Origin of the sequence: Undibacterium sp. Di26W (genome assembly GCF_049340265.1) — a bacterium.
Lineage (GTDB): Bacteria > Pseudomonadota > Gammaproteobacteria > Burkholderiales > Burkholderiaceae_D > Undibacterium.
The window spans coordinates 1-56,636 of record NZ_JBMPOR010000024.1 but is presented as its reverse complement, the minus strand read 5'-3'; the positions used below and the strand labels follow the sequence as shown (position 1 = coordinate 56,636).

60 protein-coding genes (1 of these 60 running past the window's edge) are annotated in these 56,636 nt (G+C 53.4%); 8 read left to right on the top strand and 52 right to left on the bottom strand.

Annotated elements, in window-relative coordinates; translation table 11 throughout:
* The 31 genes from ACO0LM_RS23050 to ACO0LM_RS22900 all read right to left on the bottom strand — a co-directional run.
* Positions 1–1,184: the 5' portion of a hypothetical protein gene (locus tag ACO0LM_RS23050; RefSeq protein ID WP_423040328.1), read on the bottom strand. The gene continues 700 nt to the left of window position 1, outside the view; 1,184 of the gene's 1,884 nt are visible here — the first part of the coding sequence; the start codon lies at positions 1,182–1,184; its stop codon lies off the left edge, out of view.
* Between the two features lie 408 nt (positions 1,185–1,592).
* Positions 1,593–3,239 carry a lytic transglycosylase domain-containing protein gene (locus ACO0LM_RS23045; RefSeq protein ID WP_423040326.1) on the bottom strand — a complete coding sequence of 549 codons (1,647 nt, stop codon included), beginning with the start codon at positions 3,237–3,239 and terminating at the stop codon, positions 1,593–1,595.
* A 33-nt stretch (positions 3,240–3,272) separates the two neighbouring features.
* Positions 3,273–3,740 carry a hypothetical protein gene (locus ACO0LM_RS23040; RefSeq protein WP_423040324.1) on the bottom strand — a complete coding sequence of 156 codons (468 nt, stop codon included), beginning with the start codon at positions 3,738–3,740 and terminating at the stop codon, positions 3,273–3,275.
* Positions 3,740–4,780, bottom strand: coding sequence for a hypothetical protein (locus ACO0LM_RS23035; protein ID WP_423040322.1), 1,041 nt, complete (start codon positions 4,778–4,780; stop codon positions 3,740–3,742). Before ACO0LM_RS23035 ends, ACO0LM_RS23040 begins: the two co-directional genes overlap by 1 nt.
* The gene (locus ACO0LM_RS23030) at positions 4,743–5,216 is read right to left on the bottom strand and encodes a hypothetical protein (RefSeq protein ID WP_423040320.1); all 474 of its coding nucleotides are present in this window, start codon (positions 5,214–5,216) and stop codon (positions 4,743–4,745) included. The genes ACO0LM_RS23035 and ACO0LM_RS23030 overlap by 38 nt, the downstream gene beginning before the upstream one ends.
* The gene (locus ACO0LM_RS23025; RefSeq protein WP_423040318.1) at positions 5,213–7,240 is read right to left on the bottom strand and encodes a DUF4214 domain-containing protein; all 2,028 of its coding nucleotides are present in this window, start codon (positions 7,238–7,240) and stop codon (positions 5,213–5,215) included. The genes ACO0LM_RS23030 and ACO0LM_RS23025 overlap by 4 nt, the downstream gene beginning before the upstream one ends.
* Positions 7,241–7,249: 9 nt before the next feature.
* On the bottom strand, positions 7,250–7,495 hold the full coding sequence (locus ACO0LM_RS23020; RefSeq protein WP_423040316.1) for a hypothetical protein: 246 nt from the start codon (positions 7,493–7,495) through the stop codon (positions 7,250–7,252).
* Between the two features lie 61 nt (positions 7,496–7,556).
* Positions 7,557–8,000, bottom strand: a complete 444-nt coding sequence (locus ACO0LM_RS23015; protein WP_423040314.1) for a hypothetical protein — start codon at positions 7,998–8,000, stop codon at positions 7,557–7,559.
* Positions 7,993–8,475 carry a glycoside hydrolase family 108 protein gene (locus ACO0LM_RS23010; protein WP_423040312.1) on the bottom strand — a complete coding sequence of 161 codons (483 nt, stop codon included), beginning with the start codon at positions 8,473–8,475 and terminating at the stop codon, positions 7,993–7,995. The genes ACO0LM_RS23015 and ACO0LM_RS23010 overlap by 8 nt, the downstream gene beginning before the upstream one ends.
* Positions 8,476–8,966: 491 nt before the next feature.
* Positions 8,967–9,362 carry a hypothetical protein gene (locus ACO0LM_RS23005; RefSeq protein WP_423040310.1) on the bottom strand — a complete coding sequence of 132 codons (396 nt, stop codon included), beginning with the start codon at positions 9,360–9,362 and terminating at the stop codon, positions 8,967–8,969.
* Positions 9,362–9,532: a hypothetical protein gene (locus ACO0LM_RS23000; RefSeq protein ID WP_423040308.1), complete on the bottom strand. Its 171-nt coding sequence runs from the start codon at positions 9,530–9,532 to the stop codon at positions 9,362–9,364. Before ACO0LM_RS23000 ends, ACO0LM_RS23005 begins: the two co-directional genes overlap by 1 nt.
* A gap of 11 nt (positions 9,533–9,543) precedes the next feature.
* The gene (locus ACO0LM_RS22995) at positions 9,544–9,813 is read right to left on the bottom strand and encodes a hypothetical protein (RefSeq protein WP_423040306.1); all 270 of its coding nucleotides are present in this window, start codon (positions 9,811–9,813) and stop codon (positions 9,544–9,546) included.
* Between the two features lie 421 nt (positions 9,814–10,234).
* Positions 10,235–10,648, bottom strand: coding sequence for a hypothetical protein (locus ACO0LM_RS22990; protein ID WP_423040304.1), 414 nt, complete (start codon positions 10,646–10,648; stop codon positions 10,235–10,237).
* A 3-nt stretch (positions 10,649–10,651) separates the two neighbouring features.
* Positions 10,652–11,185: a hypothetical protein gene (locus ACO0LM_RS22985; protein ID WP_423040302.1), complete on the bottom strand. Its 534-nt coding sequence runs from the start codon at positions 11,183–11,185 to the stop codon at positions 10,652–10,654.
* A gap of 9 nt (positions 11,186–11,194) precedes the next feature.
* Positions 11,195–13,240: a hypothetical protein gene (locus ACO0LM_RS22980; RefSeq protein ID WP_423040300.1), complete on the bottom strand. Its 2,046-nt coding sequence runs from the start codon at positions 13,238–13,240 to the stop codon at positions 11,195–11,197.
* The gene (locus ACO0LM_RS22975) at positions 13,237–13,917 is read right to left on the bottom strand and encodes a hypothetical protein (protein ID WP_423040299.1); all 681 of its coding nucleotides are present in this window, start codon (positions 13,915–13,917) and stop codon (positions 13,237–13,239) included. The genes ACO0LM_RS22980 and ACO0LM_RS22975 overlap by 4 nt, the downstream gene beginning before the upstream one ends.
* 3 nt (positions 13,918–13,920) lie before the next feature.
* Entirely contained in the window at positions 13,921–14,406 is a 486-nt protein-coding gene (locus tag ACO0LM_RS22970; protein WP_422985218.1) for a hypothetical protein, read from the bottom strand.
* Between the two features lie 124 nt (positions 14,407–14,530).
* The gene (locus tag ACO0LM_RS22965; RefSeq protein WP_423040298.1) at positions 14,531–14,899 is read right to left on the bottom strand and encodes a hypothetical protein; all 369 of its coding nucleotides are present in this window, start codon (positions 14,897–14,899) and stop codon (positions 14,531–14,533) included.
* Between the two features lie 9 nt (positions 14,900–14,908).
* A complete protein-coding gene (locus ACO0LM_RS22960; RefSeq protein ID WP_423040296.1) occupies positions 14,909–15,121 on the bottom strand; it encodes a hypothetical protein in 213 nt (70 codons plus the stop codon).
* 15 nt (positions 15,122–15,136) lie between these two features.
* On the bottom strand, positions 15,137–16,192 hold the full coding sequence (locus ACO0LM_RS22955; RefSeq protein WP_422985224.1) for a N4-gp56 family major capsid protein: 1,056 nt from the start codon (positions 16,190–16,192) through the stop codon (positions 15,137–15,139).
* Positions 16,193–16,202: 10 nt separating this feature from the next.
* Positions 16,203–17,192 (bottom strand): hypothetical protein, encoded by a 990-nt coding sequence (locus tag ACO0LM_RS22950; protein ID WP_423040294.1) that lies wholly within the window; start codon positions 17,190–17,192, stop codon positions 16,203–16,205.
* A gap of 142 nt (positions 17,193–17,334) precedes the next feature.
* A complete protein-coding gene (locus ACO0LM_RS22945; protein ID WP_422985228.1) occupies positions 17,335–17,568 on the bottom strand; it encodes a hypothetical protein in 234 nt (77 codons plus the stop codon).
* 15 nt (positions 17,569–17,583) lie between these two features.
* Positions 17,584–20,427, bottom strand: coding sequence for a portal protein (locus ACO0LM_RS22940; RefSeq protein WP_423040292.1), 2,844 nt, complete (start codon positions 20,425–20,427; stop codon positions 17,584–17,586).
* 84 nt (positions 20,428–20,511) lie between these two features.
* Positions 20,512–20,886, bottom strand: coding sequence for a hypothetical protein (locus ACO0LM_RS22935; protein ID WP_423040290.1), 375 nt, complete (start codon positions 20,884–20,886; stop codon positions 20,512–20,514).
* Between the two features lie 89 nt (positions 20,887–20,975).
* Positions 20,976–21,455: a helix-turn-helix domain-containing protein gene (locus ACO0LM_RS22930; RefSeq protein ID WP_423040288.1), complete on the bottom strand. Its 480-nt coding sequence runs from the start codon at positions 21,453–21,455 to the stop codon at positions 20,976–20,978.
* A 10-nt stretch (positions 21,456–21,465) separates the two neighbouring features.
* The gene (locus tag ACO0LM_RS22925; protein WP_423040463.1) at positions 21,466–21,756 is read right to left on the bottom strand and encodes a DUF4258 domain-containing protein; all 291 of its coding nucleotides are present in this window, start codon (positions 21,754–21,756) and stop codon (positions 21,466–21,468) included.
* 435 nt (positions 21,757–22,191) lie between these two features.
* A complete protein-coding gene (locus tag ACO0LM_RS22920; protein WP_423040286.1) occupies positions 22,192–23,676 on the bottom strand; it encodes a terminase large subunit domain-containing protein in 1,485 nt (494 codons plus the stop codon).
* Entirely contained in the window at positions 23,657–24,343 is a 687-nt protein-coding gene (locus tag ACO0LM_RS22915) for a hypothetical protein (RefSeq protein ID WP_423040284.1), read from the bottom strand. The genes ACO0LM_RS22920 and ACO0LM_RS22915 overlap by 20 nt, the downstream gene beginning before the upstream one ends.
* Positions 24,344–24,421: 78 nt before the next feature.
* The gene (locus ACO0LM_RS22910) at positions 24,422–24,712 is read right to left on the bottom strand and encodes a hypothetical protein (protein ID WP_423040282.1); all 291 of its coding nucleotides are present in this window, start codon (positions 24,710–24,712) and stop codon (positions 24,422–24,424) included.
* Positions 24,712–25,047 carry a hypothetical protein gene (locus tag ACO0LM_RS22905; protein WP_423040280.1) on the bottom strand — a complete coding sequence of 112 codons (336 nt, stop codon included), beginning with the start codon at positions 25,045–25,047 and terminating at the stop codon, positions 24,712–24,714. The genes ACO0LM_RS22910 and ACO0LM_RS22905 overlap by 1 nt, the downstream gene beginning before the upstream one ends.
* 257 nt (positions 25,048–25,304) lie before the next feature.
* Positions 25,305–26,444 carry a hypothetical protein gene (locus tag ACO0LM_RS22900; RefSeq protein ID WP_423040278.1) on the bottom strand — a complete coding sequence of 380 codons (1,140 nt, stop codon included), beginning with the start codon at positions 26,442–26,444 and terminating at the stop codon, positions 25,305–25,307.
* A gap of 508 nt (positions 26,445–26,952) precedes the next feature.
* Between ACO0LM_RS22900 and ACO0LM_RS22895 the strand changes: the two genes are divergently transcribed.
* Both ACO0LM_RS22895 and ACO0LM_RS22890 read left to right on the top strand, forming a co-directional pair.
* Complete coding sequence (locus ACO0LM_RS22895) at positions 26,953–27,693, top strand: acetoacetate decarboxylase (protein WP_423040276.1); 741 nt, start codon at positions 26,953–26,955, stop codon at positions 27,691–27,693.
* Positions 27,694–27,743: 50 nt separating this feature from the next.
* A complete protein-coding gene (locus ACO0LM_RS22890) occupies positions 27,744–28,526 on the top strand; it encodes a 3-hydroxybutyrate dehydrogenase (RefSeq protein ID WP_423040274.1) in 783 nt (260 codons plus the stop codon).
* A gap of 309 nt (positions 28,527–28,835) precedes the next feature.
* On the opposite strand, the gene ACO0LM_RS22885 is transcribed toward ACO0LM_RS22890, so the two are convergent.
* The 3 genes from ACO0LM_RS22885 to ACO0LM_RS22875 all read right to left on the bottom strand — a co-directional run bounded on the left by ACO0LM_RS22885 (position 28,836) and on the right by ACO0LM_RS22875 (position 31,475).
* The gene (locus ACO0LM_RS22885) at positions 28,836–30,110 is read right to left on the bottom strand and encodes a tetratricopeptide repeat protein (protein WP_423040272.1); all 1,275 of its coding nucleotides are present in this window, start codon (positions 30,108–30,110) and stop codon (positions 28,836–28,838) included.
* A gap of 64 nt (positions 30,111–30,174) precedes the next feature.
* Positions 30,175–30,735, bottom strand: coding sequence for a tetratricopeptide repeat protein (locus ACO0LM_RS22880; RefSeq protein WP_423040270.1), 561 nt, complete (start codon positions 30,733–30,735; stop codon positions 30,175–30,177).
* Positions 30,736–30,833: 98 nt separating this feature from the next.
* Positions 30,834–31,475 (bottom strand): glutathione S-transferase family protein, encoded by a 642-nt coding sequence (locus ACO0LM_RS22875; RefSeq protein ID WP_423040268.1) that lies wholly within the window; start codon positions 31,473–31,475, stop codon positions 30,834–30,836.
* A 361-nt stretch (positions 31,476–31,836) separates the two neighbouring features.
* On the opposite strand from ACO0LM_RS22875, the gene ACO0LM_RS22870 reads away from it, so the two are divergent.
* Positions 31,837–33,402 (top strand): hypothetical protein, encoded by a 1,566-nt coding sequence (locus ACO0LM_RS22870; protein ID WP_423040266.1) that lies wholly within the window; start codon positions 31,837–31,839, stop codon positions 33,400–33,402.
* A 97-nt stretch (positions 33,403–33,499) separates the two neighbouring features.
* Here ACO0LM_RS22870 and ACO0LM_RS22865 read toward each other — a convergent pair whose 3' ends face one another.
* On the bottom strand, positions 33,500–34,360 hold the full coding sequence (locus ACO0LM_RS22865; protein ID WP_423040264.1) for a helix-turn-helix domain-containing protein: 861 nt from the start codon (positions 34,358–34,360) through the stop codon (positions 33,500–33,502).
* 131 nt (positions 34,361–34,491) lie between these two features.
* On the opposite strand from ACO0LM_RS22865, the gene ACO0LM_RS22860 reads away from it, so the two are divergent.
* The gene (locus ACO0LM_RS22860; protein ID WP_423040262.1) at positions 34,492–34,935 is read left to right on the top strand and encodes a hypothetical protein; all 444 of its coding nucleotides are present in this window, start codon (positions 34,492–34,494) and stop codon (positions 34,933–34,935) included.
* Positions 34,936–35,110: 175 nt separating this feature from the next.
* On the opposite strand, the gene ACO0LM_RS22855 is transcribed toward ACO0LM_RS22860, so the two are convergent.
* The 6 genes from ACO0LM_RS22855 to ACO0LM_RS22830 all read right to left on the bottom strand — a co-directional run bounded on the left by ACO0LM_RS22855 (position 35,111) and on the right by ACO0LM_RS22830 (position 40,956).
* Positions 35,111–35,545 (bottom strand): DUF1330 domain-containing protein, encoded by a 435-nt coding sequence (locus ACO0LM_RS22855; protein WP_423040260.1) that lies wholly within the window; start codon positions 35,543–35,545, stop codon positions 35,111–35,113.
* A 211-nt stretch (positions 35,546–35,756) separates the two neighbouring features.
* Complete coding sequence (locus tag ACO0LM_RS22850; RefSeq protein WP_423040258.1) at positions 35,757–36,596, bottom strand: SDR family oxidoreductase; 840 nt, start codon at positions 36,594–36,596, stop codon at positions 35,757–35,759.
* 37 nt (positions 36,597–36,633) lie between these two features.
* Positions 36,634–37,302 carry an NAD(P)H-dependent oxidoreductase gene (locus tag ACO0LM_RS22845; protein ID WP_423040256.1) on the bottom strand — a complete coding sequence of 223 codons (669 nt, stop codon included), beginning with the start codon at positions 37,300–37,302 and terminating at the stop codon, positions 36,634–36,636.
* An 84-nt stretch (positions 37,303–37,386) separates the two neighbouring features.
* A complete protein-coding gene (locus tag ACO0LM_RS22840) occupies positions 37,387–37,734 on the bottom strand; it encodes a hypothetical protein (protein WP_423040254.1) in 348 nt (115 codons plus the stop codon).
* Positions 37,735–37,780: 46 nt separating this feature from the next.
* Positions 37,781–40,129: a hypothetical protein gene (locus ACO0LM_RS22835; protein WP_423040252.1), complete on the bottom strand. Its 2,349-nt coding sequence runs from the start codon at positions 40,127–40,129 to the stop codon at positions 37,781–37,783.
* Positions 40,130–40,131: 2 nt separating this feature from the next.
* The gene (locus ACO0LM_RS22830) at positions 40,132–40,956 is read right to left on the bottom strand and encodes an FG-GAP repeat protein (protein WP_422989424.1); all 825 of its coding nucleotides are present in this window, start codon (positions 40,954–40,956) and stop codon (positions 40,132–40,134) included.
* 138 nt (positions 40,957–41,094) lie between these two features.
* Here ACO0LM_RS22830 and ACO0LM_RS22825 point away from each other — a divergent pair, with 138 nt between their 5' ends.
* On the top strand, positions 41,095–41,463 hold the full coding sequence (locus ACO0LM_RS22825; RefSeq protein WP_423040250.1) for an MmcQ/YjbR family DNA-binding protein: 369 nt from the start codon (positions 41,095–41,097) through the stop codon (positions 41,461–41,463).
* A 130-nt stretch (positions 41,464–41,593) separates the two neighbouring features.
* Entirely contained in the window at positions 41,594–42,199 is a 606-nt protein-coding gene (locus ACO0LM_RS22820; protein ID WP_423040248.1) for a TetR/AcrR family transcriptional regulator, read from the top strand.
* Positions 42,200–42,215: 16 nt separating this feature from the next.
* Here ACO0LM_RS22820 and ACO0LM_RS22815 read toward each other — a convergent pair whose 3' ends face one another.
* Together ACO0LM_RS22815 and ACO0LM_RS22810 are read right to left on the bottom strand one after the other, a co-directional pair.
* Positions 42,216–43,064, bottom strand: a complete 849-nt coding sequence (locus tag ACO0LM_RS22815; protein ID WP_423040246.1) for an NAD(P)H-binding protein — start codon at positions 43,062–43,064, stop codon at positions 42,216–42,218.
* Positions 43,061–43,921: an SGNH/GDSL hydrolase family protein gene (locus tag ACO0LM_RS22810; RefSeq protein WP_423040244.1), complete on the bottom strand. Its 861-nt coding sequence runs from the start codon at positions 43,919–43,921 to the stop codon at positions 43,061–43,063. The genes ACO0LM_RS22815 and ACO0LM_RS22810 overlap by 4 nt, the downstream gene beginning before the upstream one ends.
* A 589-nt stretch (positions 43,922–44,510) precedes the next feature.
* On the opposite strand from ACO0LM_RS22810, the gene ACO0LM_RS22805 reads away from it, so the two are divergent.
* A complete protein-coding gene (locus ACO0LM_RS22805) occupies positions 44,511–44,849 on the top strand; it encodes a helix-turn-helix domain-containing protein (protein ID WP_423040242.1) in 339 nt (112 codons plus the stop codon).
* Positions 44,850–44,874: 25 nt separating this feature from the next.
* Positions 44,875–46,197 (top strand): type II toxin-antitoxin system HipA family toxin, encoded by a 1,323-nt coding sequence (locus ACO0LM_RS22800; RefSeq protein WP_423040240.1) that lies wholly within the window; start codon positions 44,875–44,877, stop codon positions 46,195–46,197.
* Positions 46,198–46,272: 75 nt separating this feature from the next.
* On the opposite strand, the gene ACO0LM_RS22795 is transcribed toward ACO0LM_RS22800, so the two are convergent.
* From ACO0LM_RS22795 to ACO0LM_RS22755, 9 genes are all read right to left on the bottom strand, one after another.
* Complete coding sequence (locus ACO0LM_RS22795) at positions 46,273–49,065, bottom strand: choice-of-anchor Q domain-containing protein (RefSeq protein WP_423040238.1); 2,793 nt, start codon at positions 49,063–49,065, stop codon at positions 46,273–46,275.
* A 427-nt stretch (positions 49,066–49,492) separates the two neighbouring features.
* Positions 49,493–50,278, bottom strand: coding sequence for an alpha/beta fold hydrolase (locus tag ACO0LM_RS22790; protein ID WP_423040236.1), 786 nt, complete (start codon positions 50,276–50,278; stop codon positions 49,493–49,495).
* Positions 50,279–50,455: 177 nt separating this feature from the next.
* On the bottom strand, positions 50,456–52,048 hold the full coding sequence (locus ACO0LM_RS22785) for a Fic family protein (RefSeq protein WP_423040234.1): 1,593 nt from the start codon (positions 52,046–52,048) through the stop codon (positions 50,456–50,458).
* Positions 52,049–52,519: 471 nt separating this feature from the next.
* Positions 52,520–53,074, bottom strand: coding sequence for a hypothetical protein (locus ACO0LM_RS22780; RefSeq protein WP_423040232.1), 555 nt, complete (start codon positions 53,072–53,074; stop codon positions 52,520–52,522).
* On the bottom strand, positions 53,071–53,352 hold the full coding sequence (locus tag ACO0LM_RS22775) for a hypothetical protein (protein WP_423040230.1): 282 nt from the start codon (positions 53,350–53,352) through the stop codon (positions 53,071–53,073). Before ACO0LM_RS22775 ends, ACO0LM_RS22780 begins: the two co-directional genes overlap by 4 nt.
* The gene (locus ACO0LM_RS22770; protein ID WP_423040228.1) at positions 53,352–53,780 is read right to left on the bottom strand and encodes a hypothetical protein; all 429 of its coding nucleotides are present in this window, start codon (positions 53,778–53,780) and stop codon (positions 53,352–53,354) included. The genes ACO0LM_RS22775 and ACO0LM_RS22770 overlap by 1 nt, the downstream gene beginning before the upstream one ends.
* A 381-nt stretch (positions 53,781–54,161) precedes the next feature.
* Complete coding sequence (locus ACO0LM_RS22765; RefSeq protein WP_423040226.1) at positions 54,162–54,956, bottom strand: ATP-binding protein; 795 nt, start codon at positions 54,954–54,956, stop codon at positions 54,162–54,164.
* Positions 54,940–55,971, bottom strand: coding sequence for a YdaU family protein (locus ACO0LM_RS22760; protein WP_423040224.1), 1,032 nt, complete (start codon positions 55,969–55,971; stop codon positions 54,940–54,942). The genes ACO0LM_RS22765 and ACO0LM_RS22760 overlap by 17 nt, the downstream gene beginning before the upstream one ends.
* Positions 55,968–56,126 carry a hypothetical protein gene (locus ACO0LM_RS22755; RefSeq protein WP_423040222.1) on the bottom strand — a complete coding sequence of 53 codons (159 nt, stop codon included), beginning with the start codon at positions 56,124–56,126 and terminating at the stop codon, positions 55,968–55,970. Before ACO0LM_RS22755 ends, ACO0LM_RS22760 begins: the two co-directional genes overlap by 4 nt.
* Positions 56,127–56,636 lie beyond the last annotated feature (510 nt).

Genomic DNA, 56,636 nt, shown 5'->3' with positions numbered 1-56,636 from the left:
CCCATTATGGGTAAATTAATTAGACCAGGACCTATATCCAGGATACTTTTTAACGACCCCTTGCCAGCTTCCAGCGGGTCTTTACCAGCGGCCCTGGATGCGCGCACGATGGCTTCGCCAACCGGATCACGCACAGGGGTATTGTCTACCGGTACCCACTCAGTTCCTGAATAGTTACTCATCGCATCATAGATTGGGCACGATTCCATTGCTGGGGTATCATTCCCTCCGCCAGGACGGTAAGTAATTGGTCCTGTTGCTTCTGAATTGCGACCGCCCATTTTTTTGCGCGACCCGTCGGCTTCTTCCTGGCTCACGGTGCGGGACTGGCGTGCTGCTTCTTCTGCCTTTGATGCATACAATGCTTGATATTGTGCATCCCTTGCCAGGTAATTATTCTTCTGCTGGTCTGTCATGTCTGCCTGTCTGAGTATATCCAGACTGGGGCTCTCGATAACGCGATTGACCGACAGGTCGTGCGCGCTGCTGAGGTTGTTGTAATTGGCGTATTGGATCAGTTCATCTTCACTTGGGGTGTAGCCGTAATTGCGTTTGAATAAGTCGGTCAGGGTATCGCCTGATTCGGTGACATCGCGGCCATCAAAGTTGCCAGCCTGGTCGGACGCTTTTTCTGAACGCATCAGGTCATCTTTGGTCGTGGCAACATTACTGTCACCGTTGGCCGCATTGATAGCTGGCAAACTGTTCAGTACCTCGTCAACGCTAGCCCCATTGTAGATATTCATCTCATCAGGCTGAATTCCCTTTACTCTGTCGATTTCACTGCGTAGCCCTGGGCTGATGATGCGTGCTCTATTTGCCTGCAGAGTGTCAGATATTTCTTCTGGTGTTTGTTTATCTTCAGAGAAGTTGTGCCTATCACCCGCATCTTCAGAATCATCTTCGAATGAAGTGAGGGAGGTGCCAGGACTTGCATTGTCGCGGATCAGCAGATCTGCACCCGATGGGCGTGAAATAATACCGGTGCCGCCGACAATGCGCGTGGCGAGCTGACGTAGAAAATCGTCGATGACATTTGTTTTTTTCTGGGCCAGTGCCTCTTGCTGGTCTTGCGCAGTAACGTCCGTTTTTGGATAGGTGTGTTCTGACATTTGTTCATTACCAGCGTTGTCATCGAAGGCATAGGGGTCAATGAAATAATGGACTCTGTAGTTTGCGTACATCGTATGTTTCCTCTTGCGTTTTCTCAAAACGTGACTACCGCAGCTTGCTTTGTCTGGCGCGCTGTTTTTTTGGCATAGGTGAGCAGTCGCGTCATGTGGCATCAGGTCAGTGAACCTGTTAACACCTGTTAACAGATGACGCATGGTTGGCGCGGTTTAATAGGTAGTCGCTATTGTTGTAGCGAGTGATGTCAGCGAGTGATGCATGGATATACCCACCAGCGAGCCTATGAACAAACGAGGCAATGCAAGCCTGTGGTGGCAGGGAGATCGGTATGAAGTCTGGGTGACTACTCCCCTGCCTGACGATGCGGGCATGGGGAGCGAGGGCTTCATGTAATCATGAAAATACTTGTTAGGCAAGATGTTGGGGAAAAGGATTTCCCAGAAGTTTAACTAAGCGGCGTGCTATTTCTCGCTGCTTTTGTAGTGGTACATTTTTGGCACATATTGAGAAATCTCCATGACCTTGGCATCAATTGCCCATTGCTTCGCTTTTTTTTCCGAGGCACCGGGTTTACCTGGGTTATAGGGATTTTTTTCCCCACCATGACCGTCTAGGTAATAGCGGTCTATATGGGTTGAAGCTATCGCGGGGCCGAGATATTTGGGATTCATAGCTGCCGCTTGCGGGTCTTTCTGATTATCTCTCGCTGCGTTGCCAATGGCCTCATTAATCGTACCCTGGCCGGCGTTATAAGCAGCAATGGTCAGTGCATAAAAATCGGGATGCTTTTTTGGAACATTTATTGCATCTCCCTTGTCTTTAAGTGCAAAAGCACCAACCATAATGTTCGCCTCCGGGTCCGTACTGTATTTGGAAAAGTTATTGTACTTAGCCAGTTCCTTATGTCTTTTAACAGTATCAGCCCATGTATCTGGGGTGAGTTGCAAGACGCCAGTGGCCGCACCTGGTTTTTTGCTGTTGCGAGCGTTGGCAGGGTCTGGAGTCCCACCGGTCTCTACTTTAGCCATGGCTCTCAGGCTAGCTGCGTCGACGCCAGCCGCTTCTGCCGCAGCGTCAAAATAGGGGCGATATTCTTGGTATTTTTTTTGCGCCTTTGGATTGACATCCGGTATCTTTATTTTACCTACTTTGTCAGATCCATTTTTAGCAATCTGATCTGTTCCCTCCTTCTTATCCGAAGACAATTGATCAATTTTCTGGACAATACTGCTGATATCGTCATGCAGCTTTTGCGTATTTCTTCTATCCAGTTCTTCAGTATCTGGTTCGTCTTTGCTATCAGCACGCCTGTCGTTAACATCGGTATCTTTTGACGTTTCGGGCTTCAAAAGATCAAAGAAATGGCGGGCCGTTGCCGCTGCCAGTTCTTCTTTGAAAGCCTGGGCTTCTTCCGGTGTGCGTCGTTGTGCGGCTTCGTTGCGCGCATCTGTAAATTCTCTGGGATCAGGTGGTGCGTTCATACGATCTGCGATTTTCTTGGCTTTGTCATACAGGCCACTGACATTCACATTGCCAGCGTCGAGCCGGCGATTGAATGCGGCAAATTCCGGGGTACTAACATCGGTCTGCAATTCATCATCTGGTATGACTGCAGATTGCATATGACTGATTTCGTCCTGCTTTCTGGTTGCCAGCAGATAAGCCGCGTATCGGTCTTTCAGCGAGGCGGAGGATGCGCCCTTCACCTGGTCGATTTCTTTCTGGATTTCTGGGCTGATGGCACGTGCTTCACTTGCTTCTGGTGGCTCAGGCGTTTGCTCTGCGGTTGGTCCGGCATCAGGAGCGTCATAGCCAGAATCAAACGATGACGGATAGTCGCTATCACTATTATTTGCCAAGGCCAACAGATCAGCGCCTGACGGACGTGAAATAATGCCTTCGCCAACTGGAATGTTCATGGCAAGATAATGCATCAATTCGTCGACGGAATTGGTTTTGTTCTGAGTCAATTCATCTTGCTGGCTTTCACCTGCTGCGTCATATTGTGGATCAGCACCCTGCGACTGGTCGGGCATTTGATCTGCGTCGCCATTCTCGTCGTCGGCATAGGGGTTGTTTGAAAAGGGGCTTCTGTAGTTTGTGTACATGGTGTGTTTCCTCTTGCGTTTGCTAAATAGGGACTAACGTGCCCTGTTCTGTCTGGCGCGCTGCTGTTTGGCGTAGGCGACCAGTTGTGTCATATGGTCTTTGCTGACGCCGAACATGGGTAGCACGGCGTCTGCCACGGCCTGGGTGGTGGCGGCGATCAGGTCGGGCGTGATGGCCAGGCGTTTAACTTTGACCAACAGATCAAGATATTCAAACGCAAAGATCATGGAGGCAGGAACGACGACTTCCAGCGGCATCTGTTTGTTGCTTTGGGCATAGAGGTTGCTGATCATGCGGGCGGCCCCTGCACCGGCATCCTTTGCGGGGTTGCCGGCCTGTGCCATGCGTTGCAGGCGCATTTCTTTATTTTGCGGTGCATACATGATCGTCAGTCCGGCGTTCACCACTTTGGACAAGGCAATTTGAAATTGCGCTGCTACTTTGGATTGAATACCTTGCTCTGCCTGGGCGAGCATGGAATTGGAAGCTTGGCCAAGCATTATGTTCTCCGTATTGAGTTGATGATACCGAAGCGCGGAACATCGCTGCCGTAGCTGGTCTGTGCCTGTTTCTGGCGTTGCAAATCAAGCGCAGCTTGCTGGTTGCGCTGGTTCATGATGTTGAATGGAAGCGCCAGACCTGACTTGGTAAATTCCAGTTTTTGGGCATCGCTCATGCTGCTCCATTTGCTGCCGAGTTTGTCGAGAAGTGACGACGACCCCGATGGCGACCCCGATGGCAATCCTGTCGGCGATGGTGAGGTGTACCCACTGATCTGGCCTAAATCATTTACCGGAATGATGCCATCTTTATCCAGACCGCCAGCCAGGTCTTCTGCAGATACCGCAAACCTGTTATTGGTCGTGGTGTTGATTGTTCCATCGGTATTAAATGATGGGCCGGGAGCATTTGTACCGACCACATTACCGCCAACGTCAAGTGACGGACTGCCTGTTCCTTGCATTGCTACCGTCTGTGATGTTGGCTGAAATACCGGTTGAACAAAATTACCAGGCGGATTGACTGCGCCAGTTATATCCGTGTTCATACCCATCATGTTTTGCTGGCTTCCGATGAAGTCATTGCCTGCCATCCTCGGTCCGGCACCCAGGCCGCTTCCACCCGCAGCGCCAGTAGAGGTCATTGCTGGCGCACCACTGGCCATGGTACCGGCATCCGTGCCAAGACCAGCCAAACCGGACCCGGTATCGGCAACCAGTCCATTGCCGGCCATATTAGTGACCACGTCATCAGTCGCACCAGACAATGCGGCATTGCCAGCGCTGTCTATGGCTGCATCGGCACCCGTTGCGGCAAGTCCTTCAGCTGCGCCGCCTGCTGCTGCGCCGATAGCGCCATTGACGAGTCCGCCTATGCCGCCGACCATGCTGATCTCGCCCCCGATCTTCATCAGGTTTTTATTGCCAGTGACCGCGCCTACCACGGTGGTAGCCATGCCAACTGCGGATATTGCGGTCAACACGGTGGCGACGGTGGTCACCTCAAATGCCGCTATCACGGCTGTTGCGACCCATGCCATATTGTGTTCCTTCCAGTGTTAATTTTTTACAGTGATCCAGGTATTCCTGATCGTCCCCCGCAGTAAAATGTTGTTCTATCTTGTCGATATCGGTTTCATCTGTGCCGTGTATGCTGGTCCAGATGCAGTCTGTCAGCGTGGTGGCGATGCGTTTGGTGCCGGCAGGCGAAACGACCGTAAAAGGCGCTTTGACGTGGACCAATCCTGCCTCTGTCGTCACCAGCATTTCACCTTGCGACAAGATGTTGAGGTTGTCGTATTTGTGGATGCGGCCAGTAAGTGTTACTCCGACAGGAATATGCAATTCGCGCGCATAGACGCCGTTGGCGAAATGGTTGACGACTTTCAATTCCACCTGTGGCAGTTTTTTCATGGCGGCTTCGAGTTCATTCACCTGCTGCCTGGTGATGGGCTTGGCCTCAGTGATCCTGGTCATGGGAATGTCAATTGGTTGCTGACATCGACGTTGGCCTGGTTGATGGCAGCTTGTTGCGTTGGCGTGACGGGGCCAACTAAGCTGCCAGATGCGCCGCCAGATCCGCCACCAGATGCACTGCCATCGGCCCCCACATACGTCCCGGTGCCAGCCGCTGCTGCCGTGCCTTGCAACGTCACTTTCAAGCCTGCGGCATTGGCTGCATCGGTCAGATTTTGCACTGCTGCCATTTTTGCATTTACATCCATCGCAGAATTGCTTTGGATATTAGCAATACCGGCGATATAGTTATTCCAGGCAGTAGCCGTGTTCTGATTCGTTGCGATTGCGGCAGAGTTAGCATCATGCGCTGCGTTCAGTGTTTGCTGGCTGGCGTTGTTCATGCCTGCTATGGTCTTCTGGCTGGCTGCGCTCAGTTCAGCGATTGCACGTTGGGTGTTTGCAGAAATACCCGCTGTTGCCAGGGAGGTATTGGCGTTGCTGTCAGTATTGTATTTTGATGTTGTTGCATTGATGCCAGCCACGCCAAGAGTCGTATCAGAATTCAGCTTGGCAATAGACTGGTTGGAATTGATGCCCAGGATATTGTTCAGCAAGGTATTGCTCTGACCAGAATTGAACTGACCAGCCACATTGGCAGCATTGAAGTTCTGCAAGGCATTCTGGTTCAACTGATCGGTGTTGTACCCGGCTGCTTTGGCATAAGTTGCTGCATCCGCAGAGGCAATCGGGGTGGCGTTACGCATGACTGCATCCATGATCGCACTGTCACGGATGCTGCTGTTGCCAGTAAAACCCCGGGCAGCCGCATCTTGCGCACCGGCATGGGCCCAGGCCTGATAATAGGGATTATTCGGGTCTATCATCCTGGCCATTTGTCCTTGTGCTGTCTGGTCAGCAGTTACGCCCCAGGTCGCAGGGCTGGCTAGCGCAGCAGGATTGTATTGATAGGCACCGCTACCGCCCTGAAATGTTCCAGGGGCATTTGTTGCGCGAGAAGCAGCACCATTTGCCAGGTTCATTCCTGCCATAGCACCTGGTATGTTGATTCTTGCGGCGTTGATGATGCCGCCACCAGGTGTGCTATCGACAATTCCCTGATTGATGGGCGTATTGACTTGTGGACTAGAAAATCCATTGTTTGCTTCTACCCATGCATCACCAATTTCCATACCAGCAGCTTGCAATGCCTTAAACCTTGCCTGCATCGCTTCAGGTGTATCTTGCGCTGCCACACCGGTTGGAACCCATGAATGATTTGGGCCTGTGTAGCTACCTGTTGGCGTTGCCAGGCCTGCTTTTCTATACACTTCGTTTGGGTCAATTCCCAATTGATAAGCCGATTGCGTTTTAAGCAGTGTCGTGCTGCCTGCCGGAGCATAGCCTATCGTATTGTTTTTTACCCCTGATCCATCTGCATATTGCAGCGGTGTCAAGCCCTGCGCCTGGTTATAATCTGCGGTGCCGTAGATGTCACCAGAATACAAATCGTTATAGGCAGTTTTGTTCAGGTTTTGCTGATTAGCATATTGATCTGTAGCGGTTGATGCGACAGACCCTGCCTGCGCACCGCCCAGGTCTTTTTTCATTTGCGCTGCATAAGCGGGATCAGTAGCCCATTGGCTATTTGCATTGGTCAGATAATCACCATAATTCTGCTTTGCAGCAGTCTGAAAGTTTTTATTGACGGTATCAAATGACTGGCCCGATGCCAATTGTTGCGCCCAATAATCAACGCCTGCATTTTCACCAGCCCGGCCCAGATGCGTTTGATACAGACCTTGCGCCTGCTGAAGGTATTTGGGATCAACGGTGCTGGCAGTCGTCCCAATCTGCGCTGGCAATTGTGACATGGGGTCAGGATAGTCAGTCGCTGTTGCAGCAGTGGTTCCTGCATTGGAGGTAGTGTTGATGATGCCGCCTCCAGTATTGCTACTGGTACCTGCTGTATTTTGCGTCAGATCGGTAACAGGCGCATCGGGTGTATAAGTCGATGTACCGTCTGAATTCATTTTCCAGACCATGGCGTTTCCTTATTTGCCGATTTTAGTAGCGGCAACCAAACTGTTGAACAATGGCGCGACCAGATCCCAGGCTTTTTCAAACTGCTCTTCAATGCCGAGGCTGGCAGAAATGAAATTGCGCACTTGCAGAGCTTTTTGGCTGCCTGGCGCATCTGGGATCAGGCTTTCGATGCTGGTGATCAATTGCTTGACCTGGTCCTTGTTTTGGGCGAGGAAGTTGATAATAGAGAGAATTGCAGCGGCGATTTGTAGCATGATGATTCCTTAATAGTGACAGTGGGTAGAAAAGCTGATGCCGTTGATGCTGTGAAGGTAGTCAGCCGCGATAAGTGGTATCGAGTCCGGCGAGCGGGTTGTCTGAGTCAACGAGTTCGCCAGCGATTCGTGCAAAGGTATGATGCTCAGGCTGCACTGACTCGGGTGCTGGTGGCTCAGGTAGGATTGGCACCGGGGTTCCGCTGACTGTATTGCTTGCGCTATTTTGTTCAGGCTTGGCCGGCAGTCCAATTTTGTCGGAACTTGCAACAGTTGCTGCACCGTTGAACAGCCCGAAGCCGATAGCAGCAACAGCGCCAATATGGGTAAGGTCATCCGACGAGATATGAAAGTCGTAGCCATACAATTTCCCGATCGCAAATACAGAGCCCAGCAAGACGGCAATCAAGTTGCCCAACATTTGTTTGTTTTTGAGTTTCACAGCGTCGGCAACAGCTTGGCCCTGCCGGAATACGTTGTAGAACAGTCCTAGTTTTTCAAACATTTTGCGTCTCCCAAAGCAGGTTATTGGCCATACGATTGACCCACCCCTTGCCAAACGTGTCGAATTGCGAAAGCGAGGTGTAAAACTTGATTCGGTGTGCTGCCATGGTCTTGGCCAGCTTGTCTGGATTGCTGGCCAATGCCTTGCTCAGCGTGATGGAGCCGACAATCCCATCTTCAGCCACACCCAGGGCGCGCTGAAAGATGCGGGCGGCCGTGCCGGTACCGCAATTCACCGCACAGTCAAAAAACTCGAATGCGACAACCAGCGCGAAGCGGTCCAACCGATACGGATCCCAGAAGTCGCGCTTATACAGCGCTTTTGCCTGTTCGACAGTCAGTGCTGCGATGTCCAGATTCGGGTAACTGCGCTGGCTGATGCCGTATTTGGTCAGCTTGCCCTTATCCAGCGGATGATTGGTGATGCCACCTTCATTCGCCAGCAAGGGGGCAATACATAATTCAAAATTGTTCATGGTATGTTCCATAAAAAAAGCCCCGAAATCATCCAGGGCTTGGTCTTACACATCAAAATTTACTTCCCGCATTTCAGCCAGGATTGCACCGTCTTCGTCTCGTAGATCCTGATCAAAGACCAGACCAGGGAAGCCAATGCAGCCATTGCGGGTAGCCATCCGGCCAAGGTGGCGACAATAGTGCCAATTGATATCGCATCCAGCCACGCCGGTATATGGTTTTCCTCCATTGGATTTCCTTTTCTTCAGGCGTAAAAAAATCCGCAAATGCGGACTGTATATTCGTTCACTTCAATCAACTATGCTTTGACCAAGTGGACTGACGTGTCGTAGTTTTGCAATACATGTTCGATTACTGCTGAAAGATTGTGTACTGCTTCGTACTGCCTGTACTTACGAGATCGTAAAGGCTCCCTCATTTTTATGTGGCAGCGCTATCAAGTCGCCGGACTTGATTTTGTCTTGAATGTTCGCATGTTTCATAAAACCTCCTACAAGGTCGCTGCTGTTATGAAGAGTTGGTCCATTTGTGCATCGGTCATGCCCAGCACCGGTGTGAGTGCGACAACCAGTTGTTTTCGTCTTTCGACTGTACTTGAAAATTCCCATTCGATACGGGCTGTGTCGCCTTGTGTGCCTGGTAAAGTTGCAAGTACAGTCTCCACATGATCAAGCAAGCCTGCATTAAGTAAGGCAAGACGCGCCTGGCGCATGGTGACAACTTGCGGTATTTTCTTCTGCGGGATCGGTTTCTTTGTAAAAACAAGCCCATCATATAAGTCGCCTATCTGCACATCAACGATATCATCAATAGGTATATATCCATCCACATAGCCAATTACTACATTGATAACTACGCCGTTTTTTATTTCTGCGCTTTTCATCATCACCACCACCAGTAAATGACTACCATACCATCGCCGCCTTTGCCTGTTACCGAACCTGCTGTTCCATCAATGCCACCACCCCCACCACCTGGAAACCCACCAGCTATGCCTGAAAGACCACTACCTGCACCAGGTCCGCCCCACCCACCACCACCTTGTAAAGCGTGCAAAATACCATTTCTTACAATGCCGCTAGTAGATGTACCAACTGCATATTGGCCGGATGCACCTCCATATGCACTAGTAGATCCGCCGCCGCCACCAGCGAAAATACTTCCCCCGCCAGATGCTTGATTTGCAGCGCCGCCACCGCCCCAAACTGCGTTACCTGATGTATTTGGGAATGATATAGAACCACCATTTCCGCCACCGTAATCTGATGACGCATCTGGGAATGCGTTTGTAGCATTGCTTGAGCCATCGTTGGGCGCGCCACCAGCGCCAACGCCACTATTGCCAGCGCTAGCCATCCCCCCCCTCCTGCGCCAGAACCTGGGGAACCGCCGCAGCCGCCATACGCTTCTACTAATATCCCTAAAGCAGCAGAACCAAATGATGATTTACCTCCTGTATTACCGAATATAGATACCCCGGCAGAAGTAACCGATGCCCCTCCCGATCCAATTATTATGGGGACATTTGTTCCGATCTTAAGTGCTGATGCCGTGAAGAGTTGACGATTCCGTGCCCCCCCCCACCACCGCAAGAATTGGTAGCAGTACCCGCGACTGATCCACCGCCCCCACTGCCGCCAGCACCAAAAACATCAACAATAAAATTCTGTGCCAGTGGCAAAATAAAATTGCCTGATGTTTTGAATACCTGGTAACCACTGGGTGGCGCATTTACGTAACCTGGAAATCCAGCCATGATCAATAATCCCCAGAATGTGCCCGCACACGCCAGCCAGCGGCCACTGCGGTGCCGATGGTGGCATACAATGTATAAGTAGCAGGGATAGCTCGATTAATTGGGATAACAACTTTTGTCTGGCCTGCAATCTCTGTCAGCGTGGTGGCGGGAAGACTGACTTCTTCCCACAAAATATTGTTCGCCGCGACTGTAGGTGTCGATCCATTGTTGAGAAACACGCGCAAAACCGATGCAGTATTGGTGCCAATTGGTAAGGCTTCGACACTTTCAACATAGGCACCATTTGCCCCGGCTGCCGCCGATATTTGGGTAACCGTTCCTGTACCATCTTTCGCCGTATTAGCTGCTGTGATCAGCGTTGATATTTGGACCTTGGGGTTTAAAGGGAAAATTGGTTTTTGATTCGCGGGCATGCTTTAGCCTCCGTAATTGTTGAAAAGGTGTACATCGCTACCAACAGCCACAGCATCACTCCATGTCACTGTGGTACCGTCGCTTACAGGAACCTTGTCAACCGTTGCCGCACTCTGTCCTGGCAACGCAGCGCTCATAGCCTGCGCAAACAATGCGGCCATCGTGGCGATCTGTGTTGTGTTGGTGCCAAGCGTAGCGGTCGGCGCAGTTGGTGTGCCGGTCAATGCTGGTGAATTCAGGGGTGCATAATTGGGGAACATCGCAACAATGACGGCCTGAACAGCAGCGACAAAAGCCGTCGTCGCCCCCTTCGTCGAATTATCCCCTGGCGCTGGTGTTGCCATGGTCAGCGTCGCGCCGGTGTAATCATGTGTGCCGGTCCATGCTTGGCCAGCGATATTGCCCTTGCCGCCAAATTGCGTATTCACTCCCTCAAAACCAGCCTGGACCAGGCCAAACTCTGATTTGACGGAAACAGAAACGCCACGTGACTGCGCAACTGGCACGCCCGTTTGCGCGTAATACGGATTAGTCATACCTGCCTTTCATGAACGTTGAAGTAATTGCGGTGTGGACATCAGCGTCACACCCTGCAGGGTATGTGACTGGTCCTGGCTGCGGTTCGAATAAAACAGCAAGCCTATATTTTTTTCCGTGCCGTCGATGGACAACGAGGGGCTGCTGACGTAAGCCGCATCCCAGTTGAACTGGTCCCAGTTAAACTGATCCCAGTAACCGCCACCGCCGCTCAGCGCTGTGTCACTTTGCGGTGCTGACGGCAATACCGCCGGATTGCCATAGCCAAGATCGTAGGAAATATTGACCTTCGCAAAACCGTCCACCACCACTTCAAATACCGCACGACGAAAACGCTTGCGGATGCGCGGTGACTTGTTATTGTTAAACGGCAGGCGGCACCAGGCCTCGACGGCATTGCCGTCTTGCGAGGTACCGACATTGTCCTGGTACACATAGCCATCGTCCGAACCAAAATACGTCACCTCGGTACCATTGCTCAGATTGGCGGTGCAAATACAGCGCACTGGCCGGTTATAATTCAGCGGCAGCATGCCATTCACCTTGTCGCCAGTCAGGCCGACTGCCAGTGCCGTACCATCGGTAAAATACACGCGGTACTGATTGCGGGTACGCAAGGTCGTCGATGCACATTCCAGCCCCCGTTTGCGGGTCACCAGCGGCTGTATCATGTGGCTGACGGAGGCATAATCAAAGTCGCCATAATTCAGGGTCGTGGTCAGTGCCTGTATGCCGCGGGTAGTCATACCAAAGGCATCATTCGATACTTGCTGGCAGGTGAAAGCGCTGTAGCCGATATCAAAAATCGATGACACCAGCTTGAAGTCAGCATTGCTGGTGCCATACAGCACGAAAGTGCGTTCGGCAGTAAAAATAGCCAGTGAAGATCCGGCCTGGTTACCGCCTTGCGGTAAAAAACCGGTCACCGGTTTGGAGCAATCCAGTTCCCCTGCCCCCGTCACTACCGTCCATGAATACGGCGCACCCAGGCTGGAATACTGCACCGAGGCGTTAAAGGATAAAAACAGATAGCCCTTGTGGGCAATCACATGGGCGGGCGTATCCTGCGTCATGCCGGTGCGCAAGGGGATGTAATTATTGCCGTCAAATTCAAATGCCAGGTTCACGCCATCGGCACCATACATCTTGCTGGCATTATTGGCACCAGTGAAGTTGTAATTGAAAAATTCCATCCTGCCGCCAGGCAGGCGCGTGATGGCAGTCGATGCACCGGACGCCGTCACCTTGCTGCTACCGCTTACCTGCAAGGCACCGGCAGCAAAGGCACCACCCGTCAGCGCAGCAAACACCAGCGTACCGGCCCCGGCGCTAGTCCAGGTACCGGTACGCAGCATCGCTGCCACACACACCCCCGAGACACCACCCTGGCTCACTGCATCACCCGTTTTAATTTCAGCCGTGGCCGCTGTAAACTGCACCTCCACACCAAAACTGACCTGCACCCACCCACTGCCTGTTGCCTTATACATGGCAGCAGCAGTACCCGCTGCATTGTCCCGAAAGGCATACAGCACGTCATTAAACACCCACACGCCACGCACCGGGCCACTGCCCGGCACCACCTGTATCAGGCTGCGCTGGTCATTCGCCGCCAGCAAGGCATAATCGACATGATCACTGACTGAACTGGCGCCATTGCTGGCCTGCGGTGCGGTGACGGTGGCCACCGGTGTCGCCCCTACCCGCAAGCTTTCAGCCACCTGGAAAGTGGCGCTCACCCGGCTGCACACCAGGTAATTGCTGAAAACAGCCAGCACCAAGGCCGTCGCCGTACTGCTGGCACCAGTGACCGTATTGCCAACGGCAATACCCGCCGTGGTATTCACATACACCAGCGTATAAGCAGCCGCACTGGGGGATGGCCGTCCATCAAAACGCTCATAGCCATCAATGCGACGATAACCACCACCAATCGCCGGTTCATAATTCTGGGCATCGATCACCATGCCTGGTGCCATCGCTATCGATGGCGTGACCAGGTCCAGCCCGCCACCCAGCGGATAATAATCCTGACGTACCACAGGCATCTTCATAGCAAGGGCTCCGCAAAACGTACGGGCGGCAACTGATTCAATTCCAGTCTCGCCAGCACTTTGTCAAATTCGGATTGACCAAGCTGAAACACTTCCGACGCCGCTTCATGGCCACCGTAAAACATCATGGCGCGATACACAATCGCCCTATGGTATTCGGTCGGCAAAGACGGCACATCCGTCGCCGCCTGCAACTCTTGTGGTGCCAGATAATATTCACCCGTCACCGTATAGCCTGCGGCATTCGGCGCAGCGCCCAGCAAAATGGCTTTGGCCGGGCTGGCCGCCCATTCCACCGGGCGCTGATAGGCAGTCCGCATGGCACCAAACTGATACAGGTTACGAAAATATCCATAGTCGCGACAAGGCAACCAGGTTTCATTGGCGGTACCCAGCGCGGTTTGATACAGCCTGAAGCTATCGGTTTTCCAGTTACCAAAATTCACCGCATTCGCCTGTAGCGGGGTATAAGCTTGCTGTTGTGCCACCGTGTTGAATGAAAAACTGGCGCGCATGAATTCCCAGTGTTCGTTCATGCCCTGGATATCTATCCATGCGTCATTCACCCAGTTGCAAAACTTTAGTGATTCACCACTCAGCCCCGTCACCGTGGTCAGTGCGGCGCCCGAAGCGCCACATTTTTCGCGCAGCGCATTGACGATAGACAGATAGTTCACGATTTATGCCTGCGCGCGTATAGACCGCAACCATTCCGTGTCACGCGGCTTGGCGTTGATCAACTCGAACGGATAAGCCGTGCCTATGCTGCGTACTATCCTGGCAGTGTCATTGCCGTCATGATCGATAGTCTTGACAGTACGCACATTGATGGGCTTGGCGCGCAACAGCGCTTCAGCCACATAGCGCCTGACATTCAGCTCTATGCCGCGTGGCAGGTTATTGCCGTAGACAGGATGAGATCTGACGCCATTCACGCACACCGGTACCCGTGGTTCTTCATTCGGGTTGGTGGTTTCCTGTATGCGTATGCACACGGTTTCATTCATGAAATTCATCTTGTCTGCCCAGTCCTTTTTATCGGCCATGACATCGGCAACGACTTCAATTTCAGGCACATCATCATGACTGAAAACGCCGCTGGCAGGCATGGTGACATCGGGTGCCACCGGGCCTTGCAGTTCAGCCGTGTTTTTGCTTCGTGACATGTTTGATCCTTTAATAAAAAAAGAGCATCCGTAGATGCTCTTTTTGTTGAAAACCTTAAAAACTTCTTATAACTTCGTAAAACTTCTTAACTTCTTAAACTTTTTAAAAAGTGACGCGGCTACATTACGCGTGCACGCGCCAGGCACAAGTCCTGGATGCCAGCACCAGGCCCAGCGTGGCATTTTGCACTACGCGAAAGCCATTATTCGTCAGCGTAATGCCGCCGTTGCCGCCGCCAACTTCCAGCGTGCGGGTGCCGTTTGCCGCCGTTTTGACACAGCTATTGGCAGCCATGCCTTCGTAAAATTCACCGCAGACGCGGTCGGTCAGGTTTTCCCATTTCACATACTTGGGTTTGAAACCGCAGACAACTTCTACATAGTCCGTGGCGGTGATGGCAGTGCCATCCAGGACATCCAGGCCATTGGCAAATGCAGCCGAGCCCTGGGATGGGTTATAGGTCAGAATCTGACCAGCGATATTTTGAGGCATCTTGCTTCCTTACAGGTTGGTGGTCAGCGCGGGTGGATTGTTCAGCGCGCCATAATTGGTATCAGTCACACCGGCATCATTGTCGAGTTTGGCGTTGGTAGCGATCAGTGCCGTGCGCAGCGCAGCCACATCGGCGCGCAGGGCAGAGATCAGAAAACGTACCGCCTCGGCATCACGATGGCTTGCCATCGCATTGCTGCGCTGCTTGATGGATTCAGGCATACAGGTTTCCTTTCATTAGCTCAGCAAAGGTGTGCCGGCTTCCACCACAGCCAGGCGACCCTGGTTCTGGATGATGGCGGCGTAATACCATTTGGCACCGACATAACCGCGCTGGCCGCCCGGATCAGACTTGTCACGCTGCGACGGTGGCAGATACCAGGCATCCCAGTTTTCAACACCGCCCAGATGGGTCTGGCCTACCGATTCATCGGCCATCATGATCATGGGGTAGACATCAATCAGCGAACCGCTGGTACTGGTCATGCCGGTTGCGCCAATGGCCGCACCAGCATCCGGATAACCAGCCAGTTCAGGCGACAACACAAAGCGGAAACGTTCACAGGAACCGATTTCCATATCATGGATAGGCTTGCGCTGCGCGTAATTGGCGATATCCTTGAAGTTGGGCAAATCGCGGATGGCCGGTTCCAGATCGGTATGGCAAAACACCACGAAGGCCGCTTCTATCGGTGCCGTCGCAAAATTGGTGGAAGGCACCAGCACCTGCGTGATCGGCATCGCATGGTTGGCCAGCAAAGTCTTGGCCACCTTGCGCAACATATTGATGGTCACCGTGTTGGCTACCGTCGCGCGCGACGTGCCGCCGCTGTAATACACTGTGGTACCTGCCTTGTAGGCACCGTAACGCACCATTTCACCGATCAGGCCCATGCGCTGGCCGGTCTGGCGTTTGGCTTCATCGGGAATGATGTCGCCATCTTCATGCATGTCGTTCATCTGGTCGGTCACACAGTACAGTACCAGGTACTGCACCAGCGTTGCCGTCACATCGGTTGGGGTCAGCGTGTCGGCTGTCGGCGTGACGCCTTCGACGGCTTGCTGGCTGGATGCAAATGTGGCGACGTTGTTGGCGGTAATCCACTGATTATCCACGCCACCATACGGCAGCCAGCGGCGAAACTTCACATTATTCGATTTGTTTTTGGGGATGACTTTATCTTTGTCGGTACCGACCAAAGACAAGACTTCAACCGGTGCTGCATGCGAAAGGATTTCACCTTTCAGCGTGCCCACCCGCTGGGTTACATTGGCATAGCTTGCTACTGGCATAAATTAACTCCTAGCGCTGGCGACGTGCCTGAAAAGCTTTGTCGGCAGCTGATTGTTCAGAAATGACACCGCGTGCCGCCACCTGGCCTTGCGGCTGCATGGCATTGGCAAGACGGCTCTTGTTTTGCTGCGATTTTTTGGCGAAGGCGTCCCTGGCTTGCTGATAAGCCTTGATCGAAGCACCGATTTCAAACGCATTGTTCGAGTTGTGCATCTTGGTCTGGTAAGCCACAGGCTGGGCCGCCAGCCATCGACGATAATCCGTCTGTGGCAAACGGCCATCAACATCCGGCAAGCCGATAATCTGATCCCAGCCGGGGTTTAAGCCATGCAATAATTCAACGTGGGTATTCACCCGCTCTGACGACGCAACTTCCAGCGCAGCCTTTTTAGCCAGAGCGACATAGTCGTCCGGTGTGCGGCCTGCAGCTTTGGTCCTGCCATTGGTAGAATCACTCCCTGAATCATTCCCTGAATCATTCCCTGGCCCGGTACCCCGGGTATTGAGTTTGCCCAGAATCTTGTTGAGCGCCCCCTTGGTCAAATCTGCCAGTTCCGGAAAAATCTCGCGCATTTCCGCCAGGTCTTCGTCATTGACCGTGACAGCCTGACCACGCGGCACCTCTTGCTGCAGGCGCTGTATCGCGGCATTCAACTTGCCGTTGTTACCGGCCAGATGATCAATCTGCTTGCGATACTTCGGTATCTCACCCAACAAACCGGCGATCTGTTGTTCTGTCAAACCAGCCAGCATCCTCGGCGCTGGCTGCGCTTCAGCCTGACCGGCACTGGCATCCTTATCCAGTTCTGCCTTTGTTGCGACGGATGTTTCACTGCGCGCCCGCTCAAAAGCCGCCGCTGCTGCTGCGGCTTCAGCGCTATTGCGTTCGCTACCTGCGCTACCTGCACTACCGACGCTATCAGCACTGCGGCCCGCTTCCTGATTGCCCTGGACGGGCTGCTCTGCCGCGCCACCCTGTTCGATTTCACCACTCATCATTGCTTCTCCAAAAAACAAAACCCGCCTGGTGGACTGACATAGTTGAAACAGAAATGAAAGACACTTGCCCGCTGATCAGGGCCACTCTGTGGTTAACTGTGACAGCCCGCTCATGCGGGTCAGACTACAGACAGGGCAACGATTACTCGTCGCGGTCTGTCAATGGTTCCGGTACATCGCGGTTAGCGATTCCCAGGCTTAAAACATACTGTGTATCAGCAATGCGGCCACGCAGCTTTGCCGTCTGTTCCGGCGTCAGGTCTGTATCATTGCGCTGACGCAGGCTTTGCAGACGCTGCTGCAGATGCTCGCGCAGGCGCGCCCATACCGGGCTGTGCCGCTCTTCATTGTTGAGCTGAAAATCTTCTTCATTCATGGCCCTGTCCCTATCCTATGGCGTATCGGGCGTGCTGATTTCATCACGCACCAGGCTGGTATGGTGTTTATGCAGGCTTAGCATCCGATCTTGCAAACCCTCATTTTGTGCCAGCTGTATTTCAGCCGCTGCCAGTTCACGCTTGGTCTGGTTGTCCATGGCGGACTTGGCCAACATGGTCCTGGCATCATTGATACTGATTTTTTCCTTGTTGGCATAATCCAGCAAGGCGATTTCACGTTGCAGTTCCAGCTTGCGCATTTCATATTCGCCATTCTGTTGCGCGATCAGCATTTCCTTGTCGGCGCGTGCCATTTCAGCGTTGGCGCGTGATGTCTCCACCATTTGCGCCGTCTGGGCGCGTATGCGTTCCTGCTCGATGCGGGCGCTGGCGTTGGCCATTTGTGGCGTGCTGCCACCGGTACGCAATAACTGTTGCTGGTGGCCGGCTTCTTGCGCAATGCGCTGCAGTTCAGCCTGCGACTGCGCCATCTGCAATTGCCCGTTGGCCTGCGCCTGTGCCTGCACTTTCGCCAGACCAGCCTGCGCCATGATCTTGGCGGCCGTAATGCGCGCATCTTCCGGTGGTTGACGCCCGGCCATTTCCTGCTTCCGGGCGTCACTCAGCTTCAGCCTTTGCGGGTTGATGCGCTTGGATTTCAACAATTCTTCGATAAACAGTTCCGGGTCCAACCCAAAGGCCGGGTTGGTGGCAAAGGCCGCAATCTGCACCAGGAACTGGTCTTGCGCCGCCCTTTCCATCAGCGCGCTGGAACCGCGCGCATGAATACTGAAATCACCTTTTTCACTATCGTCTTCGCCATGGATCATCAGGTATTCATAATAGCGACCGATATGCGGTTCGGTAATGCAGTCATCAATGCGCCGTACAATGTCACGCGGCACGATGCTGGCATTATTCATCAGCAATTGCATGCCACCCACCGTTTCTGGTGCAGCCCCTTGCTGGCCCTGCATCATCATCGGCAACCCCGTGGCATCTTCAAACATCTTGGAAAAATACTGGATGATGTTCATCAGCTCGCCCTGCATGCTGGGCACATTAAAAAACATCATCGCATGCGCCACCTGTGAAATATCGGCGTCGCCCCGCGTGTACCAGGTGTAAGGGTCATTGCCCTGTACCACCGCCTTGCGGTTGATGACCGTATGCGGCCTGGCAGAACGGCCGGCGTTGTCCATCAGGTTGCGCACTGCTGCATTCAAACCACGTTGCGCCGTGCGACCCTGGCGTGCCACGCCATCGCCTATCCACAAGCCTGATTTACGCTGCCATACCGTCACATCATAAGTAAATTCTTCACTATCCAGATGCGACAGTGCTGCCTTGATCACATGCTCATTCACCATCGTCACCACGGCATGAAAGACGTCACCGGCTTCGCCTTCCACTTCACAACCGGCATCGGCCATGTCCTGCCATTCCACCTGGCCTTCAAAGTACCATATCTCGAACAGGTCAGAATCAGTCTGCTGTTCTGCGGCACTCTTGCGCGCACCATGGGTGGCGCTGATGGGGCCTTCTTCCAGGCAGCGCGTAATCTGCGCCGGGATATAACTGTCCAGCTTCACCAGGTCACGCAATTTGCTGCGCGTGATAAAGTCTTGCTCGAACACATAACTGCCGTTATTGATATCTTCACCGCAAGCAGGGTCCGGGTAAAAACGCCAGGGGTCGATACGGCGCGATGCAGGTATCACTTTTTCTTGTATCTCTATGGCATAACCCTGGTCAGTCCTGACCACCGCCTTGGTCGATTTCGCTTTGGGAAACGGCCCCTTCATGATGCCGACACCAATGCGCGCCATGTCCTTGATCACCTTGCGCATTTCTGCGTTATAGGCACAGGCAGTCAGCCAGTCATCGATGCGGGTACGGGCTTTTTTCCAGGCATCATTGGCAGCATCGATTTCTTGCTGCGCCAGATCGCCGACGGTTTGCGGTGCCGGTGTTGCTGGTAATGCCGGAGTCGTAGGTGATGCAGGCATGCCCATGCCTACAGGTACACCCGGCATCATCCCTGCATCTGGCATGGCACCCTGCATGGGGTTGGCTGCAGGCGGCGGCGCGGCGGCTGGCATACCCGGCCCCTGTGCTGCAACCGAGTCAGCAACTCCGGCGGGTGGCCCAGCCTGCATCACCTGGCCACCTGCAGGCTTCACAAACAGGCTGCGCAGGCGTGCCAGCATGGAAGCTGGCATGGCTGCGCCACCCTGCCCGGCCTGTCCATCCGGCCCTTGCAGTCCTTGCGGCCCCAGTTGCATCTGCTGTGCTGCCTGCATCAGCGGGGTCATGTCCTTTGCCTGCTTCACCAGATCTGGCACCGGGGTAGGTTCACCATCCCAGTTCCTGTCATCAGTGGGCAGATACAGATCGGCAATCAGGGCCGATGCCATATCCACATACGGCCGCGTCAGCGGCACAAAGACCGTGCTGCGCGTCGCCTTGGCATCTGGCGCACGGGTGGCACCGGTGCCGGTGCCACCAAAGTCATACGGCTTGATACGGGCCGATGTCGTGCGGTTGGCATCATCGATTGCTTCATAATGGTCTTCATCTTCTTGCCATTGCTCTTCCACACCCATCTGGCGGCGCGCTTCTATCGCCGTATTACGCATCGCGCGCAGGGTGGAAGAAAACGCCGCCAACCGCGCCAGGCGCGCTTCACTTAGTTCGTCGCCTGGCGCATCACTGATGTTGTCATCACCATCGTCATCGCCATCGTCACCACCATCTTCACCAAGCGCATCTTGCCCATTTTCTTTACCGCCGCGGGCGCTACGGACACGCGCACCGCCTGGCAAAGCCTGGCCTGCATTCACATTTTTATTTTTCATTGTCATCTCATTGACCACATTCATTGCCAACTACGTGGGCGTGGCCCACCGCCGCCTTTTCTGACCGGTATATGCTGGGCCATATCAATTCCTCAACGGCGTGGCGCGACGTGCGCACAGGCTCACCGTCACCGTCGCTCCGCTGCCGGGTGTGGTCAGGTTGGGCCGCACATAGCGTGGCAATTCGATACTGGCCAGGCCACCATTGGCAGACAGCGTGGCCGCAGTACCGCCCGCCGCATTCGACAACACAAACCAGTTGCTACCATCATTGCTGCCCTGCAGACTTAAGGTCGCACCACCCCAGCTACCCACCGCCTGCCAGGTGCGATCGGCCCATTCCGGCATTTCAAACGGCAGACCATCGGTATTCGCCGTACTCAGAGCCCAGCTCAACAAAACGACACTGGCATCACGGGTACCGATGTCACGAGAAAATTGGGGGCTAACGCTTGCCATGATTGATATCCTTAAAAATAAAAAACCGCCTCAAGGGCGGTTGTATTTGGCATAAAAAAAACCGCTAATTAGCGGTTTTTTTAAATTTATTATGCTGCTTCAAGTGTTTGTTCATCTTGTTCAATTTCGTCCACTTCGAAAGTGGATTTCCATTTCTTGCGATGTTCGGACACTATAATGCGTGTATTGGCAATCCGATCTATTAATTTGATCGACTCAATCATTGTGCTAATCTTTTGATCTCCCAATCGGTGTGACATATATACACATCGAAGGTGAAAATCATTCGATTTAGGTATTTTCCCAGTTTTTTCCCACTTAGCAAGAGCTTGTTCACTGTATCCCATCATGTGTCCCAATGACTTTTGGGACAAACCTAATGCACATCGCAAATAACGAAATTCTGCACCAGTTAATTTTCCGGGTTTATTTACAATTGCAGCGCAAATCGCTTTGATAAGCCCTTCAAGATCATGAAATGAAACGCCTTTGCCATAGGGCGTATTATGCTCGACATAACCGTTTGCAAGCCATACATTACGCAAGCCTCCATCGGTAAAGTGATACATTTTGATTCTCCTAAATATGCATAGCGGTAACAACAATTAAATTGGGGTCATCGTCGCTTAATGCAACGACCACCCCAATGTTATGACCTACACAGTAGTATTCCATTCGACACTCTATTGAGCCCTTAATTAAATTTGGTTCGGGCCCACGGTGAATCGATCCTTTTGTTAAAATTTCAATAATACATGTCAGGGTTATTCCGCGTTCTTTCATGCGAGCACTAACATGTTTTGTGAAAATAAGCTTCTTCGAATCTATTGCTCTTGTTCGTATGATCGCTTGCAACGCAGATGCTCGCATACTCATCACACTTGGAGTCAGGCTAGGATTGGGCTTTTTTGCCATATATTAGATTAAAGAAAGCCTATACAAAATATAGGTCTAAACTCTATAAATATCAACAGACTTATCCACAGGCATATACGATATTTGGTTAACTGAGTGAAAAAATCTGTGGATAACTAGTAAATAAAAGAACTTTATCCACATACTTATTCGTTTGTAAGTAAGTAAAAGTTTGTCATAGTTCTTACTTAATCACAATCTGCATTGATTGAAATTGTGTATTTTTATACACAATTTCACTTCGATTTTTGTCTATATTTATGTTCCTGAACGCTGAGCCGATACATGCTTTCCGGTTCATCAAATCCGTCACATTTCAAATGCTCCGGTAGTCAACCTTACAGCTTGTGTGTAAGAAAACTTTCTTTATAACCACACCATTCAAACCCCTCAATAATTAAACTCCGCATCCAAAGGCGCAAAAGCCTCGTCCTCGAATTCATCTTCGTCGCGCGGGGCGAGTAAAAATTTGCGTATGGCTGGTTCTTCCTTGCGGGCCAGGCAATCCAGGGCGTCGTCGTGGGCGCCGACCGGAAAGGCGGCGTATTCGTTACGAAAATCATCCATGATGTCGCGCAACTGGCCGTTGGCCATCTGGCGTTTCATGCTGGCGGGTAGCCACAGGCGGCCTTGCTGGAATGACGGGATCAAACGCCGTATGCGATCTTCCTTTTTTGTCGCACCGCCCAGTTCCAGGATACGGAAACGGTATTGCTGCCTTTCCTGCTCGATGCGGATATGTTCGATATCCGATTGCAGGCCATATTGTTCATAACCGACAGCAGCTGGGCGGTGGCGGCGTACCAGCGTGAACAGGGCTTCGGTACGTTCTGTCAAATTCAAACGATCACGCACACCATCCAGTACATAATCATTGCCATCGGCACCGCGCCCTACTACCCACATCGACGTAAAATCACCGCGTGTGCGGCTTTTGCCGCTGGCCGGATCCACCAAAATCACCTTGTTGCTGGTCGCGGGCTGGCGCTGGTAATACAGCAGCCATTCATTCTTGAATTCGCCCCCACCCACCGGGCGCGGTTCCTGCTGGTACAGGGCTGACCAAGTGCGGGGTTCACGCTTGGCGTTTTCCAGCATCTGCGATGTGAACCATTCTGGCCACAGGGGTTCGCCAACGGCGCGGCCCAGGGCATCGTCTTCCCGTGCTTCCATCGGCAGCGACAGCACCTTCACGCGCTGACCTGCCTGTTTCAAATCAGCGATCATGCGGCCAGCCAAATCATCTTCATGCCAGCGCGTCATGATCAGTACCGTGGCGGCACCCGGCTTCAAGCGTGTGCTCATGTCATCACGCCACCATGCCCACTGCTTTTCCCGTATGGTCGGGCTATCGGCATCTTCGCGGCTCTTGACCGGATCATCAATGATCGCCAGATCAGCGCGGCGACCAGTCACTGATCCGCCCACGCCCGCCGCAAAATACTCACCGCCCTGCGCCGTGTCCCAGCGCCCGGCGGCGCTGCTATGCGCCGATAAACCACTCTTGGGAAAAGCCCGTGCATGGGCGTTGCTGCCAAACAGATTACGCACACGCCGACCAAAACGTTCGGCCAGTTCTACCGTATGCGACGCAGCAATCACACAGCGTTCCGGGTGCCGCCCCAGATACCAGGCGGGAAATACCACACTGCCATAGGTTGATTTGGCCGAACCGGGCGGCATGGTCACGATCAGCATATCCAGCGCGCCGCGTTCCACTGCTTCCAGTTCTGCGATCAACAAGGCATGATGACGCGCCGGTGTCACATCCAGCGTCATGGTGGCATACACCGCCAGGTCATCTACTGCCCGCGCTGCCTGTTCCTGCTCCAGCAGCGCGATCAATTCCAGTTCTTCATCCTTGTTCAAGGCCATATAATTTTTCCTGCAAAGCTGCCAGACGGGCACGCCGTTGCGCGTCCGTCATCGCCGGTATGTCATCTTCTGCCGGTGCCAACTCACGCAAATTGAAAGCCTGCCGTTCCAGCCCTATCCAGGTCTTGGTTGCAGTCGCCAGGCTGACCGCCAGCGCCGCATGGGTGGATAAAGACACCGCCTTCAGCAAACGGCTTTGGCGGGTGCCGGTTTTGTCGTCGGCGCAATCGGCTTCGATGTCCTGTTCAAATTCATCGCGCCGCCCGGCCACATCCAGCAACTGTTGCGTCAGCAATTCCACCAGCGCATGGCCCTGGCGTATGCGGGCGCGGTGTTCGCGCACCACCTGCACCACCGTGGCAGCCGCTGTTTCAACGATTTGCCTTTCACTGGGTGCAGTTGGACTATGCTCTTCACCGAATCTCGGTTCTCCGTACCCAACTTCGCCCCGCACCAGCTCTGCCCTGGCCTGTTCCTGCACTTTTTGTGTCAGGTCACGTTCCCACAACTGCATGGTGGCTTTCTTGCGGATGGCGGTATCAGAGATGCCGTGCAACCTGGCGATTTCACGCACGGAAGACACACCGGCGCGGTAATCACGTTCGACGGATTCCCAGTCGATGCGGCGTTTTTTGCTTAACTTATTTTCTTCATCGGGCATAGTCATCTTCGTACTCTCCCCCTTTTTGTCATGCTTAAATCATGCTTAAATCATGCTTAAATCATGCTTAAATCATGCATAAAATCAGGCTGGCACAATCAGTGAACGCTGGCGAGCCTTTGCCACATGATCAGGATGTACCTGATACCTGGCAAACGGTTCATCACCCTGCATATCAACCGGGCTGATAATCAGGGCCAGCAGGCGGTTTGTGCCAGGTTCACGCAAGACGCTGATGGTGACGCCATCAAAATCCACAGGTGAGCCATAAGCCAGTGCCACCGCACCCATCAGGTCGCCTGACATTTCAATCACATCACCACCGGATGGCTGAGTAGTTTTTTCAGTCGCTTTGTCTACATCTTCCATCATCATCAAAACCCCGCCTTGTCACCACGACGCGATTTGAAAGCCGCATCGGCTGCGTCCTGTGCGCCTTCACCACCAGGTTCGCCACCAATGGTGGCAGCACCCACCTGTGCCGCATTACGCAACAGCTCACGCGCCACAGCCAGCGCCTGGTCTATGTTATCCGCCGGCTGCATGCCGGATGCATCACCAGCGTCGTCGGCAGCAGACGCATCTGCCTCCATCCCCATTGCAGATGACGCAGAAGGTACCGACGATGCACCTGAAGCAGAATCCTGCGTGCCGACACTGATATTGCCGTCTTCATCTATTGCTATACAAACCGAAATCGGAGTTGCCATGATTGTCCTAAAAAGAAAAACCCCGTTGGTTTAGCAACGGGGTTTTGAATATGTATCTGTGCCTTTATGCAAAAAAATCACATAAGAAAAAAGCCCACCGAAAAAATTCGGCAGGCTTAAAATTAGGCGCAGCTATTACGTGTATCAGAATTCAGTGTAAGTCGGAATATTTTGACGGGCAAGTCATTTATAAAGAATTTTATAAATTATTTTTACCGCCTTTTTTTCTGACAATTTTCACGCGACCATCGTTTACTTCAAGGCATAGGCGTCAACAAAAACGCATGTCGTGCGCCGTTGATTTTACCTGTGCCGGCGATCTGCCCTGCGTCGTTGAGGTAAATATAAACGCCATCAATTTCTGTCAATTCTGGCAGTAGTGTATTCAGATCGATGATGCTGCCATTATTAAACAGGACTGGTCGACGATCCGAATTGCCAGGTACGGTGTAATAGCCAATGATCTGGCCGCTGGCGTTGATGGAATACGCAGCGCTGTTACCACCTCTCGCCACTGGTGAACCCAGGTTAGTCATCTGGCCTGCAGAATACAAAAAGGCCCGCACATCACCACCAGCCGTCATTGATTGCCCCACCACCTGGCCCAACTGATTGACGCCATTGGCATAACTGGTTTTTCCGCCCAGTGTACCCAAGTCATGGAATTGATAGCCATCGTATAAAAATGCATGTGTTGCCGTGCCATTGTAAGATGACCCGACTATCTGTCCTGCGTCATTGATGGCGGACGGTACACAGCCGCCCGTGGTGGACAGTGAACCTATGCTGTTCATGCCACTGCCATACGAAACAAAACACTGGTTCTGGTTGCTGGCACTGCTCGAAACACCGGTAATTACGCCCGATGCATTGATCGCTACCGCTCTGCCAAAGCGCCCACCCAGCGTACCCAGATTCACCATGCCATTCGTGGTCGCAACAAAAGCCCGTTCGTCATAATTTGCCAAAATGGTATAACCCACCACCTGCCCACTATTGTTAATGCCATAGACCAGATTGATGCCGCCATCAATACTGCCCAGATCGGTGGATGTCTGGCCGGCAAACAGGCCGACATGCATGCTGCCATCAGCCCCCAATATCGCCCCGGCAGATTGCCCCTGCGCATTCACCACCAGTGGTGCGCCTATGCCACTACCCACTTTGACAATCTGCCCGCCCCTACTTAAAAACGGATAAGGCTGACCATCAGCCTCCGTAGAAAAGCCAGCCACGCGCCCATCTGGCGTCAGGCCACGGGCATTGCTGGTGCCACCGGCAAAGGCACCCAAATCCGTCAAGCGCCAGCTCGCCGCGCTGGCTTGCGGCGCTGCCATCAAACTGGCCAGCATTAATAAGACACTGCCCAGGGCAGTCAAAAATTGATCGTGTTTCATTTTTAATCCTTAAATAGATTTGAAAAACAGCATGAGCGTGAAAAAGACCGCCTTGCCAACAATGACAATGCGGTAGAAAAACCAGGAGAAAGATGCAGAAAAAGCGGAAGAAATGCAGGAAGAAAGACAGGAGCAGAAAATAGAAAACCCGCCAGCAAAGGGCGGGTTTTTATCGCTTTAAGACACAATGTAAGACGCCGTATAAGACGCCATATAAGACGCAACAATGACGTGTATCAGAAACCAGTGTAAGCCGGAATATTTTGGTGGTCAAGCACCTGAAAACAGCGCATGTCGCCACCGCGCCGCAGGGCAGCCGAATACTTTGTAACAAAGCTGAAATACAAAAAAATCAAGCTTCAGTTACTATATACGCCTCTATCCGCCCATTGAATAAAGGCGCAGCCAGACGATCATGATGTCAAAGACTCCCCTGCCCGTGCAGACCGGCCCCCATTAATGCCCATCCATCAGTTATTCACAAACTTGCAGAAGAACAGGACAAGCTATGACAGAAGATGATATCCGCAACAATGCCTTCGCCATGCCCTATACGAATTCGGCTTTCCCCCCCGGGCCGTATCGTTTTACGGACAGAGAATATCTGATCATCACCTACCGTACCGACCCCGATTTATTAAGAAAAGTGATTCCCGCGCCGCTGCAAATGGCAGAGCCGGTCGTCAAGTTTGAATTCATCAATATGCCTGATTCAACCGGCTTTGGGCATTATTGCGAATCCGGTCAGGTGATTCCTGTCACGCTGGATGGGGTGGCGGGCGGCTATGTACACAGCATGTACCTGAACGACCACCCGCCGATTGCCGCAGGGCGTGAGTTATGGGGCTTTCCTAAAAAACTGGGCGAGCCAGAATTGCGGGTACACAAAGACACGCTGGTGGGTAGCCTGGATTACAGCGACATCCGCGTGGCAACCGGCACCATGGGCTTTAAACACACCACGCTTGATCCGGTTGCGGTCAAGGCTGGCATGAGCACGCCCAGTTTCTTGCTGAAAATTATCCCGCATGTAGATGGCACACCGCGCATCTGCGAGCTGGTGCAATACAGCCTGACCGATATCGTCATCAAAGGTGCCTGGGGCGGCCCCGGCGCACTCGATCTCTTCCCCCATGCACTGGCACCGGTGGCAGCCTTGCCGGTGCGAGAAGTACTCTCTGCAGTTCATATCCTGGCCGACCTGACACTGCCTTATGGCAGCGTTGCGTATGACTACCTGGCGAAATGAAACAGTCCACTAGCCCTTAAAAAATAACCTCCATCAATAAAGGAAACATCATGTTACTCAAAGACAAAGTTGCTCTGATCACCGGTGCCGCCAGCGGTATTGGCAAAGAAATCGCCATTGAATACGCCAGGCAAGGTGCCAAAATTGTCATCGCCGACATGGCGCTGGAAGCCGCCACCGCCACCGCCAAAGAAATTGAACAGTCAGGCGGTACCGCCATGGCCGTGGCCATGAATGTCACTGACGAAGCCCAGGTCGATAAAGGCGTGGCCGACGCCGTTGCCGCCTACGGTACTGTGGACATCCTGATCAGCAACGCTGGCATACAAATCATCAGCCCCATCGTTGATTTAAGCCTAGATAACTGGAAAAAACTCACCGCCATTCACCTTGACGGTGCCTTCCTCACGACCCGTGCCTGCATGCGCGCGATGATAGCGGGTGGCAAGGGCGGCGCTGTTATCTACATGGGTTCGGTGCATTCACATGAAGCATCGCCATTAAAAGCCCCTTACGTCACCGCCAAACATGGCTTGATCGGCCTGGCCAAAGTGGTGGCCAAAGAAGGTGCCAAAGACAATATCCGCGCCAACGTCATTTGCCCCGGCTTTGTCCGCACCCCATTGGTGGACAAGCAAATCCCGGAACAGGCAAAAGAACTGGGCATATCAGAAGCCGACGTGATTAAAAACGTCATGCTGAAAGAAACCGTCGATGGCGAATTCACCACCGTGCAAGACGTGGCACAGACAGCGCTGTTCCTGGCCTCATTCGGTTCCAATGCATTGACAGGGCAATCGATTACTGTCAGCCACGGCTGGCATATGAGTTAAAGCCGGTTCGCCACCTTCGCCATGCGCCGCGTGACGAGTATCAATTCACGGTCATGGCGAATATTCTGGCGAATATTTAAGCGAACAAAATATGACTAAAATCAATTTAAAAACAATGACTTATATTGATTGTTGCAAATCGCTTGGCGAATAATTTGGCGCATGATTTGGCGAATCAGCAGGCAAACGACAACTTAAAATTTTGCACTTAATGTTGAATCGCGCCAGGCACTGCTACCCGCAGTGCATGGCGCACTTCAACATCAAGCCGAGCGGCTTGAACTGATCTTCAGCCCAAAGCAGCCCATCTCAACACCCCTTAAATTCCCGCTTGCGGCATTCCTCCGCCATGGTGTTTGCCTGAATCACCTGGGCTGATGTCATTCTTTGCTTCACGATGGGCAGGTTGTCGATGCCATTGGCGTTACCGGCCTCCATGGCCAGCTTGAACCACATGTAGGCACGCACGTAATCCTGCGCCACACCCTGGCCCTTGTCGTACTTGGACCCCAGGTTGTTCTGTGCCTGCGCGTCACCCTTCTCTGCCGCCAGGCGATACAGCCTGACTGCTTCCACCGCGTCAACCGGCACGCCTTTGCCTGTTGAATACATAAAGCCAAGATTGGATGCGCCACGGGCATCTCCCTTGGCGATAGCCAGCTTGTACCATTTAATGGCTTCGGCAGAATTTTGCGGTACGCCAAAACCGTTTTCATACATCCATGCAACACCCACCTGGCCACTGGCTGCACCTTGCGCGGCCGATTTTTGATACCAGCGCATCGCGGCCGCATAATCTTTTTTCACGCCCCGGCCATTTTCATACATGGTCCCCAGATTGGTCTGGGCGCTGGTATTACCCTGGTCCGCCGCCAGTTGGTACCACTTCACGGCAGCCGCATCGTCACGGTTGACGCCACGCCCCTTGTCCAGCATTAAACCGACAGAGAACTGGGCGTCGTCATCGCCTTTTTTGGCCACCTCCAGGTACAGGTTGTAGGCCTCTTTCAAATCCTTTTTGATACCTCTGCCCGCTTCCAGCAAACCCGCCAGATTGTAGATCGCGACCGGTTGCCCCTTGGCAGCTGCCTGGCGATACCACTTGATACCCTCGGCAATATCTTGCGGCACGCCGGTTCCATTGACATACATGACACCAAGATTGGTCTGCGCACCAGCATGCCCCTGTTCAGCAGCAAGGCGGTACCATTTGACGGCTTGCTGAAAATCCTGCGGTACCCCACACCCTTTTTCAAACATGGTACCAATATTGAATTGCGCGGTGACATAGCCTTGCAACGCCGCTTTTTGATACCAATTGAGCGCTTCGCCCTCATCCTGTTTCAACCCATCCCCCACAGAATAACGATACCCCAGATCATTTTGCGCCCAGGCCTGCCCTTTGGCCGCCTCGGCCTTCAGTTCGGCCAGAGTCCAGGTATGCTGTTTTTTTGTGGCGGCTTGATTGCCATTGCTATTGTCGGCCGCCCAGGCGCTAATGGATTGAGTCAGCAAGAACATTGATATCAGCAATGCCGGCAGTGCCAGCACCGGGATGGAAGCTGGTTTGAGTGCGTTCTTCATTTTATCTCCGGCGTGTGGAAGCTGGTTTTTGCGCCAAACCTACAAATATTACCTCTATTATTACTCAGGGGCAATTCTTGAAACTGCTGTTCCAGCACGTCACCGCCAGGGCTTCAGCCTGCGTTTTCTGTTCTGGCGTTAACATTTTGGCGGCGATGAAACGGTTTTCGACCGGTGACAATTCACCCGCCATAGCACCCAGGGTAAACCACATATAGGCTTTGACCATGTCTTTTGGTGTGCCGGTGCCCATGGCATATTTGATGCCCACCGTATTCTGTGATGGCAGATGACGCTGTTGCGCCGCCTTCAGCGCCCACTTGAAGGCTTCTGCATCGTCTTGCCTGACACCGCGCCCGGTTTCATACATATCGGCCAGGATCAGTTGTTCGTTCAGATAGCCGCGTGCCGCCATTTCTTTCACTTCCAGGAAATTGACTGGCATGACTGGCTTGACGTTCGGTATCAGTCGCACCTCTTTCGCAGGCACATCCCTGGCTGCCGCATTGGCTGGTGCATTGGGTGATTCCGCCGGGTTTGCCATCAGCAAAGGGCAGGCGCTTGCCAGCATGGCCGCCAGCAGCCTTGCTTTCAATCCAGCATGCGGGTAATCAGATGTTGTCATTATTGCGCTCATGAAATCATGCTGGCGATGAGCCTATCCATCTGCCCGCCACCACGCATCACCATTTACTAATCAGCCCAATCAGCCCAATCAACAATTTACCATTTTGGTGCAATATGCTCGCCCGGCAAAATCGCATACGGGTCAGCCCAACCCGGCAAGCCGCGCAGCCTGTCCAGCCAGGCACTGATATGGTTAAAGCGCCCCACGATAGGGTAGCCAGATTCTGCTTCCGGGTAGAACAGGTAAGCACACATGGACATGTCAGCAATCGTCGGGCTGTCACCCACCATGTAAGCCCGGGTTACCAGGTGCTTGTCCACAATCAGAAAAGCATTGTCCATGCGCTGACGCAACCAAGCCATGACATTGGCGTCTGGTGCAGCCGGGCCAAAGGATTTCATGAAGCGATGGCTGGCGAAATAGCTGGTGAATTTGTGGTTATCAAACAAAATCCAGCGCAAGATTTCACGCTTTTCTTCTTCTGTCTTGCCACCATAGGCACCATGTTTATCCGCCAGGTAAGTGAGGATGACGCCCGATTGCGTCAGGCGCAGGTCACCATCTTCCAGTATCGGTATCTCCCCCAATTCATTGCTGTTTTCACGCCATGTTTCATCGCGTGAAATGCCCTTCATGAAATCCACAAATTCAGCTTGCCAGGGCTGGTTCAGTGCTTGCAACAACAGGGCAACCTTATAGGCATTGCCAGACTGGCAGATACTGTGCAGCTTGTACATGATGATTTTCCTTCGTCAATGAAGTCAGAAAAGGCATCATACCAAAAATTTTAGCTGCGCCAGGGTAAAACAATTCCACGCACAATTCATGTAAGGCAATGTCTTACATGGGCCCTGCGCATGCCGGACAACTCTCGTTGCAGAACCACATCCGCACAATTGTGCTGCGTCTGTCGTAAGCCGACTTTTCAACACGGCCCAATGTTAAACTATGCTAGCTCAACGCATACTGACTTCAACTTTACAAAATAAAATCAACAGATATCTCAAGATGAAACTCTTAGCTTTTATTTCTTTTATTTCCGCAGTTTTCGCGTATTTACCAAGCCAACAAACCCAGGCCGCTGAGGTAAGCGTTCACTTGAAACTGATCTCTCCACAGATGCTGGAAGTCGCTTATCAATTGCCGCAAACATGTGATGCCATCCCTTTTTTGAATCAAGGAAACCTGCTCAAGTTCGGCACGGTGATTCGATCAGCCTGGCAAGCCATAGATGACTGTGGCACGGCAGACGGCACCACATTAAGAAAAATCAACAAGGCATGTACCAGCATACGCTTCCACGTACCCGCAACAAGCAAGTTTTATGACCGCGTTTCGCCCGGTTCTTTCCCTATGGGTGAAGGTATCTATGCACACACATCCAACTATGCAATCAGCGACAAATGTGGTGCTGTCGGTTATCAATTTTCAGCACCAGGAAGTATCGCATTCAAATCCCGCGTCTTTCACAATGCAGCTTCATATGATGACTACGATGGGCAATATATGGCGGTACTGTTATTGCAAAAGCAGATTTCGTCGGAAGCTGGTGCCATCAGCTATTTCAACCCAGCGCTGGGGACAGAGAATAGTCAACTGCTACAAGAAATAAGCGACCAGGCCATAGATTTTTATCATAAGGGATTACCAGATATCGCTTTTCGCAAACCCATCATCGCAGCAACTGTAGAGCAGAATGGCGGCGCGCTCAATTTTTGGGGTGATGCCGGTGATATCTTGCGCCTTGCCCTGTATAACTGGCCTCAGCACCCCACCCCAGGTACAGATGCGCGACTAAGAAAATTTGTCTGGCATGAATTTGCCCATCGTTTTCAACCGCCCCCTACAAAGGAAAACGGTCAGAGCGCCCCGTTTATCGTCGAAGGGGGTGCAGAATATCTGCGCTGGACAGCAAGTGTAAAGACCAGGTGGGTGAGTCCAGAAGAGGCAGCAACAGAACTCAGTACGGCCATTTCCAATTGCATTTCCAAGGCTGGTGGCTATAGCTGGAAGGCATTACCAGACAATATGGTCAACAGCGGCGCGATGCCGTATGAGTGTGGTTTGGCACTGCATGTCCTGGGTTTGGGGGTGCGCCAGAACGATGCCAGCCCCCTACAGCAAATAAATGACTACTACCAGGTATTGAATACGCGGGACACCACCATCTTTGAACAAGCCATGGAATGCGGTACGAAGAAAGACTGCACACCGCATTGGCTACCCAGGCTACTCGGTGATCAAGCCATGTCAACTGTCTGGCCCGAATTTCTTGCCAGTACACAATTAGCCAAACCCGCTCCGCCACCGCCATCACAACACCTGAATATCCAGCGCATGGCATTGGCAAGCTTAATGGAAGAAAACTGCAATGGCGATGTCAGCTTTTACACTGACAAAGATGTCTTCACCATAGGAGAAATCAAAGGGTGCAAGGTATTTAGAGAAGGGATGAAAATTATTCAAATGGAAGGAAAAAATATATCCGGGCCCTTGCTACTGGTCGATGAAATGACACAAGCCTGCCTATCTCGCGGCAATGTAAGCCTGGGCCTGCAAAACGGAGAAGCCATTGCCGTGCCATGTAAAAGGGCCTTTAAGATACCCCAATTTTATGCTGTCGATATGAAACGCCTGATGCAGAAATTGGATTTGTATCAATGAGGATGCCATCTTCAAATGCTGGAACCAATAAACGCGCTTCAATTTCCATTGACCTGGCGCAGGGCCAGACATAGCATCTGGCGTTACGATCTTGCACCTACACCCGCCCCTTCAAAAACCCCTCCGTCTGCGGGTCAGACGGGTAAAACAATTCCACGCACAGTTCATGCAGGGTAATGTCACGCGGGCTGCCGAAGGTGGTCAGGGTGGTGAACAGGGATAATTGCTGGCCATGCAGATCCAGCACACAGGGTACCAGCAAGGCGGGTTCTGTGGCTGTTGCCATGGCATTGCCGGGTGTGGATTGTTTCAGGGCTTGTACGTTGGGGTAGGTATTGATTTCTTCCAGCAAAGCGACGATGCTTTCGTCACGGGCGTTCAGCATCAGCCTTTGCAAGACTTGCAGCAGGTAGCTGCCCCATTCATCAAAATTTTTGGTGTAGGCGGCAAAGCCTTGCGGATGCAGGCTGGCCCGGAACATATTCATCGGCTGCGCGCTTAAAGAGGCAGGCAGCAAACCCATCAGCGCAGCGGCAGCCTGGTTGTGCAAGACCACGTTCCAGTGCCGGTCCAGCGCCACGCCGGGGTAAGGGTCATGCGTATCCAGCAGGCGCTGCACCGCTGCCCTGGCTTGCGCCATACGTGCCGAATCCAGCCCTTGCTCGCTATAGCGTGGCGCATAACCGGCGGCCAGCAGCCAGGTATTGCGGGTACGCAGGGGCACATCGAGTTGCGCCGCAATTTGCATCAGCAAATCTGCACTGGGGGTGGAACGCCCGGTTTCCACAAAACTTAAATGCCGTGGCGAGATGTTGATGTCCAGCGCCAGGTCCATCTGGCTTAATTTGCGCAGCGTGCGCCATTCGCGGATCAGCGAACCGACGCTGCCGTCGTGGTGAGCATTGCTGACAGTTCTGGCGCGGGTGATGGAATTGCTTGCATTGGTGGCGACGGTCACGGTTTTCTCCTGTTGGCGATGGTCAAATTATGCGCTCTCCATCAAATCATTTCCATTACCTCTGAGGTAATCGACTTGCTGCGCTAGCAGAGCGACACTGCAATCCCCTCAACTGAAATTGGAGATCCATCATGTCTAGCACCCTGTCAAACTCAACATCCTCTGCCAATGCTACCACTGCCAGCCAGGTTGCGGCTGCCGGTATCTCTTTACGAAAAATCCTGATGTTTGATGCCCTCACCTGCGTCGCCATGGGCCTGTTGCTGGTCAGCGCGTCTGGCTTGCTGTCTGGCCTTTTGGGCCTGCCCAAGGATTTTGTGTTGCTGGCCGGCGTCGCCCTCTTCCCCTGCGCGGCACTGATGCTGCTGACCAGCCGCATAGGTACACAGGCACAACCACCGGCAGCGCTGGTGTGGCTGGTCATCATCGGCAATACTGGCTGGGTCATCGCCAGCCTGCTGACGATGGAACTGTGGTTCAGCCCCACCACCCTGGGCATCTTATTCATCCTGGCCCAGGCGGTAGTGGTCGTGGTGTTGGCCGTGCTGGAATACCGTGGCTTGCGCAGGTCCTAAGCTAAACGGGGCAGATCTGAGCTGAGCTAACATTCAGAGCCGGGCAAGCACCGCTACCCGGCATGCCCGTCTATTCTGTCGTCAGGACGCATCTCGGTCATAGAAATGCGTTCTACACATCATCTCCGTCACCTCAGTCACTTCGCCCTTTGGCCCTGTTTCCGACAGCAAGCTATTACCGTGGCAGAACCAGGCCTTCGGTCAGCACGATAGAACCTTCGGTGGCTGCAATGCGGAGCTTCTTCACCTCGGTATATTCGGGCGAAAAGTAAAAGCGCTCGACATCGGCCAGGCTGGGGAATTCGACCACGACGATCACCGCCTGCGGATTACCTTCGACCTTTTGCGCATTCGCATTGAAGACGATGGCCTTGCCTTTGTATTTGAGCGAGATCGGGCGGACAGCTTCCCGGTATTTCTGGAACATCGCCTGATCACGGATCGTGAAGTTGGCGATGAGATATCCAGGCACCGCACTGGCAGCATTTGCCGTCGTGGCGGGTGCAGGCTGCGAAGGTTCCACATTCTGCGCCTGCCCGGCGGTGGCGGCGAATGCGGTGCTGAGTCCGATGCTGATGCCAATGAAGGCGCGGGCAATGTGTTTGTTCATCACAATTTCCTGTTGCGTTGCAGATTAAAAAAAACGAGCCGTCCGTCGGGCGTTGCGGTTCCTCGAAGGTGATACGTTCACCGGGTTTCAGTCGGGTTTCTACCTAATATCGCAGGCCTATTGCGCTGGTCAACAGCGTTGGCAAACGCGGGCGCAAGTGACGGTAGGCCCGGCTCGTCCATGCCCCGTCAGCAGTCCGGCAGGGTCGTGATCAGAAGTTGCCGTCGGTGGATGTTGAAAGCGCTTCCAGGGCGTGCACGGCCTTCAGCCTGGCTTGCACCGCTGGCGCGATCATCGCGATTGCGTCGCTTCCCGCCACGAACAGGCGTGGTGGTGTTTCCATACCCACGAGTTGCACCAGAACCTGACCCAGCTTGTCGGGATCACCGGGCTGCTTGCCAGCGTAGGCAGACAATGCCTCTTCAGCGCTCACCTCGACTGCGGCGTAATCGTCGATACGATGGCTGGGCCATTTGACATTGGCGGCGTCCAGCAGATCCGTGCGGAAGAAGCCCGGTTCAACCACGGTGACCTTGATACCGAATTTTTCAACTTCTTCGGCAACGCTCAACGACAGGCCTTCGACGGCAAACTTGCTCGCACCATAGGCACCACAGTGCTTCATCCCGACCACACCAGCCACCGAACTGATGTTGATGATGTGGCCCGAGCGCTGCTTGCGCATGGCCGGCAGCGCTGCCCGCATCACATGACTTACGCCCCAGAAGTTGGTGGCGAACTGCTGCGCAATCTCTTGCGTCGTCAGTTCTTCGAAGTTACCAATCAGGCTGTAGCCAGCATTGTTCAACACCACGTCAACCCGGCCAAACTTGTGCACAGCCTGATTCACAGCAGTGAAAGCCTGCGCCTCGTCAGCGACATCCAGTTGGAGAATCTCCAGCTTGTCGGTCGCCACGCTGTGCAGGGCATTGCGGAGTTTCTCTACATTCCTGCCGGTAGCGACAACACGGTCGCCAGCCGCCAGCGCGGCCCTGACAGTACCGGCACCGATGCCGCTGCCTGCGCCGGTGATAAACCAAACTTTGCTCATGACGTGTTCCTAATGATTACTATGATTGCTGTGACTATTATGCGTATTGTGATTGCCGTGATTGCTGTGATTCCTGTGATGGCTGCGATGACCTGGCACCATCGACCAGTGGCTGCCCAAGCAGGCTGGCAAGATGCTGGCGCAGCCTTTCGATGTCACCTGGCACATCAGGGGCCTTCACGACATCGTGGCAAGAGAAGGATGGTAAGATATCCATTCCACAGAATTTGTAGTTGGCAGTATTGAAGGCAAACACATCGTCCACCGATTTACCTTCGAACAAGGTTTGATGCGGGTCGTTGAAAGCCTCCCGTGGCGCGTTCCAGGTCAGCGAAAGCATGTACTGTTTACCCTGCAGCAGACCACCCGTGCCGTACTGCCTGGTCGGGTCTTCGCGGGTACGGCCATCGCCAGTCAAAAACCCACCCTGCATCATGCCTGCGGTGAACACTTCATCCACATACTTTTTGTAAATCCAGGGCATGCCAAACCAGTAGACAGGCGACTGAAGAATGATCAGGTCCGCCCACAGGTGCTTTTGCACCTCGGCATCGATGGCATAGCCTTTTTCGATGTAGGTCTGTTGAAATGCGAAACCGCGCTTTTCCATTTCTTCCTGTATGACGCCAGCCATGGTCTTGTTCAGTCCACCGGTGGAAAATCCTTCATAAAACTGGTGTGCATTGATGAGTAACACGTTCTTCATTAGTAAGCCCTTCTTGATGCCCGCAATCGACCTGCAACGGCACCATGCCCTTGCGGCATACGAGCCACTTCCATGAAGAAAATTTTATCCCGGCTGACGCAAAAGCTGCTTACCCAATCCAATGAGAAAATTGCCTAAAATGATGATTTGGCAGGTATTGCCATGGCATACAGACATCGGCTGTACTACCCGAAAAACAAGACAATCCATCGCATTCAACGCCCGCAGGCACCCAATGACAGCCTTACCAGGAAGAACAGCTACTTGCTCAAAACGATGGCAAAGCCAGGCCGCCATGCCAGCATTGTCATGCTTTTGCAGAAGCGCAACGACGGCGCTGATGGCAGGTATTGACGGTGTGGACTTGGGTGTAAGACTTGGCTTTGTGGATGGCGTTGCAAGCCATGGGGCGACGGGATGCGGAGATGGCATTGCTGTAGTCCGCGCCGGGTTTGAATTGCGCTTAGCTAAGCGCTATTCAAGGCCGTGCCACCACCGCAATCCCGGCATGTCCGCCGATGGCAAACAGGTGTTTGCCATCGGCAGTCGTGGCTTTTAAATCGACATCGTTGTTGATGAAACCAAACGGTGTCATGCTGCTGGCCAACGGTAGCCATTTCAGGTCAGAAGCCCCGGGGTCACGCGTCCAGTACCACTGTATCAGCCCATTGCCGCTGTCTGGCAAGCCTAAAAAGACAAAACTGCCGTAGGGTGATGCAGCCTCTGCGACATCTTCATTGACTACACTTTTCAGCAGGATGTTGTCATTCTCTGCAGGGCTGCTACCATCTGGCCATGGCAATGTGCGCCATACCGTACCGCTGGGGTTGGATAGTTCCAGCAAGGGACGGCGCTGTTCTTCGAATTTATCAGGCGTTTTTGCATCCCTGATTTTTTCCGTCAAGATCCCCGCCTTGATAACGCGACCATCTGCCAATATGGCATGGCTACCACCCACACCACGCGATGGTGCCGAGGTATCCCAGCTACTGGTACCAGGGTTATAGATTTCATGCCGTCTGGCTGGCAGATTGGGGCCAAAACCGATATAGATCGGTGTGCAACTCACGCAGTCTGCCGGGCGGGCTGCCACCACTTCTGACTCGACCTCGCCACCCGCCACAATGGCACGACCATCACTAAGGACACGGCCAACAAATTGCACACGCTGGCGTTGCAGACGCGGTGCGGCTTCCACACCCTTGGCACTTACCCACAATACCTGAGCGTTTTCACCGATCAGCCAGCCACGCCCGGCCTGCGCGCCGATCAGGCGCATGCCGCTTCGCCGGGCGTCAGACGCGTTATCGCCAACGTTGAACGTCCCGGGCAAGCGACGAAAGACGCCGGTTTTGGCATTCAGCACACCCAGCCAATGCATGTCCGGCCCTTTGCCATTTTCGACATGGAGTAGCAATTCGCCGTCATTCAGCCAGGCCAGTTGCGCCTTGTCGGCAGTCACTGGCAAGGCTGGCAAGCTACGTACCAGGCCAGTGTCGAGTTGCACCGTTTCCAGCAAGCGGCTGGGCAAGGCTTGCTCGCTGCCAGTAAAACTATGATGCAATTGCCCACCGGCGAACATCAGTTGACCCTTGTGTTCTGCAAGACCGCCATCCACCTGCATGGTCCAGGCGGCATCGCGCTTGCCGCTGGCGTTCAAGTCCAGTGGGATGATGCTCATGCCTTCTGAACGACGCCCCCAGGATTCATCCGAACGCGGTCTTGCACGGCTACCAGAAATCACGGCCAGACGATTATTCGTCAGCGGGATCAGGGCGGCCCCCTGCCTTTGCATGGCATGCTGGCCCACCAGTACAGGCTTGTCACCCGCATCGCCAGGGTGCCAGGCCAACACGGACGGGAAATACCCCCCAGCCAGCAACACGGTCGCTTTGCGGCCAGGGGCTTCATTCAACATGACGCTGCTGTGCTCAATCATGGGCACAGGCAAGTCGGGGCCGGCAGTCCATTTTTTGGTTGTCGGATTCCAGATTTCAGTGGTGGATGCCGCATTACCACCATCGCCGCCGCTAGCCCAGACACGGCCATCCGGCAACAAGCTCAGCGCAGGCTTGATACGCTGCTGCGCGAACTCAGGAAGGGGATACCAGCGCTTTTCCTGTGGTTCATACAGAAAATTAGCGTTGTAATATTTTGCCCCGCACAACATCACCCTGCCCTTGCCCAGATGCAGCAAGCTATAGCCAGAACTGCCGTCACTATTACCAACGGGGACAGGCAGGGGTGGCAATATTTCAGACTGTATCTGCTCATTTGCATCCAGCCACAGCCTTTCAACACGCACGGTATTGGACATATCCTTGTTGTCTGTCCAACTACGCCCGCCCACCACCATGATGCTGCCATCCGCCAGCGCCACGACCCTGGGGCCAAAGCGTGGCACGCTGAGCTTGCCACGGATGACCTTGCCACCCGGCCGCAGCAATTCCACACCCGCGCCCACCAGCCAGGCACCGGCTTCGCTAAGTGCGGCACCGTAGCTATTTGGCTTGTCGGATACGTTGCCACCACCCTTGCTACCGAGTATGGTGATCAGGTTGCGTTCTGGCTGTTCCGGGTACACGCGCATCGCTTGCCGCCCGGATGACACATTGAAGAACAGCGCACTGCCATCGCCCATCACCAGTGGTGCAGCCAGTTGGTCAGCATTCAATTGCGGCTTCATCAGCAGTTGCTCGCGGGCCAGTGGTGGTGGTGAAGGCAAGTCAGCGAATGCCGGTGTCGTCGATTGCAGGGCAAGCAAGGCAAGCATTGCTGCAGTCAATCGCAGCGCGGGGGAAGATGTCTGAACAAATATAGCTTTCATGATCAGCACCCGGCAACGTCGATAGCATAATAAGTGAAGCGCCCGGCCTCACCCACCAACTGGTCAGGGCCTGCCATTGAAGACAGGTACAACACCAGCACGGTGCCTCCGCCATAGTCATACTGCACCAGCAAATCAAGATGGCCATCGCCATCCAGGTCACCAGCCCAGCGCACAAATTCAGTGGCTTTGACAGCGGTGTTACCGTCAAGGCCAAAACGGAACTGGTCAAGACTCTGGCGCTTGTTGCCTATCACCAGATCCAGCACCAGCACGTTTTGTCCGGGCACCTCGGTTTTCGTATTTTTAGGTGGCAGCAATGAAGTGGGTACCAGACGTGCAGTTTGCCCATCTGGCAGATTGATCTCCGACTCCATCGTGCCTTTGGTATTTTTTGCAGGCTTCAGGCGCGACTGCGCACCCGGATAATAAGTCGTTACTGGTCCGGCCTGCAGGCGCAGCGTTGTTGCAGGCGCGCGGAAAGGTTTGAAATACATCAGCGGCAAGTCTGTACTGGCAGGAGTAAAACGCAGCACCTGCCCCGGTACCGGGTCACCATCATATTGTGGATGCGGCTTGGCAGACACCGCCAACTTTACGGGCTGCAACTGACAACTGATCTTGCAACTGAAAGCCCACCAGCCGTCACCAGAGCGGTATTCTGGCCCTGGCAAATGCAGTTGATCCCGTTCCCCCTCAACGAACACAGGTGAAGCCTGGGCAGGCAACATCACCACTGCACCGGTCGATTTATCAATGTTTGATTGCGCAACCGCCAAACAGCAAACCACAACCAGACTGGCCGCCAACAATACGATTTTTTTCATTGTCTACCTTGAGCAATTTAATTTTTACTTTGGGATTGTCAACTTAGTCAGCTAATTTAGCTTAACGAGAAATTGATGCATAACCCGAAATCCGGAAGCAGTTTATCATTCAGATATAACAACTGTCACGCAACCACCATGAAACTAGCCGCCCTGAAAAAACATTGCGCCGCCTTTACCGGCGCGCAAGAAAAACTGCATGGCGCGCCCAGCAATATTCTGGTGTACAGCGTGGAAGGAAAATCCTTTGCCTACTTCAAGACCAGCGAACCAGAGCAATGGCGCTTCAGCGTACGGGTGTCGCCAGATCGCTTCCTGGAACTGACCGATACCCCAGGTGTGAAACCGGCGCGGTATATGGGACGCTTTCACTGGGTCACCATCGTCAAGGTTGAGCATTTTCCGGAAGAATATTTGCGTGAACTGATCAGCTATTCCTACCAGAAAGCCCTGTCTGGCCTGAGCAAGAAAAAGCGTGAAGGCTTATTGCAGGCAGCGGCGGAATGATGTATTCCTATTGATGAAATGCGTGATGCTTGAAATAGCACACAGAAAATAAATTAGTGGCTGCTAATTTTTACCTTTTCGGGGCTTTGGGCAACAATAACCCTACTCTGATACGATCCGGGCGACCCACATGAAGATCACCGACGAAAGAGCTGCTATTCGCCGTGCGCCGCGGCAAGAACGTTCACGGCTGACTGTGGAGGCGGTGCTCGAGGCGGTCGAGAGGATGCTAAAGCGTGACGGAGCCGATGCTGTCACCACGAATCGTATCGCTGAAGCAGCTGGGGTCAGCATCGGTTCGGTCTACCAATACTTTCCTGACAAGCGGTCCATCTTCACTGCGCTGCATCAACGCCATGTTGAGCAGGTGAGTCTGGTCATCGAGCGTACGGTGGCTGAGCATGGCTGCGCTTCATTCGAGGATTTTACCTGTGCTCTGGTGCTGGGATTGATGGATGTGCACGACGCCGATCCGCGCCTGCATGAAATCGTTTCGGAAGTCATACCCGAGAGCGCGCAGGGATTCAGACATGCACTCCAGGCGACGTTCGAGCGTGTGATGTTGCCGCATGGGCAGGGTATTGCCAGCCATCCTATGCTGTTTGTGCTGCCGCATCTGGTGGAGGCACTGGTGCATGGCGGCATGACTCAACGGCCACCCACCGTGTCTCTCGACGACCTGAAACACGAAGCAGTTCGGGCGGTTCGTGCTTACCTGGGATGCACGCCAGGGTAATTAGTGGACTGCAAAATCAAGCAAACGCGTCGGCGTTCTCGTCGGCCCAGGTTTCGAAAGAAATGGGTTTGCGCCCGACGATGCGCTCGACGCCGTCGGATACCGTTGTCAGCCGGCCTTCCCGGATCGCCCGCCAAATATCCACCAGCGCTTCGGCGTATTCCTTACTGTCGCTCCAGGCGAGCGCCATCTTCCTGGCCTGTGCATCCGGGATCGACTCGAAGCGCACGGGCTTTCCAATCGCGGCACCGATCACGGCGGCCATCTCGCCATAACTCAGCGCCGTCGGCCCCGTAATCACCAGCGACTTACCTTCATGCTCGCGGGTCGTCAGAGCACGGGTCACAACATCAGCGATGTCGGCCGGATGGATGAAGGCAATCTTTCCGTCGCCTGTTGACGATCGCAGGACGCCTTTGCTGCAGATCGAAGATGCCCAGCCAAGCGCGTTCGACATGAACGCCGCGGATTGGATGAAGGTATACGGAACGCCGCTTTCGCGAACGGCGTCCTCACCCTGCGCGTGCCATGGGCCCGTGCCTACTTTTGTCTGCACGTCCAGCGTAGAGAGCTTGACCAGATGCCGCACCCCCGCAGCTTTGGCAGCGAACGCGGCGGTTCTATCGCGCGCGCCCAGCCCGGGGCCACTATTGAGGAGAAAGAGGCTGTCAATGCCGGCGAACGCGCTTGCCATTGCTGCCGCATCCGCGAGATCACCAACGCGAATGTCGACACACCTGCCGAAGAGGGCCCGCGCTTTTTTCGCATCTCGTACGAACACACACGGGCGCTCACCGCGCGCGAGCAGGCGTTCAGTAACGAGCGAACCAATGTTCCCGGTAGCGCCTGTGATCAGATAGCTCATCTCGCCGCGCCTCCGTCTTGAACTGCGCCGCTCCAGCTCCGCAGGATCTCGAGCGTGATTCGTTTCTGGCCACTCAGCCGGAAGTGGAGACCGTCCTCCGTGACAATATCCGGTGGAAGATCGCCAAGCCCGGAGAAGAGGTCGACGTGCGCAGCGTCAAGCTGGCGCACAGCGTCTGCGACACGGGCGATGTCCTCGTTGCGGAAGTGAATCCCGAAGCGTGCCAGCGCCCAGTGCCTTGCGACACGATCCTCGATGACTTTCGGAGGCGTGATCCACAGACACTGCGCATTCGTTTCCTGGTGCACACGTCGCTTTATATCCACCAAGTTCCGCGCCGTCTCACGGTGATCGATCAGCGTCTTGCCCAGGTTCGGGCCGTGAATTCGCGCATCGTTCCCGCCGATGAAGAACAGGATCCAATCTGGCTGCTGCGCAATGACTTCGCCGATTCGAATCTGCCCATGCGTGGTCGTGTCTCCACTGACGGCGCTAATGACCACCGAGATTGCGTCGTCGGGCCGTCGCGCCGCAAACAATTCGCTAAGGATAACTGCCCACGACTGTGGGTCCGAGGTATGGCTGTCGCCAAAGGCAACGACCTTTGCGTTCTTCTTCAAGGAAAGGCGATCCACCATCGCGCAGACCGCAGTATCTGCCAGCAACTCGTGCGCCGCTTCCTTCGCGCCTGCCACCAGCCCTGCGTGCGCCGCCAAGTAGACGTCAGTGGAAAGGCCGAGCAGTGCTGCACGTGTGCCCTCTTCCAGCCCCGCCCACCCACCGGGGAGTGTCGCGACGCTTCTCTCGGGTTGAAAAACTTTTACCAGCCAGCTTACTTGCTCCGTAGACCATTCCATGTGCTCGACTCCGTTGTGAGAAGCGCATACTGTAATGGAGATGTGCAGTGGAGTCAGCTCGCGTTCCCAATGCATGGATTTGACTCGGGGAATGGCATTTCGTTCGTCGCCTTGCTCAGATTGGTAGAGCGTCTCATGGGGTCGTTAACAACGTAGAGCGGTTCATCAAGAGCGCGTTACCACGTTGCTGCCGGCGTCGCCGCTGTTGTTGCGGCGCGTGTAGAACGATTCAATCGCGGTCGCCCGGGCTGTCGAGACACGACCAGACGCTGCCATCGTAGCTTGCACACTTCTGGATGATTATCTGCGTGAACTGATCAGCTATTCCTACCAGAAAGCCCTGTCTGGCCTGAGCAAGAAAAAGCGTGAAGGCTTATTGCAGGCAGCGGTGGAATGATGTTTTTTCAGGCAATCTTAACAACAATAGTTAAAAGTCTGATTTAAATCTCTTATCATCATACTTATAGATAAAAGCTTTATTTAAGACTTTTACTATTTTTTATTGAAATACCACAGAAAGAAACTATAATAGACTTAAAAAGAACTTTTAATCTTTCAATTTCCATTAAAAGATTTATTTAAGGCTGTTATGAACATCATCAGCAATACCGAAGAATACGAAGTCACCCTGGGTGAGCATGTGCGGCAGTTGCGGCTGCAAAAGAACATGGACAGGGAAACCCTGTCCAGCCAGGCGGGCATCAGCCTGACTGCCATCAAGAACCTCGAAGGTGGCAAAGGCGCGACCGTCAAGACGCTGCTGAAGGTGTTAAGGGCGCTGGGTCGTATCGACTGGATACAAAGCCTGGCCCCGGTCGCCAGCATCAACCCGCTGCTGATGGTCAACACCAAAAGCGTGCGACAAAGGGCCAGCCGTCACCGTGTCGGCACACAGCCGACAAGCCTTGCTAGTGCTGGCAAACCCTGAATTTACGTTCCTCTGACAACACCCCATGGCCACCAAGAAAAACGGCAGCTTCCAAAAAACCGACGTCATCCAGGTGCATGTATGGGGCCAGTACGTGGGTGCCGTGGCGCTGGACCCGGCCTATGGCTATTACGCCTTTGCGTATGACCCGGCCTTTCGCCGCATGGGCATAGAACTGGCACCGCTGCACCTGCCTTTGCAGAATGCATCCGATGTGTCCATCTTCCTGGACCTGCCAGAAGCCACCTACAAGCGCCTGCCTGCCATGCTGGCAGATGCCCTGCCCGATGATTTTGGCAATGCCCTCATCAACCGCTACATGGCCGACAAGGGTATAGACCCGGTCCAGGTCACGCCACTGGATCGCCTGGCGTATATGGGCAAGCGATCCATGGGCGCGCTGGAATTCAAACCGCGCCACGGCCCGCGCAGCATCAAGCCCAGCGTGATTGAGATGTCACACCTGGTGACAGAAGCACGCAAAATCGTCAGCGGCCAGATTGATGACGATGCCCACAGCAATGCCGCCCTGCGCAGCATTATTGAAGTCGGCACCTCTGCCGGCGGTGCACGGGCCAAGGCCGTGATTGCCTGGAACCGCGACACCAATGAAATCCGTTCTGGCCAGGCCAGCGCACCACCGGGTTATGAACACTGGCTGCTCAAATTTGATGGCATGGGGGTAGACAACGAACTGGGCAGCGGTGCTGACTATGGCCGCATCGAATATGCCTATTCGCTGATGGCAAAACAGGCTGGTATCCAGATGATGGATTGCCACCTGCTGCAAGAAAATGGCCGCGCACATTTCATGACGCAGCGCTTTGACCGCGCAAACACCGGGGATAGCGATATCAAGCACCACATACAAACCCTGTGCGCCATGGCCCACCTGGATTATAAAAAGAAATCCGCCAACAGCTATGCCCAGTTATTTATCACCATCCTCGCCTTGAAGCTGCCACGCGCTGCCATGGTGGAAGCCTTTCGCCGTATGGTCTTCAATGCCATGGGCCGCAATTGCGACGACCATACCAAGAACACTTCCTTCCTGCTGCGCCAGCATGGCGCATGGGAACTGGCCCCCGCCTATGACATCAGCTTTTCACACAACCCCAGCGGCGAATGGACGCACCAGCACCTGATGAGTATCAACGGCAAGTTTTGGAACTTTACAGTCAGCGACCTGCTGCAAGAAGCAGACCGTTACGGCATAGGCGAAATCAAATCCATCATCCGCCAGTGCGCTGAGGTATTCAAAGCCTGGCCCGATTTCGCCAGACAGGCGGGCGTGTCAGAAGCGCAGATCAGCAAGATTGCTGCGCTGCTGTGGATACCGGCGTTGTAGTCAAATCTCGTATCCAAGCTAACCAGCAAAAAAAAACGCACTTCGCAGAGTGCGTTTCCCGCTACTGATAAATAGTTACTGTCCCTTGATCACAATAATCACCGTCTCCCAACCCGGATACCCGGCACCGCTACCGCTGACGGTTCCTGAAATGTTGAATGCGCCTGTGGCCTTCGGTTGCCATTCATACAGACGCGAAGTGATGCTCGTGCCTGCCTGCGGGCTGACCAGTTGCCATGACCCATTTGGGCTGAATGGAATGGCATTGCCAATGCCCAGATCAACCAGCGCCAGAAGCAGGTTATTCGCCTTGGTGGTCGTCTGGGTTGGTGAAGACAGTGCCGTCGTCGCAAAGCGTGGGCCGGAACTGGTGGCCAAAGGAACATCCAGCAAATTTACCGCGTCTGCATTCTGGATTTCCACCATGTGTATGCTGCCCTGGTTTGGAATCCCGACTGTCAATACGTAGGCCCCGGATGTCGATGCCTTTACCGCAAAGACATCGGTGCCCATGCCGTCAACGTAGATTTGTCCGAGAGAGGTGAAAGAATCGATATCGGTGTGTCCCTGGTTGTCGGACAATGTGCCTGACACGCCCACCGCGTTATTGTTCACGCCCACGGTCACCAGTATCCAGTTGCCTGCCGACACATTGCCAGCAAATTGATGGGTGGTCGCACCTGGTGTAATGGCCCCGGTATACTGCTGCCGCACGCTGGGTGCAGTGGATGGATTGGGATTGGAGGCAACAGCCGCGCTACAGCTTGCCGTCGCGCCTCCATTCGCGCCTGCACAACTCCAGGCCCATGATACGTTACCGATCAATGACACAGATGACGCAAGGCCTGCTGAACAAAGATTGCTGCTAGGTGCCACGCTAAAAGTCTGGGCGTTAGCACTACCACATACGCCGCTGACAGGTGTCGAAATGGGTGGAGTGCCACCACCGATGAGTTCCAGCGCGCCGATGTCCTTGCTGCTGCCTTGCGGCCGCGCGATATTGAGCATGTCGTCATCGACGGCAAACAGGCTTGGCTGGGTGGCCGCATCTGCCGCCGGGCTGGTCGCCTGCAAAGCGACATTTCCGGCAGATGCATTCGCGAACAAAGGGTTGGCAGAAATCGCCAGGCTGTCGCCCAGTGTGGCTGGCGCTGGCACGGTTTGACCGTTGGCAAAATACAAGTTCTGTTTGAAGTCGTAGCTGCTGGTCGTAGATGGCGTACTGTAATCAATCAGCCACGTTGTGCCAGCCTGGGTGTCAGGCCCGAATGCAAAAATATTGTTATAGAACTTGTTGTGAATACCCGCACCACTGCCAAAACCTTCGTCCATGATGTAGGCTTTATTTCCGGCTGCCCCGGTCATGGCGTTATACACGGTATTGAAAGCAAACCACATGTTTTGGGTGGTGGCCGTTGAATTGATACGTATCGGGTACAGCTTTGTGCCGGTAATGACATTGTTCCAGCTCTGGGCTTCATAAGTACCCTTATGCGCGCTGCCCTGATCATTGAAATTGATGCCATATTTGGCGGCGTTTTCCAGCCAGTTATGATGAATCCGGATGCCGACAAAGCCTGGCCAAATGCCACCATGCGGCAGCGTATAAGAGCCTGCCCCCGCTTCATTGTCGTTGAACTGCACGGCAGAGCCGCCAGTGATATCGTGTATCCAGTTGTAGGCCACTTCCCAGTTCTGTGCCGTGGTATCTGCATAGATGCCATGATTCTGCAATTCAGACGTACCGGCAATATCATGGATATGATTACCCAAAACTTTGTTGCCGTTGCCATGGCCAGAAACGCCCGCTGCATTCAGCGTGGCAGAACTGCCGGCAACCCAGGGGCCAAGCTCATTGTTGACAACGCGCCATGGGCCTGCGGTGTATTGCAAGTTGATGGGGGCAGCATCACGATTGGCACCACCGGCCACATCCATCCTTAAATTGGACACCGAGATGAACTCACCGGAAGTGCCAGCGATGGCAGACCAGGGGCCTGCGATGCCACCTGATGTGCCGGCTGGCGTCGTATAGTGCACATCTTCTATGGCGTTGCCGTTGATGGGTCCAGGATAGGCGGTGATATGTATCCATGCTGAAGCACTGCCATTTCTGGCATAGATGCCGCTGCCAAAACGCATCCATGTCTTGTCCTGGCCATTGCTGTCGTGCCACGCACCGCCGCGCAGTACGATGTGGTCACCGGCTTGCATGGCAAAGTAGGCACCCTTCAGAGTAGTCATGTTCTGCAACGAGCGCCAGGGCTTGGCCATATTATTGGCCACCGCGCTGGTGTCGGACCCGGACAAGGAAACGAAAAGTATCCGCCCTGCACTGGGCGTAAAAGTATTGTCTGTATTGGATGCGACGCCATTCAACACGATTTTTACAGGCAGTGCCGTCCCTACAGGGGCACCACCAAGTGCGCCCACCTGTACGGTGATCTGTTGCAAGCCTGTCTTGCCGCTTGATTTCGCGGTTCCCACATAGCGATAGTTGGCGACTTCATTGTCACCGATATAGACTTTCGTATTGGTGCCCAGGTCGCTGGCAGAACCAAAATTTCTCCCAAAAATGGAAAGATAGGCACCCAGGTTGTTTTCGCCACCTGTGGTCGGCCCGCTGAGCGTATCGGTGTACAAAACCTGGGGCGCGGGGCTTGCAGTGGACAGCTTTCCATTCGCTGCAGCAGCGCTCAAGCTGGTCGATGCATTGATGGTCGTCTGCGCCGGCGGCGGGTTGGATGGGCTTGCCTGCGAAACGGCTGTAACCTTGCTATCGTTTGCACCCCCGCAGGCACATAGCAGGGTGACGATGCTGGCTTGCAGCACCCACGACATCCATCTGGCTTTGCGAATTGTGTCCATCACCTTATCTCCGGAAAAACAGCCAGACTGAATGCCTTACGCTTGCGCGACGACCATGGCTGCGTTGCAAATGCTTACGATAGTTAATTATTACCGCTGGGCATGAATGATTACACTTGCCTTCATCGCCGGGCAAGCGTCTTTCACTTCTGTTACAACTGTTACAGCCCATTTGAAGACCCACAGAGTGTGGACGTGTTGAAAAACTACAACTGAAGTCCTGACTCAAATCCTGACAGGCTTTGCATTGACTCATCATCGGCATGCAATGTGAGAGCGCCAGTTGGCTTCACGCCCCAAGCTGCCATAGCCGAATGTGGAAAGTGGATACGCAGGAAGGCAAAGTTCACCCGCCGCTATGCAGCGCCAATGGAATAACGCCCAGGCGCAGCGTCGTGCCAGGTTGCAGATTGTTGATTGCTGATTACTACTTGCTGTCTGCCCCATCAAGGAAGCGCAAGGCGGTTGCAGTGAATGGAACCGCAGAATCATAAATAGGAACGTGGTCGCCGCCAGGAATAATCCATAACGCGGCATCCGGTATGGAACGGTAGATGTTGACCGGAATTTCAACAGGAAAAAAAACGTCGCGATCACCGTGCACGACAAGTGTGCGCGCTGTAATAGTCGATAAACTTTGTGCAGTGAAATTCATATCGTCATAGTCTTCATGAAACGCGTTGAACTGGGTAATCAATTGACGAATCTGTTCGTCACCGCGTTTCGCACATTCACTATACATGTCTCGCACTGCCTGGGGCATGGTGCCAAACGACGCCCGGCGCATAATGACCCTTGCCTGCTCGGGGAAATGAGACGTTGCGCTGATCAATACCATGGCGTCGATACGCCTGGGCTGGCGCGTTGCCATATGCAATAGCGTCATCCCGCCAGTACTCATGCCCATCGCCGAGAAGCGATCTATCCCCAACTTGTCCAGCAAGAGAAACACATCACCGGCCGCTTCACTGTGTGTGAACTTGTTATCAGGATTGGTCGAGTGGCCATGGCCCCGCAAATCCACAAGGATCAGGCGATAGCGTTCAGAGAGCTGGGCGATAAACGGATGCCAGTTCTGCACACAACCACCAAACCCATGCAAGAGTACCAGCGGCTTCCCGGCTCCGTACTCTTCGTAGTACATCTCCAGATGATTGATTTGAACGACCTGCCCACTGGTGGCTGTCTGTGTGGGAGCGTACCTGCTTGCCATGGGTGTATCTTTCAAATGCGCGATAAGGTGAACAGCGGCCTGATTTTATTCAGGAGAAAATTTTACTGCATCACCGCGGTGCCTGCCCCTAAGCTGGCATGGCGAATTGTGCTAGATGGTGGTTGACTTTTTGTTTAGCGACCGCCGTTTTTATACCTCATAAAAATCCATACAATGTCATTGACGATACACAAGGGATTCACTATCTCCGTCATCACCATCTTCATCGTCAAATAACCCTTCTGTAGGGTCAGTACGAAAAGCCTGTAATACCACCAGGACAATCTTGCTGGATTTTTCTTCGTCTTCAAATATGTTGAACTGTTTACGTAGTTTGTTGGAAACGGCCTTATTGGTCCAAATGCTGCTAATTATCCGGTCAATCGTTGCATCCGGGCCTTCAATAATCTTTTTAACTGCACTCCTGGCTCGATGAATATTTCGCATATACAATGCCTCATTCAGCATTTCTTCTTCAATGGTTTGCCGGATCACATTCCCCATGTATTCCACTTGAGATGTCAGGTTCGGGTAACGCCAGGCTGGGGATGCATGGTCGTAGGCGCTGAAATGGAAGTTCGATTCAATACCGTCGCCATAGGTTTCCGATGTACCAAAGCTGAAATCTTCGGCGTAAGTCTTCATCAGGTCTTTGGAAAATGCCTCTAAGCTCTGGTCATACCCTACCCTGGCCGTCGTTGAATGGGTGATCGTTGCTGAAATGGGTAATATGAAAGGCTTGGGCACCGCCCCGTCTCTGCGCAAGATATCATTCACTAAAAATCGGGAAATCCTCCCGTTACCATCTGCCATCGGATGGATATAGACAAACCCGTACGAAGCAATCGTCGCACGCACAATGGGTGAAGTACCTTGTGTTCTGGCCAGCGTGTCGCTGAGCCCCTGTAGCATCGCTGGCGCATTTTCCCAATGGGGTGCGATGTAATCCACCACCTCGCGATAGCCAGCTGAGTGCCCGACAAATACTGGCGATTGACGCACACCATATGTCAGCGCATTTTCACCTAATATTTCCGCCTGCAGACTTTCCAAATCATGCTGAGACAGTGGATTGACCAGTTCCCCACAGCGGCTTTCCATCACTAACGCGAAGCGCTTTATTCTATCTTCGCGATTTTCTTCATGTTCAATAGCGAAGCTGGCACGACTTTCCTTAATCGTGAGCCAAACGCTGCTTCTCAAGAGAACGTCCGCTCCAAATTTCACCTCCAGACCGTTCAATGCGACAGCGCAATCATAATCTCGTGCGGATTGGACTTTATCGGTGATGTTGATCAAGGGGCAGAAATGTCGCGTACCAGGCAGATTGTTGCGGACTCTCCATCTTTTTACTGAATCCGGTTGCGATGCAGAGAAATACGCGCTGCTATCGATGGCGTCGATATAGTTTCCCTGACTCAGATCATCGACGTTCAGTTGGCGACCAGTAAACCATTCGAAAAAAAATCCGGCGCGGCGTGCATAAGCGCCCGTTGATTCGCTTTGAATCCACTCTTCAAGCTCAGTCTGATCAATTGCGTCGAACAATCGTGATAGCAGCTCGAAATGCATTTCTTCATATTTGAACATGAAGGTCAGATGGCCGGCCAGGGATTCTGCTGGTCGAAACCCTTCTGGAAATTCTTGAGCGGTCAATTCCGCAGAAGAACTCGTCTTGCGACTTTTGTTGATGACGCTTTCAACCCGCAAGCGCTGGGCCAGTTTGATCTGGTATTTCTCTACCAGCCACTTTCCACCAACCCAATCCATAGAAATCTCCCATTACTCATCTATCAACACTTCCCGGCTTCACAATACACAAAAAACGATTAAAAAACAAAATATATGATTACAAATCACAATTTTTTTAAAAAAACGATTAAAAAATTCCCGATTTGTTCACTTTTAGTGGATAGAAATATTATCTGATACCTGGCAAAAAATGATTACAGCTATAAAAAAATCATTATTTTTACTTGATTTTCCTGAAAAATGATTACTGAATCCAGGAAAATATGCAAAAGAGGGCAGCGCTAAAACAAGACATGGCATACCCTTGCTGACCACCGCAGGTCATGCGATAGTCGAACAGGACTGCCTGCTTAGATGCATCCTGATGGTTTCTGTATAGCCAAAGATTGAGGCCCATCCCTTCACACGCCAGCAAAAAAACGCACTCCCCAGAGTGCGTTTCCCGTTACCGTCTGCCGCCTAAAATATACCGCCGAATTACCCCAGCGGTTACACCAGCGATTCCACCATCACCTGCAATTTATCAGCGATCAGGTTTTGTGCTTCGGCGTCGACCTTGCTCAGCCAACCCCAGATCAGGCGTTTTTGATCGTAGACGGTGGATTTGGCGATGCGTAGTTCTTCTGCTTTTTTCAGGATGGAAATGCGGCGTTCGTAAAAGGCGCGGATGATGGTTTCGCGCATGATGCGCAGCGACATGCCGGTAACCTGGCTGCTGCATAGCTCGCGCAGGTTGCCGATGGCGTTGCGGTAATCTTCGCTTAAGCCTTCTGATCCGCAGCATTTGCATTCTGCCGTCCTGATAGCATAACGGGCGGTGATGCAGGCGCGCTGTACTGACGGCAGGCGTTCAATTTCTGCCAGTATCATGCCCGCCTGGGCCGCGCCATCGAGTGCCACCAGGCCCTTGCCACGACCATTGCTGGCACCTGCGCCGACACCTTGCAGTGCCAGTTTGGCCATGGGTGAAATCGCATACTGCTGGCTGGAATAATTGAAGGCAAATGTCAGCGCGTCGTGGGTATTGTTGAATAAGGTAGTCATTCTCTCTCCTCGTAAGATGGGCAACGTTGTCCGTATAATTGCAGTGCCGCAGTCAGGCCATCGACTTCGGTGGCGTTGGTGACTACTGTGGCTCCGGTGGCTTGCGTGTTGACTTTGGTCAGCAGGCGCACCGGGCGACGGTTGTCTTTCAGCTTGCAGATGTTCTGGCGTTTCTCGCCGATTTCGATCCAGCCCTGGTGACGACAACCCTTGCAGGTTTTTTCTTCACGCTGCAACAGGATGGCCAGCGGGTCGCGGCAATATTCATGGCGGCGCATCAGTACTGCTCTCCAAAGACGCGGTAATCTTCCAGACGGCCCAGGCCGGTGTGGATGCTGATAAAGCCACGGCCATCGGGATACATTTCCTTGACCCTTTCCTTGATGGCCTGCATCTGTGGATTGGCTTTGCTGTTGTATTCCCTGAACACGCGTGGCTGCGGCAGCTGTGCTTGCAGCTTGTTGTGCTGGTTGTTTTGTACCGGCAGTGGCACAAAGAAACGGCGGTTGTTACCGATGACACAGGTCTGTATCTGCTCTTCTTCCAACAGCTTGTCGAGCATGTCGCGCATGTCGCCAGATGGCACGCCAAAGGTGGCGGCCAGGTGGGCATTCTGGAACTTCAGGCCACGTTTATGGCGTATGTACTGCAGCAGGCTTTCCTGTGTGAAGGGAATGGGTTTTTTTGGAGAAGTCGTCTTTTTCATTTTTCTGCATCCTTGTCGTTTGAATTGCGTCGAATAAATTCGACCGTCATCAATTTTTTCCGGGCATGGCATTTCGTATGCGCGATGTCCCTGGTTGTTTGAGCGTGCCTGTCACTTCACGCTGATCTACGGCTGTCTGGTATGTCATCCGCGATGGCATGCGGGGTTGCTGTTGACCCTGTGTTTTTTCAGGCATTTATCCGGCTCAGGGCATGCAGGAAGATGCTAATTTTTGATAGGACTTAAAATCGGGGCAAAGCGAATCCCATCCAGCCTGTTGTGCAGGCTGGCGCTGTGTATGCTTGGTGGTGTATTACCGGGGACGCGGCTATGTAGCTATGCAGCTATGCAGCTACATTTGCTGTCGCATCACCAGGGTTTTCAAATGGCCAGGTTCATGACTTGTCCGCGTTGTGATGCCCAGTCAAAGCTTTGCCAGATGCTGTTCTCTCGCAGGCGATCAAAGCTGCGGTCGCCTAAAAACTGGCGCAGGCCATGGCGGTTCTGGTTGGTGATCAATATGCTTGGCATGACGTTGCGGTAACGCTTGTCGATGATGTCAAACAGGCTGATCTGTTCTGATTCTGAACCATATTGCATGCCCACTTCATCCAGAATCAGCAAATCAATATCGGCCAGCACCTGCAGGATCTGGGTTTCGCTTTGTGGTGCATCACGCCGCCAGGTGTCGCGTATCATGCGCACGGCATCAATGGCAGATGTGTACATGACAGTGTGCTTGCCCATGACGTGGCGGGCAATGGCTGTCGCCAGATGGCTTTTGCCGGTGCCTGGCATGCCAGAAAACACCATGGTGGTGCCGGTGCTGCGATGATGCGCAAAATGGTGGGCAAATTCCATCGCGGCGCTAAGGGCTTTTTCTTTATCGTCGGTATCGGCCACAAAGCTGGCGAAATCTTTTTCACGAAAACGCAGCGGAATACCGGCCTGGTTGAGGCGCGTTTCCAGACGGCGCTGGCGCTCTGCCACCGCTTGCTGGGCAAGGCTGGCACGGCTTGCCACATTCGCCTGGCGCACGCAATGCGGGCAGGCAGACCAGTGCATGACCTTGGTCCCCAGCAGGGTGGCCGTGCTGTCGTAGGCACCGTGGCTATCGCATTGCGCGCTGCGCTGGGTGGTGCTGATGTAGCTGGCGGCTTTAGATGATACGTCCATTTTCTATGCCCTCGTTGTAGTTGATCTGCTCAAAATTATTGTGTCGCGACTGGCTTGCAGGTGGACTGCGGTCACTGCTGCTGCCGCTGCTGCTACCACTACCTCTGCCACCGCCACCGCGCCCGGCAATGCCTGGGTCACCCCTGGGCAAGACAGCGCCACCCGCCTGCATACTGGCGGCTTGCTTGCCCCAGCGTTCCAGTATCTTCAGCACATAGGCCAGGCCTATGATTTCATCCGGCCTGGTACCCTTGGCCTCAGCACAGGCTGCCTGCACCAGTTCCACCGTTGCCCCTTGCGCCACCAGCGCCAGCAAACGCGGATCAGCCGCCTGCGCTTTCACCCCGGCCTGGCGAAAACTCAGGCACAAATCCAGCGCGGTCGTGCCACCCTGCCCTGATGCCGGCCCGGCAGTTGTCGTTTCTGCCGGCGGTTCTGCCGGCGGTTCTGCCGGCGTTTCTGCTGACAGTTCGGTTGGTATTTCGGCAGGCGTTTCGGTTGCAGTTCCGGTCGACATTTGTCCTGGTTCGGCTAGCGCGGGCTGCTGGGTTTTTTGGTTTACTGGTTTATGGTTCTTGGTTATTGGTTTATGGTTATTGGTTAGTTGAACACAGCTGGTAACTGTCTTGTCTTGCTGTTCAACAGTTGTTGAAGACGTGTTCAATTCATCCGCATGACCATGCCTTTCTGCCGCCCGTTTGGCCGCACTGGCCTTGCCTGCCAGCGATTTGGCATTGGTATTTTTTTGGTATTCACGTATCGCCTGATCACAGCGCGCGTGAAACCAGCCTGCATCGGTCAACACAAAAAATTCTTTCAGCAATTGTTCTACTGCTGCTGTTTCTTCTTCACTGCGCGCCACCAGGCGACGACACAGTAAACCCAGATCCAGCATCAAGGCTGATTCGGTGTCGTAATACAAATCCAGCATGTCACGATAAATTGCTCTTTCCAGACGATTCAAATGACGCGTGGCATTATTAAAATCACCGATGTGATGGCTGTAATAATTCATGCGCTCACCTTTGCCATGCCACCAGTCTGATCAGACCAATTTGTCAGCACACACAAACCGGCAGGCGCAAGCGTGCAGGTGCCAGCCTTGTTGGCATGGGCGTTGGCCCTGGTCCTGCTTAGCTGCTTGACTGTGTGCTGGTGTTTATCTGACATGCGAATTCTGGCCCGTTGATTAATCAAATCCCTTGCATCGTCCAGGCGTAGACCATCACGCTGCCGTCGCTTTGCAAAAAGCGACAGGCAACACTTCGCCCAACAAAGAAGGCAGGCTTCTTTGCGCTGGATAGATACTTCGTATTGCTTGCTGTGTTCAGTGCCCTGAAAAACCGGGCGACTACCTTACTTCTTCACGTCCATTTTTTTGCACCAGCATTGATCAATTGCTTATCAACTGCTCATTGACAAGCTATCGACACTAACCGGCGTGGACCGCTATGCGCATTTGCGCTTACGGGCGAAATCTGCCTTGGCAAACCCACCCTAAGAACCTTACATGGACGCCGCCATTTGCCAAGTAAAAAACGCATCATGATTTACAGGAATAGATTGCACGCTTACATCCGGCCTGTTATTGCGACAAATGCCGCTGGCCCCTATGGAATTCGCTGACGACAGCCCTATCTGTTACGCGAGCTTTAGAGCTCTTGGTTCTTATCGGGTTTT

Bases quoted from the DNA above. Each gene is read 5' to 3' on its own strand.
- ACO0LM_RS23045 (WP_423040326.1), bottom strand. From the start codon at position 3,239: ATGTACACAAACTACAGAAGCCCCTTTTCAAACAACCCCTATGCCGAC.
- ACO0LM_RS23040 (WP_423040324.1), bottom strand. From the start codon at position 3,740: ATGCTTGGCCAAGCTTCCAATTCCATGCTCGCCCAGGCAGAGCAAGGT.
- ACO0LM_RS23035 (WP_423040322.1), bottom strand. From the start codon at position 4,780: ATGGCATGGGTCGCAACAGCCGTGATAGCGGCATTTGAGGTGACCACC.
- ACO0LM_RS23030 (WP_423040320.1), bottom strand. From the start codon at position 5,216: ATGACCAGGATCACTGAGGCCAAGCCCATCACCAGGCAGCAGGTGAAT.
- ACO0LM_RS23025 (WP_423040318.1), bottom strand. From the start codon at position 7,240: ATGGTCTGGAAAATGAATTCAGACGGTACATCGACTTATACACCCGAT.
- ACO0LM_RS23020 (WP_423040316.1), bottom strand. From the start codon at position 7,495: ATGCTACAAATCGCCGCTGCAATTCTCTCTATTATCAACTTCCTCGCC.
- ACO0LM_RS23015 (WP_423040314.1), bottom strand. From the start codon at position 8,000: ATGTTTGAAAAACTAGGACTGTTCTACAACGTATTCCGGCAGGGCCAA.
- ACO0LM_RS23010 (WP_423040312.1), bottom strand. From the start codon at position 8,475: ATGAACAATTTTGAATTATGTATTGCCCCCTTGCTGGCGAATGAAGGT.
- ACO0LM_RS23005 (WP_423040310.1), bottom strand. From the start codon at position 9,362: ATGATGAAAAGCGCAGAAATAAAAAACGGCGTAGTTATCAATGTAGTA.
- ACO0LM_RS22990 (WP_423040304.1), bottom strand. From the start codon at position 10,648: ATGCCCGCGAATCAAAAACCAATTTTCCCTTTAAACCCCAAGGTCCAA.
- ACO0LM_RS22985 (WP_423040302.1), bottom strand. From the start codon at position 11,185: ATGACTAATCCGTATTACGCGCAAACGGGCGTGCCAGTTGCGCAGTCA.
- ACO0LM_RS22980 (WP_423040300.1), bottom strand. From the start codon at position 13,240: ATGAAGATGCCTGTGGTACGTCAGGATTATTATCCGCTGGGTGGCGGG.
- ACO0LM_RS22970 (WP_422985218.1), bottom strand. From the start codon at position 14,406: ATGTCACGAAGCAAAAACACGGCTGAACTGCAAGGCCCGGTGGCACCC.
- ACO0LM_RS22965 (WP_423040298.1), bottom strand. From the start codon at position 14,899: ATGCCTCAAAATATCGCTGGTCAGATTCTGACCTATAACCCATCCCAG.
- ACO0LM_RS22960 (WP_423040296.1), bottom strand. From the start codon at position 15,121: ATGCCTGAATCCATCAAGCAGCGCAGCAATGCGATGGCAAGCCATCGT.
- ACO0LM_RS22955 (WP_422985224.1), bottom strand. From the start codon at position 16,192: ATGCCAGTAGCAAGCTATGCCAATGTAACCCAGCGGGTGGGCACGCTG.
- ACO0LM_RS22950 (WP_423040294.1), bottom strand. From the start codon at position 17,192: ATGATGAGTGGTGAAATCGAACAGGGTGGCGCGGCAGAGCAGCCCGTC.
- ACO0LM_RS22945 (WP_422985228.1), bottom strand. From the start codon at position 17,568: ATGAATGAAGAAGATTTTCAGCTCAACAATGAAGAGCGGCACAGCCCG.
- ACO0LM_RS22940 (WP_423040292.1), bottom strand. From the start codon at position 20,427: ATGAAAAATAAAAATGTGAATGCAGGCCAGGCTTTGCCAGGCGGTGCG.
- ACO0LM_RS22935 (WP_423040290.1), bottom strand. From the start codon at position 20,886: ATGGCAAGCGTTAGCCCCCAATTTTCTCGTGACATCGGTACCCGTGAT.
- ACO0LM_RS22930 (WP_423040288.1), bottom strand. From the start codon at position 21,455: ATGTATCACTTTACCGATGGAGGCTTGCGTAATGTATGGCTTGCAAAC.
- ACO0LM_RS22925 (WP_423040463.1), bottom strand. From the start codon at position 21,756: ATGCGAGCATCTGCGTTGCAAGCGATCATACGAACAAGAGCAATAGAT.
- ACO0LM_RS22920 (WP_423040286.1), bottom strand. From the start codon at position 23,676: ATGGCCTTGAACAAGGATGAAGAACTGGAATTGATCGCGCTGCTGGAG.
- ACO0LM_RS22915 (WP_423040284.1), bottom strand. From the start codon at position 24,343: ATGACTATGCCCGATGAAGAAAATAAGTTAAGCAAAAAACGCCGCATC.
- ACO0LM_RS22910 (WP_423040282.1), bottom strand. From the start codon at position 24,712: ATGATGATGGAAGATGTAGACAAAGCGACTGAAAAAACTACTCAGCCA.
- ACO0LM_RS22905 (WP_423040280.1), bottom strand. From the start codon at position 25,047: ATGGCAACTCCGATTTCGGTTTGTATAGCAATAGATGAAGACGGCAAT.
- ACO0LM_RS22900 (WP_423040278.1), bottom strand. From the start codon at position 26,444: ATGAAACACGATCAATTTTTGACTGCCCTGGGCAGTGTCTTATTAATG.
- ACO0LM_RS22895 (WP_423040276.1), top strand. From the start codon at position 26,953: ATGACAGAAGATGATATCCGCAACAATGCCTTCGCCATGCCCTATACG.
- ACO0LM_RS22890 (WP_423040274.1), top strand. From the start codon at position 27,744: ATGTTACTCAAAGACAAAGTTGCTCTGATCACCGGTGCCGCCAGCGGT.
- ACO0LM_RS22885 (WP_423040272.1), bottom strand. From the start codon at position 30,110: ATGAAGAACGCACTCAAACCAGCTTCCATCCCGGTGCTGGCACTGCCG.
- ACO0LM_RS22880 (WP_423040270.1), bottom strand. From the start codon at position 30,735: ATGACAACATCTGATTACCCGCATGCTGGATTGAAAGCAAGGCTGCTG.
- ACO0LM_RS22875 (WP_423040268.1), bottom strand. From the start codon at position 31,475: ATGTACAAGCTGCACAGTATCTGCCAGTCTGGCAATGCCTATAAGGTT.
- ACO0LM_RS22860 (WP_423040262.1), top strand. From the start codon at position 34,492: ATGTCTAGCACCCTGTCAAACTCAACATCCTCTGCCAATGCTACCACT.
- ACO0LM_RS22855 (WP_423040260.1), bottom strand. From the start codon at position 35,545: ATGAACAAACACATTGCCCGCGCCTTCATTGGCATCAGCATCGGACTC.
- ACO0LM_RS22850 (WP_423040258.1), bottom strand. From the start codon at position 36,596: ATGAGCAAAGTTTGGTTTATCACCGGCGCAGGCAGCGGCATCGGTGCC.
- ACO0LM_RS22845 (WP_423040256.1), bottom strand. From the start codon at position 37,302: ATGAAGAACGTGTTACTCATCAATGCACACCAGTTTTATGAAGGATTT.
- ACO0LM_RS22840 (WP_423040254.1), bottom strand. From the start codon at position 37,734: ATGCCATCTCCGCATCCCGTCGCCCCATGGCTTGCAACGCCATCCACA.
- ACO0LM_RS22835 (WP_423040252.1), bottom strand. From the start codon at position 40,129: ATGAAAGCTATATTTGTTCAGACATCTTCCCCCGCGCTGCGATTGACT.
- ACO0LM_RS22830 (WP_422989424.1), bottom strand. From the start codon at position 40,956: ATGAAAAAAATCGTATTGTTGGCGGCCAGTCTGGTTGTGGTTTGCTGT.
- ACO0LM_RS22825 (WP_423040250.1), top strand. From the start codon at position 41,095: ATGAAACTAGCCGCCCTGAAAAAACATTGCGCCGCCTTTACCGGCGCG.
- ACO0LM_RS22820 (WP_423040248.1), top strand. From the start codon at position 41,594: ATGAAGATCACCGACGAAAGAGCTGCTATTCGCCGTGCGCCGCGGCAA.
- ACO0LM_RS22815 (WP_423040246.1), bottom strand. From the start codon at position 43,064: ATGAGCTATCTGATCACAGGCGCTACCGGGAACATTGGTTCGCTCGTT.
- ACO0LM_RS22810 (WP_423040244.1), bottom strand. From the start codon at position 43,921: ATGGAATGGTCTACGGAGCAAGTAAGCTGGCTGGTAAAAGTTTTTCAA.
- ACO0LM_RS22805 (WP_423040242.1), top strand. From the start codon at position 44,511: ATGAACATCATCAGCAATACCGAAGAATACGAAGTCACCCTGGGTGAG.
- ACO0LM_RS22800 (WP_423040240.1), top strand. From the start codon at position 44,875: ATGGCCACCAAGAAAAACGGCAGCTTCCAAAAAACCGACGTCATCCAG.
- ACO0LM_RS22795 (WP_423040238.1), bottom strand. From the start codon at position 49,065: ATGGACACAATTCGCAAAGCCAGATGGATGTCGTGGGTGCTGCAAGCC.
- ACO0LM_RS22790 (WP_423040236.1), bottom strand. From the start codon at position 50,278: ATGGCAAGCAGGTACGCTCCCACACAGACAGCCACCAGTGGGCAGGTC.
- ACO0LM_RS22785 (WP_423040234.1), bottom strand. From the start codon at position 52,048: ATGGATTGGGTTGGTGGAAAGTGGCTGGTAGAGAAATACCAGATCAAA.
- ACO0LM_RS22780 (WP_423040232.1), bottom strand. From the start codon at position 53,074: ATGACTACCTTATTCAACAATACCCACGACGCGCTGACATTTGCCTTC.
- ACO0LM_RS22775 (WP_423040230.1), bottom strand. From the start codon at position 53,352: ATGCGCCGCCATGAATATTGCCGCGACCCGCTGGCCATCCTGTTGCAG.
- ACO0LM_RS22770 (WP_423040228.1), bottom strand. From the start codon at position 53,780: ATGAAAAAGACGACTTCTCCAAAAAAACCCATTCCCTTCACACAGGAA.
- ACO0LM_RS22765 (WP_423040226.1), bottom strand. From the start codon at position 54,956: ATGGACGTATCATCTAAAGCCGCCAGCTACATCAGCACCACCCAGCGC.
- ACO0LM_RS22760 (WP_423040224.1), bottom strand. From the start codon at position 55,971: ATGAATTATTACAGCCATCACATCGGTGATTTTAATAATGCCACGCGT.
- ACO0LM_RS22755 (WP_423040222.1), bottom strand. From the start codon at position 56,126: ATGTCAGATAAACACCAGCACACAGTCAAGCAGCTAAGCAGGACCAGG.